The sequence below is a fragment of the Herbaspirillum sp. WGmk3 genome, from assembly GCF_023952535.1.
GTDB classification, from domain to species: Bacteria; Pseudomonadota; Gammaproteobacteria; order Burkholderiales; family Burkholderiaceae_D; genus Herbaspirillum; species Herbaspirillum huttiense.
This window is the reverse complement of sequence record NZ_JAKYWT010000001.1, coordinates 115,344-173,014: the sequence shown is the minus strand read 5'-3', so window position 1 is coordinate 173,014 and position 57,671 is coordinate 115,344. Positions and strand designations below refer to the sequence as shown.

Annotated in this window: 51 protein-coding genes (2 of these 51 cut by a window edge); 43 read left to right on the top strand and 8 right to left on the bottom strand. The window is 61.9% G+C overall.

Translation table 11 applies throughout. The features are described 5' to 3' along the window. From flhC to MKD49_RS00650, 8 genes are all read left to right on the top strand, one after another. Positions 1 to 419: the 3' portion of a flagellar transcriptional regulator FlhC gene (gene flhC, locus MKD49_RS00685; RefSeq protein ID WP_034334002.1), read on the top strand. The gene continues 196 nt to the left of window position 1, outside the view; the window shows 419 of its 615 coding nt (coding positions 197-615); its start codon lies off the left edge, out of view; the stop codon is at positions 417 to 419. A gap of 98 nt (positions 420 to 517) precedes the next feature. After that, complete coding sequence (locus MKD49_RS00680) at positions 518 to 1,312, top strand: class I SAM-dependent methyltransferase (RefSeq protein ID WP_209566890.1); 795 nt, start codon at positions 518 to 520, stop codon at positions 1,310 to 1,312. Positions 1,313 to 1,501: 189 nt separating this feature from the next. Further along, a complete protein-coding gene (gene motA / locus MKD49_RS00675; RefSeq protein WP_088753345.1) occupies positions 1,502 to 2,362 on the top strand; it encodes a flagellar motor stator protein MotA in 861 nt (286 codons plus the stop codon). Positions 2,363 to 2,441: 79 nt separating this feature from the next. Beyond that, entirely contained in the window at positions 2,442 to 3,380 is a 939-nt protein-coding gene (gene motB / locus MKD49_RS00670) for a flagellar motor protein MotB (RefSeq protein ID WP_039785307.1), read from the top strand. Between the two features lie 84 nt (positions 3,381 to 3,464). After that, positions 3,465 to 4,019 carry a hypothetical protein gene (locus MKD49_RS00665; RefSeq protein WP_039785309.1) on the top strand — a complete coding sequence of 185 codons (555 nt, stop codon included), beginning with the start codon at positions 3,465 to 3,467 and terminating at the stop codon, positions 4,017 to 4,019. Positions 4,020 to 4,148: 129 nt separating this feature from the next. Continuing rightward, entirely contained in the window at positions 4,149 to 4,514 is a 366-nt protein-coding gene (locus MKD49_RS00660; RefSeq protein ID WP_006463269.1) for a response regulator, read from the top strand. 54 nt (positions 4,515 to 4,568) lie between these two features. Then, on the top strand, positions 4,569 to 6,773 hold the full coding sequence (cheA, locus tag MKD49_RS00655; RefSeq protein WP_252695159.1) for a chemotaxis protein CheA: 2,205 nt from the start codon (positions 4,569 to 4,571) through the stop codon (positions 6,771 to 6,773). 18 nt (positions 6,774 to 6,791) lie between these two features. Then, the gene (locus tag MKD49_RS00650; protein ID WP_006463271.1) at positions 6,792 to 7,298 is read left to right on the top strand and encodes a chemotaxis protein CheW; all 507 of its coding nucleotides are present in this window, start codon (positions 6,792 to 6,794) and stop codon (positions 7,296 to 7,298) included. A gap of 245 nt (positions 7,299 to 7,543) precedes the next feature. Here MKD49_RS00650 and MKD49_RS00645 read toward each other — a convergent pair whose 3' ends face one another. The 5 genes from MKD49_RS00645 to MKD49_RS00625 form a co-directional block, all read right to left on the bottom strand. Next, the gene (locus tag MKD49_RS00645; protein WP_121041923.1) at positions 7,544 to 8,791 is read right to left on the bottom strand and encodes a DUF2863 family protein; all 1,248 of its coding nucleotides are present in this window, start codon (positions 8,789 to 8,791) and stop codon (positions 7,544 to 7,546) included. Positions 8,792 to 8,944: 153 nt separating this feature from the next. Next, positions 8,945 to 11,656, bottom strand: coding sequence for an aconitate hydratase AcnA (gene acnA, locus MKD49_RS00640; RefSeq protein ID WP_039785314.1), 2,712 nt, complete (start codon positions 11,654 to 11,656; stop codon positions 8,945 to 8,947). Between the two features lie 142 nt (positions 11,657 to 11,798). Then, positions 11,799 to 12,338: a hypothetical protein gene (locus MKD49_RS00635; protein WP_034333994.1), complete on the bottom strand. Its 540-nt coding sequence runs from the start codon at positions 12,336 to 12,338 to the stop codon at positions 11,799 to 11,801. A gap of 20 nt (positions 12,339 to 12,358) precedes the next feature. Next, on the bottom strand, positions 12,359 to 13,360 hold the full coding sequence (locus MKD49_RS00630; protein ID WP_209535435.1) for a CoA ester lyase: 1,002 nt from the start codon (positions 13,358 to 13,360) through the stop codon (positions 12,359 to 12,361). Between the two features lie 117 nt (positions 13,361 to 13,477). Then, positions 13,478 to 14,467 (bottom strand): malate dehydrogenase, encoded by a 990-nt coding sequence (locus tag MKD49_RS00625; protein ID WP_121041917.1) that lies wholly within the window; start codon positions 14,465 to 14,467, stop codon positions 13,478 to 13,480. Between the two features lie 466 nt (positions 14,468 to 14,933). Here MKD49_RS00625 and MKD49_RS00620 point away from each other — a divergent pair, with 466 nt between their 5' ends. The 20 genes from MKD49_RS00620 (at position 14,934) to rlmD (ending at position 38,477) form a co-directional block, all read left to right on the top strand. After that, entirely contained in the window at positions 14,934 to 15,719 is a 786-nt protein-coding gene (locus tag MKD49_RS00620) for a GntR family transcriptional regulator (RefSeq protein ID WP_034333992.1), read from the top strand. A 166-nt stretch (positions 15,720 to 15,885) separates the two neighbouring features. Then, positions 15,886 to 16,296 carry a succinate dehydrogenase, cytochrome b556 subunit gene (gene sdhC / locus MKD49_RS00615; protein WP_039785325.1) on the top strand — a complete coding sequence of 137 codons (411 nt, stop codon included), beginning with the start codon at positions 15,886 to 15,888 and terminating at the stop codon, positions 16,294 to 16,296. A 2-nt stretch (positions 16,297 to 16,298) separates the two neighbouring features. After that, complete coding sequence (gene sdhD, locus MKD49_RS00610) at positions 16,299 to 16,664, top strand: succinate dehydrogenase, hydrophobic membrane anchor protein (RefSeq protein ID WP_088753354.1); 366 nt, start codon at positions 16,299 to 16,301, stop codon at positions 16,662 to 16,664. 2 nt (positions 16,665 to 16,666) lie between these two features. Further along, complete coding sequence (sdhA, locus tag MKD49_RS00605; RefSeq protein ID WP_034333989.1) at positions 16,667 to 18,445, top strand: succinate dehydrogenase flavoprotein subunit; 1,779 nt, start codon at positions 16,667 to 16,669, stop codon at positions 18,443 to 18,445. Between the two features lie 11 nt (positions 18,446 to 18,456). Further along, complete coding sequence (locus MKD49_RS00600) at positions 18,457 to 19,167, top strand: succinate dehydrogenase iron-sulfur subunit (protein WP_006463281.1); 711 nt, start codon at positions 18,457 to 18,459, stop codon at positions 19,165 to 19,167. A gap of 132 nt (positions 19,168 to 19,299) precedes the next feature. Next, positions 19,300 to 19,584 carry a succinate dehydrogenase assembly factor 2 gene (locus tag MKD49_RS00595; RefSeq protein WP_008329929.1) on the top strand — a complete coding sequence of 95 codons (285 nt, stop codon included), beginning with the start codon at positions 19,300 to 19,302 and terminating at the stop codon, positions 19,582 to 19,584. Positions 19,585 to 19,743: 159 nt separating this feature from the next. Continuing rightward, positions 19,744 to 21,045 (top strand): citrate synthase, encoded by a 1,302-nt coding sequence (gene gltA / locus MKD49_RS00590; protein ID WP_034333988.1) that lies wholly within the window; start codon positions 19,744 to 19,746, stop codon positions 21,043 to 21,045. A gap of 367 nt (positions 21,046 to 21,412) precedes the next feature. Beyond that, on the top strand, positions 21,413 to 24,277 hold the full coding sequence (locus MKD49_RS00585; protein WP_252695158.1) for a 2-oxoglutarate dehydrogenase E1 component: 2,865 nt from the start codon (positions 21,413 to 21,415) through the stop codon (positions 24,275 to 24,277). Positions 24,278 to 24,365: 88 nt separating this feature from the next. After that, on the top strand, positions 24,366 to 25,607 hold the full coding sequence (odhB, locus tag MKD49_RS00580; protein ID WP_252695157.1) for a 2-oxoglutarate dehydrogenase complex dihydrolipoyllysine-residue succinyltransferase: 1,242 nt from the start codon (positions 24,366 to 24,368) through the stop codon (positions 25,605 to 25,607). Positions 25,608 to 25,728: 121 nt separating this feature from the next. After that, positions 25,729 to 27,156 (top strand): dihydrolipoyl dehydrogenase, encoded by a 1,428-nt coding sequence (lpdA, locus tag MKD49_RS00575; protein WP_121041913.1) that lies wholly within the window; start codon positions 25,729 to 25,731, stop codon positions 27,154 to 27,156. A gap of 146 nt (positions 27,157 to 27,302) precedes the next feature. After that, positions 27,303 to 28,400 (top strand): cell division protein ZapE, encoded by a 1,098-nt coding sequence (gene zapE / locus MKD49_RS00570; protein WP_121041911.1) that lies wholly within the window; start codon positions 27,303 to 27,305, stop codon positions 28,398 to 28,400. Between the two features lie 11 nt (positions 28,401 to 28,411). Then, positions 28,412 to 29,359: a hypothetical protein gene (locus tag MKD49_RS00565; protein ID WP_252695156.1), complete on the top strand. Its 948-nt coding sequence runs from the start codon at positions 28,412 to 28,414 to the stop codon at positions 29,357 to 29,359. 101 nt (positions 29,360 to 29,460) lie between these two features. Then, entirely contained in the window at positions 29,461 to 29,667 is a 207-nt protein-coding gene (locus MKD49_RS00560) for a YdcH family protein (protein WP_006463294.1), read from the top strand. 150 nt (positions 29,668 to 29,817) lie between these two features. After that, a complete protein-coding gene (locus tag MKD49_RS00555; RefSeq protein WP_227022672.1) occupies positions 29,818 to 32,031 on the top strand; it encodes an ATP-dependent DNA helicase in 2,214 nt (737 codons plus the stop codon). Between the two features lies 1 nt (position 32,032). Continuing rightward, on the top strand, positions 32,033 to 32,980 hold the full coding sequence (locus MKD49_RS00550; RefSeq protein WP_252695155.1) for a flagellar brake protein: 948 nt from the start codon (positions 32,033 to 32,035) through the stop codon (positions 32,978 to 32,980). A 72-nt stretch (positions 32,981 to 33,052) separates the two neighbouring features. Continuing rightward, positions 33,053 to 33,790, top strand: coding sequence for a 5'/3'-nucleotidase SurE (gene surE, locus MKD49_RS00545; protein WP_134222776.1), 738 nt, complete (start codon positions 33,053 to 33,055; stop codon positions 33,788 to 33,790). Then, positions 33,787 to 34,752, top strand: a complete 966-nt coding sequence (locus MKD49_RS00540) for a protein-L-isoaspartate(D-aspartate) O-methyltransferase (RefSeq protein ID WP_134222775.1) — start codon at positions 33,787 to 33,789, stop codon at positions 34,750 to 34,752. Before surE ends, MKD49_RS00540 begins: the two co-directional genes overlap by 4 nt. 221 nt (positions 34,753 to 34,973) lie before the next feature. Further along, positions 34,974 to 35,957, top strand: a complete 984-nt coding sequence (locus MKD49_RS00535) for a peptidoglycan DD-metalloendopeptidase family protein (protein WP_121041901.1) — start codon at positions 34,974 to 34,976, stop codon at positions 35,955 to 35,957. Between the two features lie 3 nt (positions 35,958 to 35,960). Beyond that, a complete protein-coding gene (gene rpoS, locus MKD49_RS00530) occupies positions 35,961 to 36,974 on the top strand; it encodes an RNA polymerase sigma factor RpoS (protein WP_039785345.1) in 1,014 nt (337 codons plus the stop codon). 141 nt (positions 36,975 to 37,115) lie between these two features. Next, positions 37,116 to 38,477, top strand: a complete 1,362-nt coding sequence (rlmD, locus tag MKD49_RS00525) for a 23S rRNA (uracil(1939)-C(5))-methyltransferase RlmD (protein ID WP_204726645.1) — start codon at positions 37,116 to 37,118, stop codon at positions 38,475 to 38,477. 75 nt (positions 38,478 to 38,552) lie between these two features. On the opposite strand, the gene MKD49_RS00520 is transcribed toward rlmD, so the two are convergent. After that, on the bottom strand, positions 38,553 to 39,242 hold the full coding sequence (locus MKD49_RS00520) for a Bax inhibitor-1/YccA family protein (RefSeq protein WP_039785351.1): 690 nt from the start codon (positions 39,240 to 39,242) through the stop codon (positions 38,553 to 38,555). 268 nt (positions 39,243 to 39,510) lie between these two features. Between MKD49_RS00520 and ndk the strand changes: the two genes are divergently transcribed. The 15 genes from ndk to MKD49_RS00445 all read left to right on the top strand — a co-directional run bounded on the left by ndk (position 39,511) and on the right by MKD49_RS00445 (position 55,985). Continuing rightward, the gene (gene ndk / locus MKD49_RS00515) at positions 39,511 to 39,936 is read left to right on the top strand and encodes a nucleoside-diphosphate kinase (RefSeq protein WP_034333977.1); all 426 of its coding nucleotides are present in this window, start codon (positions 39,511 to 39,513) and stop codon (positions 39,934 to 39,936) included. Positions 39,937 to 40,032: 96 nt separating this feature from the next. Next, positions 40,033 to 41,205, top strand: a complete 1,173-nt coding sequence (gene rlmN, locus MKD49_RS00510) for a 23S rRNA (adenine(2503)-C(2))-methyltransferase RlmN (protein WP_121041897.1) — start codon at positions 40,033 to 40,035, stop codon at positions 41,203 to 41,205. 300 nt (positions 41,206 to 41,505) lie between these two features. Further along, positions 41,506 to 42,600, top strand: a complete 1,095-nt coding sequence (locus MKD49_RS00505; RefSeq protein WP_252695154.1) for a helix-turn-helix domain-containing protein — start codon at positions 41,506 to 41,508, stop codon at positions 42,598 to 42,600. Between the two features lie 13 nt (positions 42,601 to 42,613). Continuing rightward, on the top strand, positions 42,614 to 43,876 hold the full coding sequence (ispG, locus tag MKD49_RS00500; protein ID WP_121041893.1) for a flavodoxin-dependent (E)-4-hydroxy-3-methylbut-2-enyl-diphosphate synthase: 1,263 nt from the start codon (positions 42,614 to 42,616) through the stop codon (positions 43,874 to 43,876). A 130-nt stretch (positions 43,877 to 44,006) separates the two neighbouring features. Next, positions 44,007 to 45,362 (top strand): histidine--tRNA ligase, encoded by a 1,356-nt coding sequence (gene hisS / locus MKD49_RS00495; protein WP_204726643.1) that lies wholly within the window; start codon positions 44,007 to 44,009, stop codon positions 45,360 to 45,362. Positions 45,363 to 45,407: 45 nt separating this feature from the next. Further along, positions 45,408 to 46,052, top strand: a complete 645-nt coding sequence (locus MKD49_RS00490; RefSeq protein ID WP_252695153.1) for a tetratricopeptide repeat protein — start codon at positions 45,408 to 45,410, stop codon at positions 46,050 to 46,052. A 140-nt stretch (positions 46,053 to 46,192) separates the two neighbouring features. After that, the gene (gene bamB, locus MKD49_RS00485) at positions 46,193 to 47,392 is read left to right on the top strand and encodes an outer membrane protein assembly factor BamB (RefSeq protein ID WP_039785361.1); all 1,200 of its coding nucleotides are present in this window, start codon (positions 46,193 to 46,195) and stop codon (positions 47,390 to 47,392) included. 32 nt (positions 47,393 to 47,424) lie between these two features. Next, positions 47,425 to 48,768: a ribosome biogenesis GTPase Der gene (der, locus tag MKD49_RS00480; protein ID WP_039785362.1), complete on the top strand. Its 1,344-nt coding sequence runs from the start codon at positions 47,425 to 47,427 to the stop codon at positions 48,766 to 48,768. A 139-nt stretch (positions 48,769 to 48,907) separates the two neighbouring features. After that, a complete protein-coding gene (hfq, locus tag MKD49_RS00475; RefSeq protein ID WP_006463311.1) occupies positions 48,908 to 49,147 on the top strand; it encodes an RNA chaperone Hfq in 240 nt (79 codons plus the stop codon). Positions 49,148 to 49,186: 39 nt separating this feature from the next. Then, positions 49,187 to 50,311 carry a GTPase HflX gene (hflX, locus tag MKD49_RS00470; protein ID WP_121041887.1) on the top strand — a complete coding sequence of 375 codons (1,125 nt, stop codon included), beginning with the start codon at positions 49,187 to 49,189 and terminating at the stop codon, positions 50,309 to 50,311. A gap of 89 nt (positions 50,312 to 50,400) precedes the next feature. After that, complete coding sequence (gene hflK, locus MKD49_RS00465; RefSeq protein ID WP_121041885.1) at positions 50,401 to 51,759, top strand: FtsH protease activity modulator HflK; 1,359 nt, start codon at positions 50,401 to 50,403, stop codon at positions 51,757 to 51,759. Then, positions 51,759 to 52,652 carry a protease modulator HflC gene (gene hflC, locus MKD49_RS00460; RefSeq protein WP_121041883.1) on the top strand — a complete coding sequence of 298 codons (894 nt, stop codon included), beginning with the start codon at positions 51,759 to 51,761 and terminating at the stop codon, positions 52,650 to 52,652. The genes hflK and hflC overlap by 1 nt, the downstream gene beginning before the upstream one ends. A gap of 271 nt (positions 52,653 to 52,923) precedes the next feature. After that, entirely contained in the window at positions 52,924 to 54,084 is a 1,161-nt protein-coding gene (locus MKD49_RS00455) for an ATP phosphoribosyltransferase regulatory subunit (protein ID WP_134135982.1), read from the top strand. Between the two features lie 3 nt (positions 54,085 to 54,087). After that, positions 54,088 to 55,401, top strand: a complete 1,314-nt coding sequence (locus tag MKD49_RS00450; RefSeq protein ID WP_088753376.1) for an adenylosuccinate synthase — start codon at positions 54,088 to 54,090, stop codon at positions 55,399 to 55,401. A gap of 53 nt (positions 55,402 to 55,454) precedes the next feature. Beyond that, the gene (locus MKD49_RS00445) at positions 55,455 to 55,985 is read left to right on the top strand and encodes a phosphoribosyltransferase (protein ID WP_034332511.1); all 531 of its coding nucleotides are present in this window, start codon (positions 55,455 to 55,457) and stop codon (positions 55,983 to 55,985) included. 96 nt (positions 55,986 to 56,081) lie between these two features. Here MKD49_RS00445 and MKD49_RS00440 read toward each other — a convergent pair whose 3' ends face one another. Beyond that, positions 56,082 to 57,179 carry an SDR family oxidoreductase gene (locus MKD49_RS00440; protein WP_252695152.1) on the bottom strand — a complete coding sequence of 366 codons (1,098 nt, stop codon included), beginning with the start codon at positions 57,177 to 57,179 and terminating at the stop codon, positions 56,082 to 56,084. Between the two features lie 15 nt (positions 57,180 to 57,194). Beyond that, positions 57,195 to 57,671, bottom strand: the final stretch of a protein-coding gene (locus tag MKD49_RS00435) for an MFS transporter (protein ID WP_252695151.1). 705 nt of this gene lie beyond the right edge of the window; 477 of the gene's 1,182 nt are visible here — the last part of the coding sequence; its start codon lies beyond the right edge, outside the window; its stop codon occupies positions 57,195 to 57,197.

Genomic DNA, 57,671 nt, shown 5'->3' with positions numbered 1-57,671 from the left:
CCTGGCAGCCCAATATCCATTCTTCGCTGTTCATCAACATTCACCGCTACCTGATCGAGCATGCCCGCATCAGTGGCATTGAGGCCGTCATGAAGGCCTACAAGCTCTACCTGGAGCAGGTCGGCTACAACGATGCCGGCGAGCCGGTGCTGTCGCTGACCCGTGCCTGGACGCTGGTGCGCTTCTTCGAAAGCAAGATGCTCATGACCACGCCTTGCTGCAAGTGCCACGGCCACTTCGTGGTGCATCGCCTGGACCTGCATCAGGACTACCTGTGCGGCCTGTGCCACATGCCCTCGCGCGCCGGCAAGACCAAGAAGGCCAAGGATGCGGTCATCATGGGTCTGGTCGAAGGCGCCATGCCGGTTGCTGCTTCCGCGCCGCTGGGCACCGAGCCGGTGCTGGCCGCCGTGGCCTGAGCCGGAACAGGGATGTACCGATGCCTTGCTGCTGGCGAGCAGCAGGGCGGTAATGGGCCAGGGTGTTCAACCAAAAAAGAATAAGGCCGATTGCCTCGATGTCCGAACCTGAGAATCACCCCGGTGCCGGGCGCAGGCCCCTGTGGCAGGCGCCGGCCATCCAGGCCTTGCTGCTGTTCGTGCTGGGCCTGATCGGTGCCAACGTGCTGGACGTGCTGTTCCAGCGCGCCGGTCTCGCTCCTCTTTCCCCCCTCCAGACTTCCCTGCTGCATGGCGTGATCGCTGCGCTGCTGGCACGACTGCGCCGCATGGCCGCGTGGTGGTGGCTGATCCTGCTGGTGTTCCCGCTGGCGGCGTTGGGCGTGGGTCAGTTGCACCTGCCGTCGTGGGTGTTCCTGGCGGTGTTCCTCTTCATGCTGGTGCTGTTCTGGTCGACCTTTCGCAGCCAGGTGCCGTTCTACCCTTCCGGGCAGACTGCTTGGGATGCGGTGGCGGGTCTCTTGCCCGAGGGGCGGCCGATCCGTTTCATGGATATCGGCAGTGGCCTGGGCGGTGCCGTGCTGGACCTGTCGCGCCGCCGGCCCGAGAGTGAATTCACCGGCATCGAGATTGCGCCCTTGCCGTGGCTGGTGAGCCGGCTGCGGGCGGCACTGGCGGGCAATCGCTGCCGCTTCGTGCGCGGCGACTACCTGCTGCTGGATTTTGGTGACTATGACGTGGTGTTTGCCTATCTGTCACCGGCGGCGATGGAGGCGCTGTGGCACAAGGCGCGCGCCGAGATGAAGCCGGGGACACTGCTTCTGAGCTACGAATTTCATATCCCCGGTACCACCCCGGATGTGGTGGTCGAACCGGAGCACGGGGGCAGGGTGCTGCACGGATGGCGCATGTGAGGCGACACAGGTAAAGAGACCCTTTACAGGGGCTGCGAGACGCGACGTATCAAGTTTGCGCCAATTCAGCCGTAAATCGAAAAGGAAGGGCGTTTTTCGGATATGTATTCCCCCATTTGCTTGACTGGAATACCTGTAATCTGACGAACGTGAAAATACACTCAACGCCACAGGGACGGGAGTAGGCACTTGCTAGTCATCATTGGATATATCGTGGTCATGGGGTCCGTCTTCGGCGGCTTTGCCCTGTCGGGCGGCCACCTGGGGGCACTGTTCCAGCCACTCGAACTGCTCATGATCGGCGGCGCCGCGCTGGGCGCTTTCCTGGTCGGTAACAACAACAAGGCCATCAAGGCCACCATGAAGGCTTTGCCGACGGTCTTCAAGGGCAGCACCTACACCAAGGCGCTGTACATGGAACTGATGGCGCTGCTGTTCGAGATCCTCACCAAATCCCGTAAAGAGGGTTTGATGTCGATCGAAGGCGACATCGAAGAGCCGGAAAGCAGCCCCATCTTCAGCAAGTACCCTGGCGTGCTGGCGGACCATCACCTGATCGAATTCATGACCGATTACCTGCGCCTGATGGTGTCGGGCAACATGGATGCGTTCCAGATCGAAAACCTGATGGACAACGAAATCGAGACCCACCATCACGAGGGCGAGATTCCGGTGCACTGCATCGCCAAGCTGGGCGACGGCATGCCGGCCTTCGGTATCGTGGCGGCGGTGATGGGCGTGGTGCACACCATGGAGTCGGTGGGTATCCCTCCCTCCGAGCTGGGCATGCTGATCGCACACGCGCTGGTTGGTACCTTCCTCGGTATTCTGCTGGCCTACGGTTTCGTGGGCCCGCTCTCCAGCTTGCTGGAACAGAAGCTGCACGAATCGACCAAGATCTACCAGTGCGTGAAGGTGACGTTGCTGGCGAGCCTGAATGGCTACGCGCCGGCACTGTCGATCGAATTCGGCCGCAAGGTCCTGTTCTCGACCGAACGTCCGACCTTCCTCGAACTGGAAGAACACGTCAAGCAGGCCAAGGGCAAGTAAGCGGTCAGCAGGCCGGCCAGGGGAGGCCGGCAGGCAGGTCGATTCACACAGACATCAGTATTGAAGCAGGAGCACAGGCATGGCCGACGAAGGTCTACGTCCCATTATCGTCAAGCGGATCAAGAAAGGCGGCGGGGGTCACCATGGTGGCGCCTGGAAGATTGCGTACGCCGACTTCGTGACCGCGATGATGGCCTTCTTCCTGCTGATGTGGCTGCTGGGATCGACCGCCAAGGGCGACCTGAACGGTATTGCCGAATACTTCAAGACGCCGCTGAAGGTGGCCATGGCCGGTGGTTCCGGCAGTGGTGATGCCAACACGGTGCTGCCCGGCGGCGGCAAGGATCTGACCCGCCAGGACGGCCAGCTGCGCAAGGGCGAGAACGATGTGGTCTCGCGCAAGCAGAACTTGAAGCAGGCACAGCAGGAGCTGGAGCGCGCGGAGCGCACCCGGCTGGAAGAACTGAAGTCGCGCCTGGAAAAGGCCATCGATTCCAATCCGACCTTGAAGCAGTTCAAGAACCAGCTGTTGATCGACATTACCTCGGAAGGCCTGCGCATCCAGATCGTGGACGAAAAGAACCGTCCCATGTTTGCCCTGGCCAGTGCACAGCTGCAGCCCTATACCAAGGAAATCCTGCACGAGATCGGCCGCACATTGAACGACGTGCCCAACAAGATCAGCCTGTCCGGCCACACCGATGCCACGCCTTATTCGCGCGGCGAGAAGGGCTACAGCAACTGGGAACTGTCGGCTGACCGCGCCAATGCTTCGCGCCGCGAACTCATTACCGGCGGCATGGATGAATCGAAGGTGCTGCGGGTGGTGGGCCTGTCCTCGGCGGTGCTGCTGGACAAGGAAGATCCGTTCAACCCGATCAACCGCCGCATCAGCATCATCGTCATGAACAAGAAGGCGGAAGAACTGGTGGAAAAGGATAGCGGCTCGTTGAACGTGCCCACCGATGCCAGCGATGAAGACGTGCAGCAAGGGCTGAGTGCACCGGCCAAGAACTGATAACAGGTGCCACGCCTGCGCGGGTGCGCGCGGTGTGCCAATGAAGCAGAAGTGTTCCAATTGAACAGGGGAAGAGAGCCGGATATGCCGACCAAGACCATGCTGCAGGAGCTCAAGCGCTTGTTGCTCGATACTGCCAGCGGCGGCAGCCGCCAATTGACGGAAGTGGAGTCGGACCTGGTCCAGACCAACATCCTGCTGGGCGAAGCCATCGGCAAGCTGGGCAACAGTTTCATGGAGCTGCATCGCGCGGTACAGATACAGCAATCCATCCTGGAAGGCCTGATGAACGGCAGCGGCCAGTTCGACAGTGCGAGCATTGATCAGCTCAAGGCCACCCAGGGCGAAGTCAGCCACTACGTCAACGCGGCCGTGACCGGCTTGCAGTTCCAGGACATGACCAGCCAGCTGCTGGAACGCATCGTGCGCCGCGTGATCGGCCTGCGTGAAGCGCTGGGGGTCCTGAGTGCGAACAGCTTCGAGATCGTCCCCGAGCAGGGCCAGACCGACGAAGAGGTCAAGGAATTGCTGGCCAGCACGGTGCAGGCGATTGAAGAGCGCCTCAACATGCTCGATACCGGGCTCTGGAAAGCAGTGCGCCAGACCCGCATGGAAAGTGGCGACATCGAGCTGTTCTGATCGGTGGCTGGCTGAGTGGTACAAGATTGAACTAGGTCATTCCGGCCTTGGCTGGGCGGTAGGTCGGTGGCCAAGGGTGCGGCATAATGCATACGCGCATGAGCCTTATTGAAGAAACAGGGAGTAACGATGTCCAAAACGATTCTCGCAGTAGATGATTCCGGGTCACTGCGTCAGATGGTGGTATTCAGTCTGAAAGCTGCGGGTTACAACGTGACCGAGGCGGTCGACGGGGTGGACGCGCTGGAAAAGGCCAAGACGCATACCTTCGACCTGGTCCTGACCGACCAGAACATGCCGCGCATGGACGGCCTGACGCTGATCCGCTCCCTGCGCGAGCTGACCAGTTACGCACGTGTGCCCATCCTGATGCTGACCACCGAGTTCAGCGACGAGATGAAGGCCAAGGGCAAGGCCGCCGGTGCCAATGGCTGGCTGGTCAAGCCCTTCGATCCGCAGCGCCTGACCGAGGTGGTGCGCAAGGTGATCGGCTGATCGTTTGCCGGGACAAGAAGAAGATACGTACTGCATCCAGCATGGAGCCCAGGCATGAGCATTGATATGAGCCAGTTTTTCCAGGTCTTTTTCGACGAGGCCGAGGAAGGCCTCGCGGAAATGGAAAAGCTGTTGTTGGCCGTCAATGTGGCGTCTCCCGATCCGGAGGACCTCAACGCGGTGTTTCGTGCCGCCCATTCGATCAAGGGTGGTTCGTCCACCTTCGGCCTGACCGATATTGCCGAAGTCACACACGTTCTGGAGTCGCTGCTGGATCGCATCCGCCAGGGCCAGATGAAGCTGACCTCGGAACACGTGGATGCCTTCCTGGCCGCCAAGGATGTGCTCAAGTCCATGCTGGACGGGCACAAGCATGGTGCCGAGGTGGATCAGGACGCGGTCGGCAATGTCCGCATGCTGCTGGAGGAATTGTCCCAGGGCCGGCGTGCCTCGGCTGCGCCGAAGACGGACGCGGCGGCGCCCGCCGGCGCCGTGGTCGGACCCGGCGGCGTTCGCCGCTACCGGCTGGACATGCCGGAAATCAGCGACAAGGATGCCGAGGCCCTGGCCGACGAGCTGGCCATGTTGGGCAAGCTGGAGAAGTCCAAGTCGCCCGAGGGGAAGTGGATCTTCATCCTTGATACGGCCGAACCGATCGATGACGTGGTCGCCATCTGCGCCTTCATCGTCAACGTGGCCGATCTGAAGGTGTCACAGGCCGTCGATCCTGCCCAGGGCAGTGACGAAGAGCGCGGTTATGGTTTCTTCGACAATTTCGTGACCCAGGAAGAGCGCGAACGCGCCCAGGGTTATGGTTTCTTCGACAACCACACCGCCATCGAAGACAAGGAACGCGAGCAGGGTTACGGCTTCTTCGCTCCCTTCGTGCCGCTGGACATCAGCGCCAAGAAAAGCGAGGGCGACGCCCATGCGAATGGCACCGCCGGCACTGGCGGTCACGGCAATGGCAACGGTAACGGCAACGGCAACGGCAACGGCCATCACGACGACGGCCATCTGCAGGGTGACCACGGCGGTGAAAAGAAAGCGGCCAAGGGCGGCGGCGGACAGGAATCGTCGTCGATCCGGGTCAGCATCGAAAAGGTCGATCAGCTCATCAACCTGGTCGGCGAACTGGTGATCACCCAAGCCATGATCGAGCAGCGCGTTGGCAAGCTCGATCCCATGCATCACGAACATCTGCTCAACAGCGTCAGCCAGTTGAGCCGCAATACCCGCGATCTGCAGGAATCGGTGATGTCGATCCGCATGATGCCGATGGATTACGTCTTCTCGCGCTTCCCGCGCATGGTGCGCGATCTGGCGCACAAGCTGGGCAAGCAGGTCGAGTTCGTCACCCACGGCGCAGCCACCGAGCTGGACAAGGGCCTGATCGAGCGTATCGTCGATCCGCTCACCCACCTGGTGCGCAACAGCATCGACCACGGCATCGAACTGCCCGACGCGCGCCGTGCAGCGGGCAAGGGTGAGGCAGGTGTGCTGGCCTTGTCGGCCGAGCATCAGGGCGGCAACATCATCATCGAAGTCACGGACGACGGTGGCGGCCTGAACCGCGACAAGATCCTGGCCAAGGCCAAGCAGCAGGGCATGCCGGTCACCGACAGCCTGACCGATGCCGAAGTGTGGCAACTGATCTTCGAACCCGGCTTCTCTACCGCCGAGCAGGTGACCGATGTCTCCGGGCGTGGCGTGGGCATGGACGTGGTCAAGCGCAACATCCTGGCCATGGGCGGTGCGGTGGATATCCGCTCCAGCAAGGGCTTCGGCACCACCATTTCGATCTCGCTGCCGCTGACGCTGGCGATCCTGGACGGCATGTCGATTCGCATCGGTGAAGAAGTTTACATATTGCCGCTAGGATATGTGGTTGAATCTTTGCAGCCTTTGCCGCAAGATATCAAAGAGATTTCCGGTCAGGGCCAGGTGCTGCGTGTGCGCGGTGAATATCTGCCACTGATCCCGCTTTATCAGATTTTCAACATCGAGCCTTCATTTACCGATCCCTCGCAGGGATTGGTGGTCATTTTGGAGTCAGATGGTAAAAAGGCGGCACTTTTCGTGGATGACCTGATCGGACAACAGCAAATCGTTGTGAAGAACCTGGAATCCAACTACCGAAAGGTCGCCGGCATTTCCGGAGCTACCATTCTGGGCGACGGCGGCGTTGCCCTGATTGTCGATGTGGCAGCCTTGCTGCGATCCAGCCGCCAATTGAATGACGAATCTGTATTTTCCTGATTTTTAAAGGGCCTCAACATGTCTGACACTGCAACCAAGAATCTTTCCGGCTTCGGCGAAAAGACCGACAGCAACGGAAACGAATTTCTCGCCTTCACCCTGGGCAAGGAAGAATACGGCATCGATATTCTGAAGGTTCAGGAAATCCGCGGCTACGAAGCCGTGACCCGCATCGCCAATTCGCCCGACTTCATCAAGGGCGTCGTGAACCTGCGCGGCATCATCGTCCCCATCGTGGACATGCGCATCAAGTTCCAGCTGGGCGAGCCGACCTATGACCAGTTCACCGTCGTCATCATCCTGAACATCGGCGGCCGCGTCGTGGGCATGGTGGTCGACAGCGTGTCCGACGTCATCACCCTGACCCAGGAACAGATCAAGCCGGCACCGGAGATGGGCACCACCTTCGACTCCGACTACCTGATCGGCCTGGGTACCCTGGAACAGCGCATGCTGATCCTGGTGGACATCGACAAGCTGATGTCCAGCGCCGAAATGGGCCTGATCGAAAAGCTGGCTGCCTGAGTCTTTAAGGCTCTGCAGCTTGGCAGTACGGGATCCGGAGGAGACGCAGTCCGGATCTGGCGCCCGTCGTCATTCGGTACCGCAGGAAAAGCGGGCATCATAGCCCGATACAGAAGAGAAAAAGGCATCCACCGTGTGGTGGATGCCTTTTTTATGGGCGCTTTTCAGTGCCTGTGAAGCTTTGTGCGCGCCGGCCATTCCCGGGACCGCGCGTCCTGCCTCCCGGCAGGACGTTTCTTCATCTCTCAGTGGAAATGCTCGACCGGAGGAGGCGTATCTTCCGGCATTTCCGCGTGCACCAGTTCACCTTCGCGGTCAGGGAAGAGCGGTGCGCCACAGTCGTCGCAAAACTCCATGGTGAAGCGTTCTGCATGATGCTTGATGTGCACGATGCCGCATTCGCGCAGCACCGTCAGGATCTGCTGCAGCGGGCTGGCGGGAATGCCTTCCAGCAGGCCGGCACCGGCCGGGATCATCATGGGCAGGTCTTCGCCACTTTCCTGTTCATACAGCGGCCAGACCGTGCCATAGACCACGGTCGGATCGCCGCCGATGGAAAAGCCGATGCGGTATTCATCGATCTGGCCGTTGATGTCCTCGGAGAAGCCGCCGATGCTGGCATGCAGTTCGGAGGAGGAGATGTCCAGGGTCTGCGTCAGGAAGTAATCGGCGGCGCGGATGGAGGCCGGGCGAATGCGCTTGTCGGCCTCGCGGCAGCCGAAGAAATAGGCTTGCGGCAGCAGCAGTTCGACGCTGCAGCCGGGCAGCAGGCGCGTGAAGAGCGGGGTGGCCTGCTGGGTCCAGGCTTCGAAGGCGGCCTCTTTCCGGGCCGAGAAGTGGCTCTGCTGTTCGCTTTCCTGCCAGTGGAACAGGGCTTCGCCGGCCGGCACCACCACGGCGGCGATGACGTAGCGGGTATCGGCCAGGAAGGCGGCAGTGGGCGGCTGTTCACCGCGCAGCTGCACCGGGCCGGTCTTGAGGGCGGTCTGGCCCATCTGGCGGGTCAGGGCGAAGACGTCGGCGTGTACGCGCGGCAGCTGCTCGATCGAGAACAGGCTCGGTGCCAGTGCCAGGCGGGCCTCCTTGGCCAGTACGTGGGCATGCAGGTGCGCGCCGATGGCGGTCAGCAGCTCGCTGCCGATGGGGCCGGAGGCGATGGCAAAGCGGGTCCAGGCCAGCACCGGCAGTACCAGCAGCTGCACGTCATAGTCCTGGCCTTCGTGTTCCAGCGAGGTGGCTTCGCTGCCGGCCTCGACGGCTTCGATCAGGATGTCGTAGGCATCCAGGTCGGCCTTGAAGAGATGATCCAGGGCGGCATCGATGAGGCCCTGCTGGCCGGCCCGCAGAAGCTTGTTGAGCAGGGCGTCCAGGGGTTTCAGCCAGGCGCGCTCTTCGAGCCGGCTGGAGGCCTGCGCGATGGCTTGCGCAAAAGTCACCAGATGCTGGCTGTCGGCAGAAAGCTTGGAGGAGGAACGTTTGGCGGGACGACGCATGTAGGCTATCTGTATCTGTGGAAACGAAACCGCCTATTGTAGATGATTTGTCAGTCCTGTCAGCCGCCGCGGCCATCGCACAGCGCCAAGGGGCAATAAAAAACGCCGGACGGATCCGGCGTTTCTGTACTGCAGGGGGACTACGGACGCTGCTTAGGCTGCCAGCAGCTGACGCAGCACGAACGGCAGGATGCCGCCATGCTTGTAGTAGTCCACTTCGATCGGGGTGTCGATGCGCAGCAGCAGCTTGACTTCCTGAGTCTCGCCGTTCTTGCGATGGATCACCAGAGTGGCTTCCTGTTGCGGCTTGATCTCGCCTTCCAGGCCCTTCAGGTCGAAGCTTTCTTCACCGGTGATGCCCAGCGACTGCACGCTGTCGTTGCCCAGGAACTGCAGCGGCAGCACGCCCATGCCGACCAGGTTGGAACGGTGGATACGCTCGAAGGAACGTGCGATCACGGCCTTCACGCCCAGCAGCTGGGTGCCCTTGGCAGCCCAGTCACGGGAGGAGCCGGTACCGTACTCTTCGCCACCGAAGACCATGGTCGGGGTACCTTCAGCCACGTACTTCATGGCGGCGTCGTAGATCGACATTTCTTCACCGGAAGGCTGGTGAATGGTGATGCCGCCTTCAACGCGCGAGCCGTCTTCCTTGGCCGGAATCATGAGGTTCTTGATACGCACGTTGGCGAAGGTGCCGCGCATCATGATCTCGTGGTTGCCGCGGCGCGAGCCGTAGGAGTTGAAGTCCGCCTTCAGCACGCCATTGGCTTGCAGCCACTTGCCGGCCGGGCTGGATTCCTTGATGGAACCGGCCGGGGAGATGTGGTCGGTGGTGATCGAGTCGCCGAACACGCCCAGGGCGCGGGCACCGCTGATGCCGGTGGCAGCAGCCGTCGGCTCTTCGCTGAAGTTCTCGAAGAACGGCGGCTCGGCGATGTAGGTCGAGGTCGGCCAGTTGTAGACTTCGCCCTTGGCGACGCCCTTGATGGCTTCCCACAGCTTGCCCGGTGCGCCCTTCACATCGGCGTAGTTTTCCTTGAAGGTCTTGGCGTTCATGGCGAACTTCAGCAGCTTTTCGATCTCTTGCGAGGTCGGCCAGATGTCGCCCAGGTAGACGTTCTTGCCGCCCTTGCCCTTGCCGACCGGTTCGGTCATCAGGTCACGGGTGACATTGCCGGCGATGGCGTAAGCCACGACCAGCGGAGGCGAGGCCAGGAAGTTGGCGCGGATGTTCGGGTGGATACGGGCTTCGAAGTTGCGGTTGCCCGACAGCACGGCGGCCGCCACCACGTCGTTCTTGACGATGGCTTCGTTCATGGCCGGGGTCAGGTCGCCGGCGTTGCCGATGCAAGTCGTGCAACCGTAGGCGGTCACGCCAAAGCCCAGCTTTTCCAGGTAAGGCAGCAGGCCAGCCGCTTCCAGGTACTTGGTGACCACGCGCGAGCCAGGAGCCAGCGAGGTCTTGATGTGCGGAGCCACCTTCAGGCCGGCTTCCACGGCCTTCTTGGCCAGCAGGCCGGCTGCCAGCAGCACGCTCGGGTTGGAGGTGTTGGTGCAGGAGGTGATGGCGGCGATCAGCACGTCACCGTTGTGCACATCCACGCCGTCGGCGTTCTTGTAGGACGCGGTCAGGTCTTCGGCCTTCTTGTTGAAGCCGTTTTCAGCGGTCGGCTTGGTGAAGAGGTCGGAGAAGGTGGACTTGACGTTGCCGATCTCGATGCGGTCTTGCGGACGCTTCGGACCTGCCAGCGATGGGGCAACGGTGCCCAGGTCCAGCGAGACTTCCTGGGTGTAGTCGATCTGGCCGGCCTTGGGCACGCCGTACAGGCCTTGCGCCTTGAAGTAGGCTTCGAAGGCGTCGATCTCGGCCTTGGTGCGGCCGGTGCCCTTGAAGTAGTCAATGGTGGCGTCGTCAACCGGGAAGAAGCCCATGGTGGCGCCGTATTCCGGGGCCATGTTGGCGATGGTGGCGCGGTCGGTCAGCGACAGCGATTCGGTACCTTCACCGAAGAATTCGACGAACTTGCCCACGACCTTGGTCTGGCGCAGCAGTTCGGTGATGGTCAGCACCAGGTCAGTGGCGGTGACGCCTTCGCGCAGCGCGCCGGTCAGGTTCACGCCGACCACGTCCGGGGTCAGGAAGTAGACCGGCTGGCCCAGCATGCCGGCTTCGGCTTCGATGCCGCCCACGCCCCAGCCGACCACGCCGATGCCGTTGATCATGGTGGTGTGGGAGTCGGTGCCGACCAGGGTGTCAGGGTAGTAGACGCCGGTCTTGTTGTGCACGCCGCGCGCCAGGTATTCCAGGTTGACCTGGTGCACGATGCCGAAGCCCGGGGGCACCACGCCGAAGGTGTCGAAGGCTTGCATGCCCCACTTCATGAACTGGTAGCGCTCGTTGTTGCGCGAGAATTCCAGCTTCATGTTCAGGTCCAGTGCCTTCTTCTCGCGGAAGTGGTCGATCTGTACCGAGTGGTCCACCACCAGGTCCACCGGGACCAGCGGTTCGATGTTCTTGGGGTTCTTGCCCAGCTTGCTGGCGACGTTGCGCATGGCGGCCAGGTCGGCCAGCAGGGGCACGCCGGTGAAGTCCTGCAGCACCACGCGGGCTACCACGAAGGGGATCTCATCCACGCGGGCGGCCTTGGCACCCCAGTTGGCCAGTTGCTTGACGTGCTCTTCGGTGACCTTCTGGCCATCGCAGTTGCGCAGCACCGATTCCAGCACGATGCGGATCGACACCGGCAGACGCGAGATATTCACGCCCAGCGACTTTTGCAGGGCGGGCAGGGAGTAGAACTTGCCCTTCTTGGAACCGGAAATCGGGAATTCCTTCAGGGTGTTCAATGTGTTGCGAGACATGGCCTCTTCTCCTTAATTTGGCAATTTAGTGATGCTAGCTAGTCGAATCCGGTTTGCGCTGCAATGGTGAACTGCGGGGTGCTGCCTGATTCTGTGATTCTGTGTTGCTTGATACGCTATGAGCTGGCGGTTGCCTGCCGGCTCAGTTCTTCTGGGGTGCCGCGGCGACGGTGGCGGCCGGTGCTGCTTCGGCGGCCTTGATCTGCTCGGCGTTCTTGCATTCATTGGCCAGTTGCTGGCCCTTCTTGGAGTCCAGCAGCAGGCCCTTGGCCGGGATACCGATCCAGACCAGGCCCATCTTGCGGTTTTCGAAGCGGTTGGCACCGGTGGTGGTTTCGACGCGGGTCAGGCGGTGGATGCGCTTGTCCCAGCGGATGGCGATGTGCTTGTCGTCGGCTTCGTTCTTCCAGATGGTCAGCTTGTGACCCATTTCGCACTGGAAGTCGGCCGACAGGGTGCCGCCCAGTTCGGGTTCGCTGTCGTCATCTTCGGCGTCGGAAGAGAACGGCATCTTGGCGGCGGGGGCTGCTGCAGCTGCAGCAGCGGCCTTCTTGGCCGGCGCCTTCTTGACGACCTTTTTCTTGGCGGCCGGTTTGGTATCGGTTTCAGCGTGCGCCGCAGTGATGCCGGCGGTGGCGAAGAGGGCGCCCAGCAGGGCGATGAGAGTCAGGTGCTTTTTCATGGACGTCGGTCGAAACAAGTTTACTGCGTGGTTGAGGGGGAGTCGCCGCGGGCGAACCAGGGTGCAGTCTCCGGCGGCAGCGCGATGCCGGTGGCGTGCGCGCGTTGCAGGATACTCCAGTAATAGCGATAACTGGCGCGGTCGTGCAGGTTGCCCTGATGCTGGATCGGGCCCCACTGCACCGCCTGCGCCTTGAGCAAGATCTGTGCCGCCAGGTCGGCTTCTTCCGTGGCCGGGGACATGGCCTGCACGATCGGGCGAATCTGGTCCGGATGGATGCTCCACATCCGGGTATAGCCAAACTCCTGTGCCGCGCGGCGCGCATCGTCAGCCACGGCGGCGGGATTCTTGATGTCGGTGGTCACGTTGTGCGACGGCACCTTGCCATGCGCATGGCAGGCGGCAGCAATCTCCAGCTTGGCGCGGCGCACCAGCGGATGGTCGAACTGTCCGGGCGAGCGCATCGCGCTGCCAGGAATGGCCCCGTAATGGGCCGAGACGAAATCCATCACCCCGAACGACAGCGACTGCACCTGGGGCAGGGCGGCGATCTTGCCGGCATCAGCCAGGGCACCATGGGTCTCGATCAAGACCTGCACCGGCAACTGCGCACGGCCGGCCGCATTGGCTGCACGGTTGATGCTCTCCAGGGCACGCAGCACGTCCTCGATGCCTTCAGGCTTGGGCAACATCACGTAAGCCAGCTCGCGCGCAGCGGCGCCGCAGATGATGGCCACGTCCTGCTCGAAATGCGCATGGCCCACGTCATGCAGGCGCGCGCCGATGCGGCGGTGGACATTGCCGGGGCCGGTGATGAGCGAGGCGACCAGTTCGGCATGCGCGGCTTCATTGCCGGCGGCAGCGCCATCTTCACAGTCGAAGGTGATGTCGAACAAGGGACCGAGCTCCTGCTGCAGGGCCATCGACTTGCGCATCAGCTTTTCAGAGCCGGCGTAGTGATCGCACACCGGAAGCGAAACCGGTTGCTGGGCACCTGGGAACAAGACCTGGGAAGGATGCATTGCTGCGATTGAGAGCGGGGTAAGGTTGTCGGAACGGGTGATGTCACGTACTGCAATACGGCGATGCTGCAAAACGATCGGCGCGGCAGCCGGCAAGGGCCGCCGCGCCGTGGTCAATTAGCCGACCAGATGCTTGACGCCTTCGCGTTCTTCCAGCAGTTCCTTGAGCGTGATGTTGATGCGCTCTTGCGAGAACTCATCGATCTCCAGGCCCTGGACGATCTTGTACTCGCCGTTTTCGGTGGTCACCGGGAAGCCGAACATGGTGCCTTCGGGGATGCCGTAGGAACCGTCGGAGGGGATACCCATGGTGGTCCACTTGCCGTTGGTGCCCAGCACCCAGTCACGCACGTGGTCGATGGCGGCATTGGCGGCCGAAGCGGCCGAGGACAGGCCACGGGCTTCGATGATGGCGGCACCGCGCTTGCCGACGGTGGGCAGGAACACGTTCTTGTTCCATTCCTGGTCGTTGATGGTGTCCTTGACGGAAGCGCCATCGGCGGTCGCGAAGCGGTAGTCGGCGTACATGGTCGGCGAGTGGTTGCCCCACACGCACAGCTTTTCGATGGCCGAGACCGGCTTGCCGATCTTGGCAGCCACTTGCGACAGAGCGCGGTTGTGGTCCAGGCGCAGCATGGCGGTGAAGTTCTTGGCCGGCAGGTTCGGGGCCGACTTCATGGCGATGTAGGCGTTGGTGTTGGCCGGGTTGCCGACCACCAGCACCTTGACGTTACGGGATGCGACGGCGTCCAGTGCCTTGCCTTGCACGGTGAAGATCTGGGCGTTGGCTTCCAGCAGGTCCTTGCGCTCCATGCCGGGGCCACGGGGACGGGCACCCACCAGCAGGGCAATGTCGGCATCCTTGAAGGCGGTCAGCGGATCGCTGTGGGCGGTCACGCCAGCCAGCAGGGGGAAGGCGCAGTCGTCGATTTCCATGATGACGCCCTTGAGCGCCTTCTGAGCCTTCTCATCAGGGATTTCCAGCAGTTGCAGGATGACCGGCTGGTCTTTGCCCAGCAGGTCGCCGTTGGCGATGCGGAACAGCAGGGAGTAACCGATCTGACCGGCGGCGCCGGTGACGGCAACACGCATGGGGGCTTTAGCCATGTTGAATCTCCAAAAGAGGTGATGAAAAAAAGCATTCAGACTGCAGCGAAGCGCAGCTTGCGGTCGCGTCGCGCAAGGCGCGGCAGGGCCGTGTAGCGGTGGCTTCTGGTTTGCGCATGAAAATGCGCGACTTCCTCGAATTCTTGTTAGGCCGCCATGATACCGTCGAAAACGCAGCGAGTCAGTTGGTTTCGGACCGGGCTCTGCCGACAAATCAAAAACCTGTCAAACTTGTGTTCTGCCTGCAGAAAACCACCGCATCGGAATGATCTTGATGAGAGCGATTCTCGTTATCGTCTACTGGCCGGTACATCGCTTCCTGCCTGCCTTGCGGCTCTTCAGGTTGCTCGCGAGTGTAGGCTTGCGAAAGACTGCTGTCAATCAATATCTTATGTCTTATATAAGACATATTATTGCCTAGTTTTTGCTGGACGCCGGAAGGAGTTTTGTGGTGAAATTCGAGGTTATGAGCTCGATCCTGCCCAATTCAAACAACGTCGACGCGCACGCCGCGGGGGCGGGTGTTGCCAGTCCGGCGCCCACCTTCAGTCCGTTGTACCAGCAGATCAAGGCGCTCATCATGCAGCGCCTCGAAGCCGGTGAGTGGAAGCCCGGTGAGCTCATTCCCAGTGAAGTCGAACTGGGCAGCCGTTTCAAGGTCAGCCAGGGCACGGTGCGCAAGGCCATCGACGAACTGGCGGCCGAAAACCTGGTGGTGCGCCGCCAGGGCAAGGGGACCTTCGTCGCCACCCATCACGAGACCCAGGCGCAGTTCCGCTTCCTGCGGCTGATGGCCGACAGCGACGAGCCACAGCGTCCCGAAAACAAGATCATCGAAGTCAAGCGCGTTCGCGCCTCGGCCGAAGTGGCCCGTCAGCTCGACATGAAGTCGGGTGACTCCGTCATTTTCATTCGCCGTGTCAAGTCCTTCAACGGCACTCCCATCATCCTCGAAGACATCTGGCTGCCTGGTGCCATCTTCAAGGGGTTGACGGCCGAGCGCCTCATGGAATACCGCGGGCCCTTGTATGGCCTGTTCGAGTCCGAGTTCGGCACGCGCATGATCCGTGCCGAAGAACGCATCCGTGCCGTCGGGGCGGATCCGGATGCCGCAGAGTTTCTGGGCGTAACGCCCCAAACGCCGTTGCTGAGTGTGGAGCGGGCTTCATTTACCTATGGCGACAAGCCGGTGGAAATGCGGCGCGGTCTGTACCTGACGACGAATCATCATTACCAAAGCGAGTTGAGCTGAGCAAACCGAAACCGGTCATGATCGGGTGCTGGCGGGTCCTGCCTGCCCAGCGCAGAAGGGCTGGTGTCAAGCCTTTTCGGCATGCTGCGAAGCGCAATAAAAGTTGATGGTGATTTCGAAAATCGGCGAAAATTGCATGATTGTTTTAAACTGAGGAGAACCTTGTATGTCTGAAGCCGCTAAACCACAACGGCCGCAATTTCGTAACATACACCTAACCCAAATTGCCGGCTATCGCATGCCTCTGGCAGCCATCGTCTCGATCATGCACCGCATCAGCGGTCTGTTCCTGTTCCTGATGCTGCCTTTCATCCTGTTCCTGCTGGACAGCAGCCTGCTCTCGGAAGGTACTTTCGCCTATCTCAAGGGCTTCGTCTCGGGCTGGTTCGTCAAGCTCGTCATCCTGGCACTTTCCTGGGCCTACCTGCATCACTTCTGCGCCGGCATCCGCCACCTGATCATGGACAACCACGTTGGCCTGGACAAGGACAGCGCACGCAAGTCCTCGGCAACTGTCCTGGTGGTCAGCATCGCGCTGATGATCCTGGTCGCATTGAAACTGTTCGGAGTATTCTGAAAATGGCTGATAACAACATCGGACCCAAGCGCCTGGTCGTTGGCGCCCACTATGGCCTGCGTGACTGGCTGGCGCAACGCGCGACCGCCGTCGTGATGGCCGTCTACACCGTCATCCTGCTGGTGTGCTTCTTCACCTCGACCAACTTCAGCTACCAGGGCTGGGCGGCGCTGTTCTCGCATCAATGGTTCAAGGTGGCCACCTTTGCCGTGTTCATGGCGCTGTTCTTCCACGCCTGGATTGGCGTGCGTGACGCGCTGATGGACTACGTCAAGCCCGTTGGCACCCGTCTGGTCCTGCAAGTTGCCACTATCGTGTGGCTGATCGGTTGCGCTGGCTACGCTGCGCAGATTCTCTGGAGAAACTAATCGTGGCTGCTATCAAATCCGCCATCACTACCCGCCGCTTTGACGCGGTCATCGTCGGCGCCGGTGGCTCCGGCATGCGCGCCTCGCTGCAACTGGCCGAAGCCGGCCTGAACGTCGCTGTCCTGTCCAAGGTCTTCCCGACCCGCTCGCACACCGTGGCTGCCCAAGGCGGCATCGGCGCTTCGCTGGGCAACATGTCCGAAGACAACTGGTACTGGCACATGTTCGATACCGTCAAGGGTTCGGACTACCTGGGCGACCAGGATGCCATCGAGTTCATGTGCCGCGAAGCACCGAAGGCCGTCTACGAGCTGGAACACTTCGGCATGCCCTTCGACCGCAACCCGGACGGCACCATCTACCAGCGTCCCTTCGGCGGCCACACCGCCAACCTGGGCGAAAAGCCGGTGCAGCGTGCCTGTGCGGCCGCTGACCGTACCGGTCACGCGCTGCTGCACACCCTGTACCAGCGCAACGTGCGCGCCAAGACCCACTTCTTCGTGGAGTGGATGGCGCTGGACGTGATCCGCAACGAAGAGGGCGATGTCCTCGGCGTGGTGGCGCTGGAAATGGAAACCGGCGAAATCATGATGCTGCACGCCAAGACCACCCTGTTCGCCACCGGCGGCGCAGGCCGTATCTGGGCGGCATCGACCAATGCCTTCATCAACACCGGTGACGGCATGGGTATGGCCGCACGTGCCGGCCTGCCGCTGCAGGACATGGAGTTCTGGCAGTTCCACCCGACCGGCGTGGCCGGTGCGGGCGTGCTGATTACCGAAGGCGTGCGCGGTGAAGGCGGCATCCTGATCAACAGCAACGGTGAACGCTTCATGGAGCGCTATGCGCCGACCCTGAAGGACCTGGCACCGCGTGACTTCGTCTCGCGTTCGATGGACCAGGAAATCAAGGAAGGCCGCGGCGTTGGTCCCCACAAGGATCACGTGCTGCTGGATCTGCGCCACATCGGTGCCGACACCATCAAGAAGCGCCTGCCCTCGATTCTGGAAATCGCCCACAAGTTCGCGAACGTCGATGCGACCAAGGAGCCTATCCCCGTCGTGCCGACCATCCACTACCAGATGGGTGGCATCCCCACCAACATCCACGGCCAGGTGGTCGCGCCCAAGGGCGGTTCCATGAAGGAAGTGGTGCAGGGCATGTACGCCATCGGCGAATGCGCCTGCGTCTCGGTGCACGGCGCCAACCGCCTGGGTACCAACTCGCTGCTGGACCTGGTGGTCTTCGGCCGCGCAGCCGGCAACCACATCGTCGGCAGCCGCCTGCAGGACCAGAGCCACAAGCCGATCCCGGCCGGCGCCCTGGACCGCTCGCTGGAACGCATTGCGCACCTGGAAAGCAGCACCGGTTCCGAACGTGTGCAGGACGTGGCCAACGACATCCGCGCCACCATGCAGAAGTACTGCGGCGTGTTCCGTACCGATGCCCTGTTGAAGGAAGGCGTTCAAAAGATCATGGAACTGGACGAGCGTCGCAAGCACGTCTCCTTCAAGGACAAGTCCAAGGTCTTCAACACCGCCCGCGTGGAAGCGCTGGAACTGGACAACCTGATCGAAACCGCCAAGGCCACCATCACCTCGGCCGAAGCCCGCAAGGAATCGCGCGGCGCCCACGCGCAAAGCGACCACGAGCAGCGCGACGACGTGAACTGGCTCAAGCATACGCTGTGGTTCTCCGAGGGGAATCGTCTCGACTACAAGCCGGTCAACATGCAGCCGCTGACCGTCGAGACTTTCAAACCTAAAGCACGTACTTTCTAAGAGGTCGCAACATGACTCGCACCCTGAAATTCAAGATCTACCGTTACGATCCGGACAAGGACGACAAGCCGTACATGCAAGACCTGACGGTGGAACTGAAGCCCACCGACAAGATGCTGCTGGACGCCCTGCAACGCATCAAGTCCGACGTCGACGATTCCCTGGCGCTGCGCCGCTCCTGCCGCGAAGGCGTGTGCGGTTCCGACGCCATGAACATCAACGGCAAGAACGGCCTGGCCTGCATCACCAACCTGAACGAACTGACCGAACCCATCGTTCTGAAGCCGCTGCCTGGCCTGCCGGTGATCCGCGACCTGATCGTGGACATGACGAACTTCTTCAAGCAATACGACTCGATCAAGCCCTACCTGATCAACGACAGCATCCCGCCCGAGAAGGAGCGCCTGCAGTCGCCCGAACAGCGTGAAGAGCTCGATGGCGTCTACGAGTGCATCCTGTGCGCCTGCTGCTCGACTTCCTGCCCGTCGTTCTGGTGGAACCCGGACAAGTTCGTCGGCCCGGCTGGCCTGCTGCAAGCCTACCGCTTCATCGCCGACAGCCGCGACGAAGCCACCGGCGCGCGCCTGGACAACCTGGAAGATCCGTATCGCCTGTTCCGTTGCCGTTCCATCATGAACTGCGTCGATGTCTGCCCCAAGGGTCTGAACCCCAACAAGGCCATCGGCAAGATCAAGGAACTGATGGTGCGCCGTTCGGTGTAAGCCGGATCGGTGTGATGCCTGCCAGACCCGCCGTCCATGGCGGGCGGCAGCAAGGGGGAGCAGGGCTGCAAGCGGCTTCCCCGACCGGTTCCTTCAGTTTTGGTCCGGTTGAAGTGAATGGAAAGACTAGAAATGAGCGAGTTCATGACTGAACAGCGTCACCAGGATGATCCGGCCAAGCGGGCGCGACTGCGCTGGCGTGCGCGCCGCGGGCTGCTTGAGAACGATCTGATCCTCACCCGCTATCTTGACGCCAACGAGGCGCAGATGAGCGACGACGAGGTCGATGCCTTCTCGCGCCTGATGGACCTGACCGACAACGACCTGATGGACTTGCTGCTGGCCCGCAAGGAGCCCGAAGCGGCGGTTGACCTGCCCCAAGTGCATGCGTTGCTGAAGAAACTGCGTACTGCCTGACTGTTGCACGAATATTGCGCCTGGCCACAAGCCAGACCGATTTTGCCCGATCGCGGCCTGTTCCCACTCGCCACCCGGCGCATCTGAACCACGATGACGCCCGGCTTGCGGTCGCGGCGTTTGATTAACGGTTTCACCATCCCAGCAAAAGGAAAAGCTATGTCCAATACCGATATCAAAGCTACCCTGTCGTTCTCCGACGGCTCTCCGTCCGTAGATTTTCCTATCTACAAGGGCAGCATCGGCCCTGATGTGATCGATATCCGCAAGCTCTACGGCGCTACCGGCAAGTTCACCTATGACCCGGGCTTCATGTCCACCGCTTCCTGCAACTCGTCCATCACCTACATCGATGGCGACAAGGGCGAACTGCTGTACCGCGGCTACCCGATCGAACAGCTGGCGGTGAACTGCGACTTCCTGGAATCCTGCTACCTGCTGCTGCACGGTGAACTGCCCAACGCCACCCAGAAGGAAGAATTCGTCAAGACCGTGACCCAGCACACCATGGTGCACGAGCAGATGAACTTCTTCTTCCGAGGCTTCCGCCGCGATGCGCACCCGATGGCGGTGCTGACCGGCTCGGTGGGCGCACTGTCGGCCTTCTACCACGATTCGCTGGACATCTCCAACGCCAACCACCGCGAAGTCTCGGCCATCCGCATGATCGCCAAGCTGCCGACCCTGGTGGCGATGGCCTACAAGTACAGCATCGGCCAGCCCTTCGTGTACCCGCGCAATGACCTGTCCTACACGGCCAACTTCATGCGCATGATGTTCGCCAACCCGTGCGAAGAGTATCAGGTCAACGAAGTCCTGGTGCGCGCACTGGACCGCATCCTGATCCTGCACGCCGACCACGAACAGAACGCTTCGACCTCGACCGTGCGCCTGGCCGGCTCCTCCGGTGCCAACCCGTTCGCATGTATCGCTGCCGGCATCGCCTGCCTGTGGGGTCCTGCCCACGGTGGTGCCAACGAGGCCGCCCTGAACATGCTGGAACAGATCGGCTCCGTCGAAAACATCCCCGAGTTCATCAAGCAAGTGAAGGACAAGAACTCCGGCGTGAAGCTGATGGGCTTCGGTCACCGCGTCTACAAGAACTACGACCCGCGTGCCAAGCTGATGCGCGAAACCTGCTACGAAGTCCTGAACGAACTGGGCCTGCACGACGACCCGCTGTTCAAGCTGGCCATGGAGCTGGAAAAGATCGCCCTGGAAGACGACTACTTCGTCTCCCGCAAGCTGTACCCGAACGTCGACTTCTACTCCGGCATCGTGCAGCGCGCCCTGGGTATCCCGACTTCGATGTTCACCTGCATCTTCGCCATGGCCCGTACCATCGGCTGGATCGCCCAGTGGAACGAAATGATCTCGGATCCGGAACAGAAGATCGGCCGTCCGCGTCAGCTGTTCGTGGGCTCGCCGCGTCGCGACGTGACCCCGATCGACAAGCGCTGATTGGCGGATGTTGTCCGTCTGCCTTGTCGGACGGACAACTAAGGCATCGCAACGCCGCGTTTCCCGTCTCCCGGGAGTGTGTGGAGGAGGGCAGCGAGACCCGCGCAGCAAGGCTTTGCGGGCGGGCGTTGGCAGGCGGAAACGCCCGTTGCTTCATGTTTCAAATAAAAAAGCGAATCCCTTAGGATTCGCTTTTTTATTTGATATTAGGAGATATAATTCCGATGCGCTGACTGGATGACGTACAGAAGTTCAGGTAGACAAGGTCCTTCCCCCACAACTTGATGCAATCCGCTAACCGGTCAGGCCGTGTCGCGGAAGGTGTAGAAACCCGCTAATCTCGCGAAGCGCGAAGAAAGGTGAGCAAATGACAAAGCTCTACGAGCAATACAACATCAACTCCTACCTGTTCGGTGGGAATGCTCCGTACATCGAAGAACTGTACGAAGCCTACCTGAACAATCCCGGCTCCGTCCCTGACAACTGGCGTGCTTACTTCGACGCCGTGCAACACGTTCCCGCCACCGACGGCTCTACCCGTCCCGATGTGGCCCACGCTCCGGTGATCGCTTCCTTCGCCGAACGTGCCAAGCAAGGCCCGATCCGCACCGTCATCGCTTCTGCCGACTCCGACATGGGCCGCAAGCGCGTCGCTGTTACCCAGCTGATCGCCGGTTACCGTGACCTCGGTTCCCGTTTCGCCAACCTGGACCCGCTGCAACGCCAGGAACGCCCCAACATCCCCGAACTCGATCCCTCCTTCTACGGCTTCACCGATGCCGACATGGACATCGTGTTCAACATCAACAATACCTACTTCGGCCCGGAAACCGCCTCGCTGCGCGACCTGCTGCAGATGCTGCGCGACACCTACACGCGCTCCATCGGTGCCGAGTTCACCTACATCTCCGACATGTCGGAAGTGCGCTGGCTGGAAGAGCGCCTGGAGCCGACCCGTGCCGTGCCCAGCTTCTCCTCCGACAAGAAGAAGCACATCTTGGAGCGCCTGACTGCCGCTGAAGGCCTGGAACGCTACCTCCACACCAAGTACGTCGGCCAGAAGCGCTTCTCGCTGGAAGGTGGCGAGTCCTTCATCGCTTCCCTGGATGAAACCATCCAGCGCGCCGGTGAAAAGGGTGTGCAGGAAATCGTGATCGGCATGGCCCACCGTGGCCGCCTGAACGTGCTGGTCAACATCCTGGGCAAGACCCCGCAGGAACTGTTCTCCGAATTCGAAGGCCGTCACGCTGACGACCTGCCGGCCGGTGACGTCAAGTACCACCAGGGCTTCTCCTCGGACGTGTCGACCCCTGGCGGCCCGGTCCACCTGTCGCTGGCCTTCAACCCGTCCCACCTGGAAATCGTCAACCCGGTGGTCGAGGGTTCGGTCAAGGCGCGTATGGATCGCCGCGGCGACAAGGATGGTTCGCAAGTGCTGCCGATCCTGGTGCACGGCGATGCCGCCTTCGCCGGTCAAGGCGTGGTGATGGAAACCCTGAACCTGGCACAGACCCGTGGCTACGGCACCGGTGGCACCGTGCACATCGTCATCAACAACCAGATCGGCTTCACCACTTCCGACCCGCGCGACTCCCGTTCGACCCTGTACTGCTCGGACGTGGTCAAGATGATCGAAGCCCCGGTGCTGCACGTCAACGGCGATGATCCGGAAGCCGTCGTGTTCGCCACCCAGATCGCTGTCGACTACCGCATGAAGTTCAAGAAGGACATCGTGGTCGACATCATCTGCTTCCGCAAGCTGGGCCACAACGAGCAGGACACTCCCGCTCTGACCCAGCCGCTGATGTACAAGAAGATCGCCCAGCACCCCGGCACCCGCAAGCTGTACGCCGACAAGCTGGTGACCCAGCAGACCATCCCCGCCGATGGCGGCGAAGAACTGGTCAAGGCTTACCGCGCCGCGATGGATGCCGGCAAGCACGCCATCGATCCGGTGCTGACCAACTTCAAGAGCAAGTACGCCGTCGACTGGCTGCCGTTCCTGAACCGCAAGTGGACCGACGCAGCCGAAACCGCCGTGCCGCTGGCTGAGCTCAAGCGCCTGGCCACCAAGATCACCTCGGTGCCGGAAGGCTTCAAGGTGCACTCGCTGGTCGAGAAGGTCTTGAACGACCGCTCCGCCATGGGCCGTGGCGAAATGAACCTGGACTGGGGCATGGGTGAACACCTGGCCTACGCCAGCCTGGTTTCTTCCGGCTATGCCGTGCGCCTGACCGGCCAGGATGCCGGCCGTGGCACCTTCACCCACCGTCACGCCGTGCTGCACGACCAGAACCGCGAACGTTGGGATGCCGGTACCTTCATCCCGCTGCAGAACGTGGCTGAAAACCAGTCCACCTTCACCGTGATCGACTCGGTGCTGTCCGAAGAGGCCGTGCTGGCCTTCGAATACGGCTACTCGACCGCCGAACCGAACACCCTGACCATCTGGGAAGCCCAGTTCGGCGACTTCGCCAACGGTGCCCAGGTCGTCATGGACCAGTTCATCAGCTCCGGCGAAGTGAAGTGGGGCCGTGCTTCGGGCCTGGTGCAGATGCTGCCCCACGGCTATGAAGGCCAGGGTCCGGAACACTCGTCGGCACGTATCGAGCGTTACCTCCAGCTGTGCGCCGACAACAACATGCAGGTCGTGCAGCCCACTACCGCTGCGCAGATCTTCCACCTGCTGCGTCGCCAGATGATCCGCCTGTTCCGCAAGCCGCTGATCATCATGACCCCGAAGTCGCTGCTGCGCAACAAGGATGCCGGTTCGCCGCTGTCCGACCTGGCCAAGGGTTCGTTCCAGACCGTGATTCCGGAAGTCGATGAAACCATCGACGCCAAGAAGGTCAAGCGCATCGTCGCCTGCTCGGGCAAGGTGTACTACGACCTGGTCAACGCCCGCAAGGAACGTGGCCAGACCGATACCGCCATCATCCGCGTCGAGCAGCTGTATCCGTTCCCGCACAAGGCCTTCGCGGCCGCGTTGAAGCAGTTCCCCAACTTCAACGAACTGGTGTGGGCACAGGACGAGCCGCAGAACCAGGGCGCATGGCTGCAGATCCAGCACAACATCTTCGAGAATCTCTCCGAAGGTCAGAAGCTGGCCTATGCAGGCCGCCCGGCCAGCGCCTCGCCGGCCGTCGGTTACTACGACAAGCACTACGCACAGCAAAAGGCGCTGATCGAAACTGCCTTCGCCAAGCTCAAGGGCTTTGTGCTGACCAAGTAATCATCGATGCAAACGGGACGCGCTGCGAGGGCAGTGCGTCCCTGTTTCCATAAGAACGAAATCACCCGAAAATCGGAGAATCCTGAAAATGGCTCAAATCGAAGTAAAAGTCCCGCAGTTGTCGGAATCCGTTGCCGAAGCAACCCTGCTGCAATGGCACAAGAAGGTTGGCGAACCGGTGGCCCGTGACGAAAACCTGATCGACATCGAGACCGACAAGGTCGTGCTGGAACTGCCCTCGCCGGACGCCGGCGTGATCACCCAGATCATCAAGGCTGACGGTGCCACCGTCGTGGCTGGTGAAGTGATCGCCATCCTGGAGACCGACGCTTCCGCACAAGTGGCCCCGACCGAAGTCAAGGCTGCCCCGGCACCGCAATCGACCAACGAACCGACCCCGGTTGCTGCTCCCGAGCTGGCCTCCAAGGGCGACGTCGCCATGCCTGCCGCTGCCAAGCTGCTGGCCGACAACAACCTGTCGACCTCGCAAGTCACCGGCACCGGCAAGGATGGCCGCGTGACCAAGGGAGATGTGCTGGGTGCCCTGTCGGCTCCCGCCGCTGCACCTGCTGCCGCTGCCAAGCCGGCCCTGGCGCAAGTTGCTGCCCCGGTCAAGGCTGGCCTGGAAAGCCGTCCGGAACAGCGCGTGCCGATGAGCCGCCTGCGTGCCCGCGTGGCCGAGCGTCTGGTGCAATCGCAATCGACCAACGCCATCCTGACCACCTTCAACGAAATCAACATGCAGCCGGTCATCGACCTGCGCAACAAGTACAAGGACAAGTTCGAGAAGGAACACGGCGTCAAGCTGGGCTTCATGTCCTTCTTCGTCAAGGCGGTCGTGCACGCCCTGAAGAAGTACCCGATCGTCAACGCTTCGGTCGATGGCAATGACATCGTCTACCACGGCTACTTCGACATCGGTGTGGCCGTCGGTTCGCCGCGTGGCTTGGTGGTGCCCATCCTGCGTGATGCGGACCAGATGTCCATCGCTGACATCGAGAAGAAGATCGGTGAATTCGGCCAGAAGGCCAAGGACGGCAAGCTGTCCATCGAAGAACTGTCGGGCGGTACCTTCACCGTCTCCAACGGCGGCACTTTCGGTTCCATGCTGTCGACCCCGATCATCAACCCGCCGCAATCGGCGATCCTGGGCATCCACGCCACCAAGGAACGCGCTGTGGTTGAAAACGGCCAGGTCGTGGTCCGTCCGATCAACTACTTCGCGCTGTCCTATGACCACCGCATCATCGACGGCCGTGAAGCCGTCCTGTCGCTGGTCGCGATCAAGGAAGCTCTGGAAGATCCCGCACGCCTGCTGCTGGATCTGTAAGCAACCGGCCATCACGGCGTGAGCGAGGCGCTGAACGGCCCCCAGGCATTCAGCGCCTTTTTGCATCCGCTTTGGACCAAGAGATCAAAGCGGATGCGCACAACGAATCAGGAATACACACATGAGCAAGAATTTTGACGTGGTCGTCATCGGTGGCGGCCCCGGCGGTTACATCGCCGCCATCCGCGCAGCGCAACTGGGCTTCAACACCGCCTGCATCGACGAATGGAAGAACGAAAAGGGCGGCCCCGCACCGGGTGGCACCTGCACCAACGTCGGCTGCATCCCCTCCAAGGCACTGCTGCAATCCTCCGAACACTACGAACACGCCAGCCACGGCTTCGCCGAGCACGGCATCGAAGTCAAGGGCCTGGGCCTGAACCTGGAAAAGATGCTGGGCCGCAAGAATACCGTGGTCAAGCAGAACAACGACGGCATCCTGTACCTGTTCAAGAAGAACAAGGTCACCTTCTTCCACGGCCGTGGCTCCTTCGTCAAGGGCGATGCCAATGGTTACGAGATCAAGGTCGCCGGCGCTGCCGAAGAAACCATCACCGCCAAGCACGTCATCGTGGCGACCGGTTCGAACGCCCGCGCATTGCCGGGTGCCGAGTTCGATGAAAAGCTGATCCTCTCCAACACCGGCGCACTGGCCATCTCCGAAGTGCCGAAGAAGCTGGGCGTGATCGGTGCCGGCGTGATCGGCCTGGAAATGGGTTCGGTCTGGCGTCGCTTGGGCGCGGAAGTGACCGTGCTGGAAGCCCTGCCGACCTTCTTGGGTGCTGTCGATGAACAAATCGCCAAGGAAGCCCACAAGCTGCTGACCAAGCAAGGCCTGGCGGTGAACCTGGGTGTGAAGATCGGTACCATCAAGGCTGGCAAGAACAGCGTCTCCGTGGAATACACCGATGCCAAGGGCGAAGCCCACACCGGCGAATTCGACAAGCTGATCATCTCGATTGGCCGTACCCCCAACACCATCGGCCTGAACGCCGAAGGCGTGGGCCTGAAGCTGGACGAGCGCGGCTTCATCGCCGTGGATGGCGACTGCAAGACCAACCTGCCCAACGTGTGGGCGGTGGGTGACGTGGTGCGCGGCCCGATGCTGGCGCACAAGGCCGAAGAAGAAGGCGTTGCCGTGGCCGAGCGTATCGCTGGCCAACACGGTCACGTCAACTTCAACACCATTCCCTGGGTCATCTACACCTCGCCGGAAATCGCCTGGGTCGGCAAGACCGAGCAGCAGCTCAAGGCCGAAGGCGTGCAGTACAAGGCCGGTACCTTCCCGTTCCTGGCCAACGGCCGCGCCCGTGCGCTGGGCGATACCTCGGGCATGGTGAAGTTCCTGGCCGATGCCAAGACCGATGAGATCCTGGGCGTCCACATCGTCGGCCCGATGGCTTCCGAGCTGATCTCCGAAGCCGTGGTGGCGATGGAATTCCGTGCGTCGTCGGAAGACATCGCCCGTATCTGCCACGCTCACCCCTCGCTGTCCGAAGCGACCAAGGAAGCGGCCCTGGCCGTGGACAAGCGCGCATTGAACTTCTGATGCGCGATCAGTGCGACAATACGGGTCGCCGACGCCTGGCCAGCCCTTGGGGCTGGCAGCGTCCGAGTTGCCCGCATAGTGCGCATTGAGATGCCAACCCAATGGGCGAGCCTGGCTCGCCCATTGTCGTTTTACAAGACCACACCATGGATGTCCGTCAATTCTACGAACAGTCGCTGTCCCAGCGCGGTTATCAACCTGATGAAGCGCAGCTGCGTGCCATCGAGCGCCTGCAGCGCGCCTATGAGGAATGGGTCGCCTACAAGGCCCAGCGCGCCTCCACCTTCAAGCGCCTGATCAGCCGCCCGGCCGTGCCGCGCGGCGTCTACATGTGGGGCGGGGTAGGGCGCGGCAAGTCCTTCCTGATGGACAGCTTCTATTCCGTGGTGCCGGTGGTGCGCAAGACGCGCCTGCACTTCCACGAATTCATGCGCGATGTGCATCGCCAGCTTGATGAACTGAAGGGAATTTCCGACCCCCTCGATGAAGTCGCCAAGCGCATCGCCAAGAAGTACCGCTTGATCTGTTTCGACGAATTCCACGTCTCCGACATCGCCGATGCGATGATCCTCTACAACCTCCTGAAGGGGCTGTTCGATCACGGCGTGTCCTTCGTGATGACCTCCAACTATGAGCCGAGCACGCTCTATCCGGACGGCCTGCACCGCGACCGCATGTTGCCGACCATCGCACTGCTGAAGGAAAAACTGGACGTCATGAACATCGATGCCGGCATCGACTACCGCAAGCGGGTGCTGGAGCAGGTGAAGGTGTACCACACGCCCCTCAACGCCAAGACCGATGAAGAATTGCGCACCGCCTTCGCCTCCGTGGCCGAGGCGGCTGATGAAGATCCGCGCGTCCACATCGAGGCCCGCGAGATCCGCGCCCTGCGCCGTGCGGGCAGTGCGATCTGGTTCGACTTCGCTACGCTGTGCGGAGGCCCGCGATCGCAGAATGACTACCTGGAACTGGCCAGCCGGTTCCAGACCGTGATCCTGTCTGGCATTCCGCGGATGTCCGCGGCCATGTCTTCGGAAGCGCGCCGCTTCACCTGGCTGATCGATGTTTTCTATGACCACAAGGTCAAGCTCATCATGTCGGCCGCGGTGGAGCCGGACGAGCTTTACACCGTCGGTACCCTTTCCAACGAATTCCACCGTACTGTTTCACGTATCATTGAGATGCAGTCGAAGGAATACCTGGATGCGGATCGCCGCTCGATTGCCGACAGCCTCTCCTGAACAACCACCTGATGAACAAGAAATCCATGCAAGGTCTTTTTGCCGATGCCAAAGGCGTCACTTCTTCCCTGTGCGGCCTGATGCTGGCCTTGGCCGCCGGTGCCAGCATGGCGCAAGGGCAGGCATCGGCCAGCGCCACGTCCGGCGCACAGCCGGGACGGATCCAGGCGCAAGCCCAGGGACAAGTCAGCCCGGCCGATGCCGGTGCGACACCACAGGCTGCTCCTGTTGCCCCCGCGCCCGTCATGAGCCGTGAACGCTTCGACGAACTGGAAGCGCGTGCGCCGATTGCGCAGCGTTATCCTGCCGGCTCCATCAAGTCCGATGAAACGGCACAAAAGGCGCTGGACGAAGCCGCCGAAGACCGGCAGGTGGCCGAACTGCGCTACATCCTTGATCAGCGTGCCTGCTATCCCAAATTCCTGGTCTCGGACTGCCTGGAAGCCGCGCGCGACCGCAAGCGCCTGACCGACAAGGGCATCAAGGCAGTGGAATACGAAGCCAAGGTGTTCCAACGCCAGGCCACCGTGGACGACCGTGATCGTTCACTGGCCGAGCAGCGCGCCAAGGACGAGGAAGATTCCGCCCGCCGCCTGGCCGACCAGAAGCAGAAGGAAGCCGATTCCGCCCGCAAGGTGCAGGAAAGCCGCGCCAAGAACAGCGAAGTCCAGCAACGTATCGACCAGAACAAGAACGTGCCGGCCGATTACCGTGTGCGTCAGCACGAGGCGGAAGTCCAGCGCCAGCAGGCTGAGGAAGCCGCGCGCGCACCGTCGCGCGCCGCCAACGCCGCCGAACGTCAGCGCCGCATCCAGGAAGCCGAGGAGCACCGCCTGGAAGTGGAGCGCAAGAAGGCCGAAAACGAGCGTGAACGCACCGAGCGCAAGCAGAAGCAACAGCAGGACCAGCAACAGCAGGATCAGCCACAGCAGCAATCGCAGCAGCCCGCCGCCAAGTAAGGCGTTCTGACGCTGGCCCCTCCGTCCGCAGGCCCATGCCGATTTGGCGTGGGCCTGCGGGTGCATTACACTAGCAAGCACATCAGCAACCAGCCGCCATCATGACCAGTACGCATCGCGAAGACATCCAGCGCCGCATTATCGAACTCGAAGTCGAGCACCGTGATCTCGATAGCGTGATCGACATGCTCATCCGCGATGCCCGTTCGGAGGACCTGCAACTGCGCCGCCTCAAGAAGCGCAAGCTGCAACTGAAGGACCACATTGCGCTGCTGAAGATGCAGCTGGTCCCCGATATCCCCGCCTGAGCCCCGCTGCGCGCCTGCTCCTGCTGGCGAGCTTCTCGAAATCCGCGGTCCACGTTCCTGTGTCCTTCATGCGAGTCGGGGGTGTGCTGCCGACTCCGCGTAAAATAGCGCCTTGTTCCCAATGACGTGCAAGATGCGCCGGTATCGCCGATGCCTGCGCCACACGTGTTCTTCTACAGGTTTGCCGCAGTGACAGCTCCCGAAGCCCCCGCCCACAACGCCGACAGTCGCACCGCTCCCGCCGGGACGGAGGGCGCTGCCCCCGAAGAACCAGGTCTCCATGATGCCGAGGTCGAACGCCTGTTCGGTGAAGGCGGTCCCTTGGGCGGTGCCGTTGGCAGCTATCGCCCGCGTCATGCCCAGACCGAGATGGCCAAGGCCATCGCCGACGCCATCGCCAATCAGGGTACGCTGATCGCCGAGGCCGGTACCGGTACCGGCAAGACCTTTGCCTACCTCGTCCCGGCCTTGCTGTGGGGCGGCAAGACCATCGTCTCCACCGGCACCAAGACGCTGCAGGACCAGCTCTTCAATCGTGATATCCCCACCGTGCGCAAGGCCTTGCATGCGCCCGTCTCGGTGGCGCTGCTCAAGGGGCGCAGCAATTATGTCTGCCACTTCCACCTGGAGCGCACCCTGCAGAACGGCCGCCTGACCGCGCGCGAGGATGTGGGCTACCTGCGTGAGATCTCGCGCTTCGTCAAATCCACTTCCTCCGGCGACAAGGCCGAGCTGACCAAGGTGCCGGAGACGGCTTCGGTATGGAATCTGGTGACCTCCACCCGCGATACCTGTTTCGGGGCTGAATGCCAGTACTACCAGGATTGCTTCGTCATGAAGGCGCGCAAGGAAGCGCAGCAGGCTGATGTGGTGGTGGTCAATCACCACCTGTTCTTCGCTGATGTGGCCCTGAAGGACACCGGCATCGCCGAACTGCTGCCCTCGGCCAATACCGTCATCTTCGACGAAGCGCACCAGTTGCCGGATACGGCCACGCTGTTCTTTGGCGAGACCATCTCCACCTCGCAGATTCTCGAACTCTGCCGCGACGTGCTGGCCGAAGGCCTGTCGCACGCCCGCGATGGCGCTGACTGGGCGCGCCTGGTCGCTCCGGTGGAGCGCGCGGCACGCGATCTGCGGCTGGCTTTCCCGGAAGAATCGGTACGCCTGGCGCTGAACCAGATTGCGCCTTCCAGCGCCTTCTTCCCGTCGCTCGACACGCTGAAGGAGTGCATGGACGACATGATCGCCGTGCTCGAAAAACAGGCCGAACGTGCCGAGACCATCGAGCAGTGCCGCGACCGTGCCAATGAATTGCTGCGCCAGCTGGAAAACTGGGGCACGCCCGACGAACTGGCCAAGATCCAGGCCGAAGCCGCCGCCAAGGCAGCGGCCAAGCCCGCCGACAACAAGCGAGCAGGCGAGGGAGAGGAGCAGGAAGATTCGCCCGCGCAGAAACCCTTCTACGTGCTCTGGGTGGAAGCCTTCCAGTCCTCGCTGCAGCTGCACCGCACGCCGCTGTCGATCGCGCCCATCTTCAACAAGCAGCGCGAGGGTACGCCGCGTTCATGGATCTTCACGTCGGCGACGCTGGCAGTAAAGAAGGATTTCAATCACTACGCAGCCCAGATGGGCCTGTGGAATGCCCCGGCGCAATCGTGGCCGAGCCCTTTCAATTATGCCGAGCAGGGGCTGCTGTACGTACCGCAGAACCTGCCACAGCCGAATTCGTTTGAATACACCGATGCCGTCATCGATGCCGCACTGCCGACCATCGAGGCCGCCGGCGGCCGCTGCTTCTTCCTGTGCACTACGCTGCGTGCAGTCAATCGTGCAGCGGAGCGGCTGCGCGCCGAGTTCGAGGCGCGCGGCCATGATTTCCCGCTGTTCGTGCAGGGCGAGGCGGGACGTACTGAGTTGCTGGACCGTTTCCGCGCTGCGGGCAATGGCGTGCTGATCGGTAGCCAGAGCTTCTGGGAAGGCGTGGATGTGCGTGGCGACGCTCTGTCCCTGGTCATCATCGACAAGCTGCCGTTCTCGCCACCGGATGATCCGGTGCTGGCGGCCCGTATCAGCGAAATGGAAAAGCAGGGCCTGAACGGCTTCGTGCACCACCAGTTGCCGGCGGCCATCATCAACCTGAAGCAGGGCGCGGGTCGCCTGATCCGTGACGAGGGCGACCGCGGCGTGCTGATGATCTGCGATCCGCGCATCATCACCAAGAATTACGGTCGCCGTATCTGGCAGAGCCTGCCGCCCTTCAAGCGCACCCGCGAGCTGGAGGTGGTACAAGCCTTCTTCCGCGAGCAGGATGCACGCCGCGCCGCTGCCGCCGCCGGCGAGGACGCTGCGGCGGAGGGTTGAGATGGCAGATCACACCTCGCTGGTGCCGGTGCGCGCCTCCGAACTCGGCCTGGGCCGCCCCGCGCCCTGGCCGATCTACAACGATGCCGGCAAGCTCCTGCTGGCACGCGGTACCTTGATCGATACACCGGATCAACTGGCCGGGCTGATCGAAAACGGTCTCTACCGCAATGCCAACTGGATTGCCGAGCCGGATACCGAATCCGTACCGTTGCCGCAGGCACGCGACGTCTTGCGCAAGAAGCAGGGTGGCAAAAAACCTTTGAAGCCCTCTGCGGCAGTGCGCGGCCAGGAAACCGTGATCACGCTTGACGAGGTGCGCTGGCAGATCGGCGATACCTTGTGGCTGCAATTTGCGGACGATGCCGCGCAGCGCTATGCCGTGTCATTGGTGGGCTGCTTGCCCAACCGCAGTATCCTAGTGACAGCGCCACAAAAGGAGGGCAAGCAGCTCTTCGTGCGGGAAGGCCAGGGCTTCGTGGTGCGCGCCCTGACCGGTCGCCGCGCCTATGCTTTTGCGGCGCAACTGCTGAAGTACCAGCAAACTCCTTTCGTTTACCTTCATGTCTCCCTGCCCAAGGAGGTACGTTCCACCGTCATCCGCCAGGCCACCCGCGTGCCTGTCGGGGCGGAAGGCTATCTCGCGGTGGATGGTAGCCAGCCGCTGGCCGCCAGCGTGATCGACCTCAGTTTGGCTGGGGCTTCGCTGGTGGCGACCTCGCTTTCCGGCAAGGTGGCTGCAAAGAAGGGCGTGACGGGCCAGCTGCGTTTCGTGGCCTCGGTGGCGGACCAGCAGTTGCCGCTGGAACTGCCGGTGGTCCTGCGGACGGTGGAGTCTTTGGGGGAGGCCGATTTCCATCAGTACGGGGTGGAATTTGCGCAACTGACGGTGCGCGACAAACTGGTGCTGTCAGCCTATGTCTATCAGGAACTGACGCTGCAGGAATAGACGACGCAACAGGGCAGGAGAATGTCAGGAGGAGGGGCTGTCCAAAGCTCGGCTTCGGTTAAAATTCAGCCCATGAAAATCCTCATCAGCAACGACGACGGCTACCTGGCACCCGGCATCAATGCCCTGGCCGAAGCCCTCGCACCGATCGCCGACATCACCGTGGTGGCCCCCGACAGCAATCGCTCGGGCAGCTCCAATTCCCTGACGCTGGATCGCCCGCTGTGGGTGGAACAGGCCGCCAACGGCTTCTACTATCTCAATGGCACGCCGTCGGACTGTGTCCACGTGGCGCTGACCGGCTTGCTCAAGGAGCGTCCTGACCTGATCGTCTCCGGTATCAACCAGGGCCAGAACATGGGCGACGATACGCTCTATTCCGGAACGGTGGCGGCGGCGACCGAGGGTTTTCTGTTCGGCATTCCTTCCATTGCGTTTTCGCAACTGCACAAGGGCTGGGGCGAGCTGGAGTCGGCCGCACGCATCGCCCGCGAGATCGTTGAGCGCCGCTTCGACAGCCTGCCCAAGCCTTACCTGCTCAACGTCAACATTCCCAACCTGCCGTATGCGCAGATCAAGGGCTGCGTGGCAACCCGTCTGGGCAAACGCCACATGTCCGAGCCGGTGCACAAGCTGACTGACCCGCATGGCCGGGACCTGTACTGGATCGGCCCGGCCGGGGCCGCCAAGGACGGTGGCGAGGGCACCGATTTCCATGCGACGGCCAATGGCTACGTCTCCATCACGCCGCTGCAGATCGACCTGACGCACTCCGCGCAACTGGACAATCTCAAGAAAGCGCTTGCATGAGCGACAAGCCCAGCCGCTTTCCGCTGAGCCTGTCCTCGGTGGTCGACAAGAAAAAGACCGCCAACGCCGGGCGGGATGCGGCTGGCCGGCCCCAGGCCACGACCCAGACCGCGGCCAAGAATGCCGCCCAGTCATCGCAGCGCGCGGCCCTGAAGCCGGTGCAGCAGGGCCTGGCCCAGGCGCTGCGTCCGCCGCCGGCACCACCGCGCGCGCCGGTAGCGCCTGCCCAGCCGCTGCTGAGCGCCGCGCCGGTGCCGCGCACGGCCGTCAGGAACGTCATGACGGTGACCCAGACCAATGCTTCCCATCATGCCTCGCCGCTGGCCTCGGAAGCGGTGCGCAAGGCCATGGTGGCGCGCGTGGCCAAGCAGGGTGTGGCCGATGCCAAGGTGCTGGCCGCGCTGGAGGCAGTGCCGCGCCACATGTTCGTGGAACCCGGCCTGGCCAGCCAGGCCTATATCGATGCGTCGCTGCCGATCGGCCATCACCAGACCATTTCGCAGCCCTACATCGTGGCGCGCATGATCGAACTGATGCGCCAGAATCGCCATGGCGGCCGCCTGGACCGGGTATTGGAGATCGGTACCGGCTGCGGCTACCAGGCCGCCGTGCTGTCACGGGTAGCCGGCGAGGTGTATTCCATCGAGCGCATCAAGCCATTGCATGAACTGGCCAAGACCAATCTGCGTCCCTTGCGCGTGGCGAACATCCGCTTGCATTACGGAGATGGTATGCTTGGCCTGCCGCAAGTTGCGCCGTTTGATGGCATTATCCTCGCGGCGGCAGGTCTCGAAGTGCCGCAGGCCCTGTTGGAACAGCTCGCCATTGGCGGCAGGCTGGTAGCGCCCGTGGGCGAACGCCAGCAGGTGCTGGAACTGATTGAACGTGTCGGCCAGCGCGACTGGCGCCGTACCACCCTGGAACAGTGCCATTTCGTGCCGCTGCGGCCGGGAACGGTGTAGGTCGGCAAAGTCCGGCATGAGCAGGACGCAATGAGCAAAACCGGCGGATATCAGGTCCGCCACGCATCATCGAACAGGGAACGGGCGGCAACAAGCACAAGCATCCAAGCCGCGGGTCGATGAAAAGAGCGGATGGGCAGGCGAGGGGGCCGCATTTCCCTGATGAACTTCTGGCGCTGGCTGCGTGTCAACTAGCGTCGTACAAAATCTAACGTAAGAGCATGAAGAAAATTCGTTTGGCTGTATTGGGCAGTGTCGTCAGTTTGCTGGCCGCCTGCGGCTCGACACCGAATCAGCAGCCGGCGCCCGTCGTCGAGCGCACGTCGAGCACCGCCAAGCCGGCCGATGCTGCTGCCGCTCCGGTGGTGCCGGCCCCGTCGGGACGTGGCTATTACACGGTCAAGAAGGGCGATACCCTGTATCGCATCGCCCTGGACGTCGGGCAGAACTGGCGCGACATCGTCGCCTGGAACAATCTGACCAACCCGAACGACATCAAGGTCGACCAGGTGCTGCGCGTGGCGCCGCCCGATCGTGCCGGTCCGGCCCAGACGGCGACCGTGGCTGCCGCGCCAGGCGCAGGCCTGGATGTGAAGCCGCTGGGTGCACCAGGCGCCGCCGCACCGGCTGCAGCACCGATGGCCTCGGGCAGCAACAAGACTGGTCCGCGCGGTGACAAGCGCGCCTACTCGGAAAGCGCCCTGGCTGAACTGGAAAAGCCTGATGCTGCACCGGCAGCCGCACCTGCTGCAGCCCCTGCGGCTGTCGCCAAGCCGGAAGTGCCGCATGCGGCGGACAAGCCGGCGGCAGCCAGCCAGGCGCCGGTCGCCAGCGATGATGAAGGCGTGACCTGGATGTGGCCGGCCGACGGCAAGGTGGTCGGCACCTTCGAAGGCGGCAAGAAGGGTGTGGACATTGCAGGCAAGGATGGCCAGGCCGTGCTGGCAGCAGCCGGTGGCAAGGTTATGTATGCCGGCAGCGGCATTCGTGGCTATGGCAATCTGGTGATCATCAAGCACACCAACAACTTGTTGTCGGCCTATGCCCACAACAAGACCATCCTGGTCAAGGAAGGCCAGGCGGTGACCAAGGGACAGAAGATCGCTGAAATGGGCAAGTCCGACAGCGACAGCGTCAAACTGCATTTCGAGATCCGCCAGCAGGGTAAACCTGTTGATCCTTCAAAATACTTACCGCCACGCTAGCGTATGACAAGCAATCGCCGCGATCACTTGCCAGACCAAGACCCTCGTGAAGAGGATATGGACGATCCCATCGAGGAGATCGATGAACCGGAAGTGATTGACGGCGATGCTGCCGAGCAGCCCCAGGAGGCTGCCCCGGCCGAAGGCGTGGACGAGCTCAAGAAGGTGCTCGCCGCCGAACTCTCCACCGACACCACCCAGCATTACCTCAACAAGATCGGTGCCAAGCCGCTGTTGACGGCGGCCGAAGAGCTGCATTTCGCCACCCAGGCCAAGGCCGGCGAATTCGAGGCGCGCCAGAAGATGATCGAGCACAACCTGCGGCTAGTGGTGTCAATCGCCAAGCACTACATCAACCGGGGCGTGGCCCTGCTGGACCTGATCGAAGAGGGCAACCTCGGCCTGATGCGCGCCATCGACAAGTTCGAGCCTGAGCGCGGTTTCCGCTTCTCCACCTACGCTACCTGGTGGATCCGCCAGAGCATCGAGCGCGCCATCATGAATCAGGCCCGTACCGTGCGGCTTCCCGTGCATATGGTGCGCGAGCTGAACCAGATTCTCCGCGCAAAATATCACCTCGAAGCGCAGCAACGTGACGGAAGAGACGCCAGCGCCGAAGACATCGCGCACCTGGTAGACCGCCCGGTGGAAGAGGTGCAGGATGTGCTGGCCCTGTCCGAACATGCAGCCTCGCTGGACACCCCGCTGGATAACGACCCGCAGGCCAGCCTGATGGATCTCTTGCCCAGTGCGGTTGAAGAGCATCCTGACACCCGTGCCGAAAGCCAGGAAATGGCCTTGCTGATCCGGGAATGGCTCAAGAGCTTGTCCGAAAAGCAACGTGTCGTGGTGGCCCGCCGCTTCGGCTTGGACAACGACGATCCCTCGACGCTGGAGCAACTGGCGGGCGAAATGGGCATCACTCGTGAGCGTGTGCGCCAGGTGCAGCAGGAGGCTTTGGTCAAGCTCAAGCGGCTGCTGACCTCGCGCGGCGTGAGCCGCGACGCGTTGTTCTAGGGCGCTTCCTCTAAATTGCAGTGGTTTTCGCGGGCCGGCGCGGTCCGGATGCGCTTGCTGCTTCCCTCGCGGTCCCGGATCGCGGACAATACCGCTTTTGTTTTCGGCAGCGGGCTTCGGTCCTACCCTGTGGTTTCCCTCATGCAACAAGACATCATCATTGAAATCAAGTCGCTCGACATGGACGGGCGCGGCGTTGGTCACCTCCAAAACGAGGATGGCACGCAAGGCAAGGTCATCTTCGTCGAAGGCGCGCTGCCGGGCGAGCGGGTCAGTTTTCAGTCCTATCGCAAGAAGCCCAAGTGGGAAGCGGGCGTGATGACCACGCTGCATAGCGAGTCCTCGCTGCGGGTGAAGCCCAGGTGCGAATATTTCGGCACCTGCGGCGGCTGTGCCATGCAGCATCTGGAGCCGTCGGCCCAGGTCGCCATGAAGCAGCGCGTGCTGGAAGACAACCTCTGGCACCTGGGCAAGACCAAGGCCGAGGTCATGCTGCGTCCCATCTATGGTCCCACCTGGGGTTATCGCTATCGCGCCCGCATCTCGGTGCGCCACGTGGCCAAGAAGGGTGGGGTGCTGGTGGGCTTCCATGAAAAGCGCTCGTCCTTCATCGCCGATATGAAGACTTGTGAAATCCTGCCGCCCAATGTGTCGGCCATGCTGGTGCCGCTGCGTGAACTGGTGGCGGCGCTGTCGATTCGTGATCGCATGCCGCAGATCGAGCTGGCTGTAGGTGAGGGCGACGATGGCAACAAGGTTACCGTACTGGTGTTGCGCATCATGGAGGCGCTGAGCCCGGCCGATGAAACCCTGCTCAAGACCTTTGCCGACGAGCACAAGATCGAATGGTGGCTGCAGACCAAGGGACCGGATACGGCAGCGCCATACTATCCCGCCGAATCGCGCCTGCAGTACACCTTGCCTGAATTCGGTATCCGCATGCCGTTCAAGCCGACCGATTTTACCCAGGTGAATCACCAGATCAACCGCGTTCTGGTGGCCCGTGCGCTGCGCCTGCTGGATGTGCAGCCGCAGGATCGCGTGGCTGACCTGTTTTGCGGCTTGGGTAACTTCACGCTGCCCATCGCTACCTTGGCACGCGAAGTGGTCGGGATCGAAGGCAGCACGGCCCTGACCGAGCGCGCACTGGACAATGCCAAGGTCAATGGCGTCGATGCCAAGACCAGTTTCTATTGTCGCAACCTGTTCGAAGCCAAGCCGGAGGATTTCGTGGCGCTGGGCAAGTTCGATCGCATGCTGATCGACCCGCCACGCGAAGGTGCCATGGAAGTCTGCAAGGCCCTCGTGGAATTGCCGCCGGAACAGCAGCACCTGAAGCCCAAGCGTATCGTCTACGTCTCCTGCAACCCGGCCACGCTGGCGCGTGACGCCGGCATGCTGGTGCATCTCGGCGGTTATGCGCTCAAGTATGCTGGCGTAGTGAACATGTTCCCGCATACGGCCCACGTGGAATCCATCGCCGTGTTCGATCTGCCCGAGTGAGGTCGAGGGCAGCAGACGAAAAAAATGCCGGCTTGCGCCGGCATTTTTATTTCATTTGAAGCAATATTCGCGAGATCAGTCTCGGTTGCCGCCAACGATGCCCAGGATGGACAGCAGGTTGGCAAAGACGTTGTAGACGTCCAGGTAGATCGCCAGCGTGGCCGAAATGTAGTTGGTTTCGCCGCCGTTGACCACCTGTTGCACGTCATACAGGATGTAAGCCGAGAAGATGGCGATGGCCACCACCGAGATGGTCAGTTGCAGCGCCGGCAGGTGCAGGAAGATGTTGGCCAGCGAAGCCACCAGGATCACCAGCACGCCTGCGAAGAGCCACTTGCCCATGCCCGAGAAGTCACGCTTGGAGACGGTGGCGATGGTGGCCATGCCGCAGAAGATGATGGCGGTGCCGCCAAAGGCTGTCATGATCAGTCCAGCACCGTTGGAGAAGCCCAGCGTGTACTCGATCAGGCGCGACAGCATCAGGCCCATGAAGAAAGTGAAGCCCAGCAGGAAAGCCACGCCCCAGCCGGTATTCTTGGTTTTCTCGATGGCGTAGAAGAAGCCGAAGGCGATCGCCAGGAACAGCACGAAGCCGATCATCGGGCTGGCGGCAAACAGGCTGAAATGCATCTGCACGCCCAGCCAGGCGCCCAGCACGGTCGGGATCATCGACAGCGCCAGCAGCCAGTAGGTGTTGCGCAGAACGCGGTTGCGGGTGGCCAGGCTCGTGGTCGAGTGGCCGAAGGTCGTGTCCAGTTGATTCATATGTCCTCCGAAGCGTTGAATGCGAGCCAGAGAATAGCACGATGGCTCACTGCTAAGACAAGTCTTCCCTCGCTCTGGTTCGAGATGCGGGCACTTTATCTGAGGCCGTTATCTCGCGCATCCTGGCTGATTTCAATGCGCTACTGCCCGTATGCCGTGTCAAAGCAGGTGAATTGACATGATATCTGATGGTTTCATGCTAAAATACAAGGTTCATTGAATTAACAATTATTGGCTTTAAGCCTTTATTTTTATTGGAGTTTTTCTCATGGCAATTGAACGCACCCTGTCGATTATCAAGCCCGACGCCGTCGCCAAGAACGTGATCGGTCAAATCTACAGCCGTTTCGAAAACGCCGGCCTGAAGGTCGTCGCTGCTCGCATGGCCCAACTGTCGCGCGCTGAAGCCGAAGGTTTCTACGCTGTGCACCGTGAGCGTCCTTTCTTCAAGGACCTGGTGGACTTCATGATCTCCGGCCCGGTGATGATCCAGGTGCTGGAAGGCGAAGGCGCCATCCTGAAGAACCGCGACCTGATGGGCGCAACCGATCCGAAGAAGGCTGAAAAGGGCACCATCCGCGCCGACTTCGCTGACTCCATCGACGCCAACGCCGTGCACGGTTCGGACGCTGAAGAAACCGCCAAGGGCGAAATCGCCTACTTCTTCCCGGCACTGAACGTTTATTCGCGCTAATCTGTTCCTGTTTTTCATCGGTCTTCCGGGCCGGGGCGGAAACCGGCGCTGCAATCCCTGCCGCGTCTTTCTGCCTTGGTCCCGACCGCAAGCATCATGACTACAGCTCTCACCAATCTGCTGGATATGGATCCCGCGCAACTCGTCGCCTACTGCGGCGAGTTGGGTGAGAAGCCGTTTCGTGCAAAGCAGTTGCAGCGATGGATACACCAGTTCGGCGTGTCTGATTTCGATCAGATGACCGACCTGGCCAAATCGCTGCGCGACAAGCTGAAGACCCGCGCCGAAGTCCGTGCGCCGGCCATCATCAGCGACCATACCTCCACCGACGGCACACGCAAGTGGCTGGTCGACGTGGGCCAGGGCAACGCGGTGGAAACCGTGTTCATTCCTGAAGAAAACCGCGGCACGCTGTGCGTTTCGACGCAGGCGGGCTGTGCCGTGAATTGCCGCTTCTGCTCCACCGGCAAGCAGGGCTTCAACCGCAATCTGACCGTGGCCGAAATCATCGGCCAGCTGTGGATGGCGGAATTCGAATTGCGCAAGACCAAGGGTATCGAAGGCGGCCCCAAGGGCGAGCGCCAGATCACCAACGTGGTGATGATGGGCATGGGCGAGCCGCTGCTCAACTTTGAGCCGACCGTGACCGCCTTGCGCCTGATGCTGGACGACAATGCCTATGGCCTGTCGCGCCGCCGCGTCACGCTCTCCACCAGCGGCGTGGTGCCGATGATCGACAAGCTGTCGCAGGAGTGCCCGGTGGCGCTGGCTGTCTCGCTGCACGCGTCCAACGATGTGCTGCGCGATTCCCTCATTCCGCTGAACCGCAAGCACCCGCTGCGCGAGCTGATGCTGGCCTGCAAGCGCTATCTGGAATTCGCGCCGCGCGACTTCATCACCTTCGAGTACTGCATGCTCGATGGCGTCAACGACACCGACACCCATGCGCGCGAACTGGTCGCGCTGGTGAAGGAAGGCGAGACCGCCATCCCCTGCAAGTTCAACCTGATTCCCTTCAATCCCTTCCCCGAGTCGGGCTTGAAGCGCTCGCACAATCCGCGCATCAAGGCGTTTGCGCAGATCCTGATGGATGCTGGCATCGTGACCACCATCCGCAAGACCCGTGGCGACGACATCGATGCCGCCTGCGGCCAGCTGGCCGGTGAAGTGAAGGATCGTACGCGGGTGCAGGAACGCATGCAGAAAATGGCCGAATACCAGGCCAAGTTCGGCAAGGACTTTGGCCGCATCGTGGAGATCTCCGGGTGACGGCAGGGTGGTCCCATGTCCTTGCTGGTCCTGCGGTACCAGCCTTCGCCGCCACGGCGAGGGATCAGCTGCCGCTTTTTACAGAATGGGTAACGGGGGCGTCGATGTTGCGCTGGGGCGCAGGCATCGCACGTCCTTTTTGTGTTTTTGCTGAAATGATCGTCCATTCTGCCGTTATGGTTCAGGATGGGCTGAAGTTGTCGAATTTCCCCGGAGGGACGCGGCAGGTGCCGCGCAGGGACGCTCCAGAAGAATCCGGCCAGGGCCGGCTAAAAAAAGCTTTTCCATGTGGAGCATTTGATGAGTGATCAACAAATGAACGAAATGTCGTCGCAGCAACCGCAAGATCCTGGTCCATCGTCCCCGGCCCAGGTCTTGCCCGGCGCCGCGCTGGCGGCAGCGCGTCAGAAGAAGGGCTGGACCATCGAGCAGGCAGCCAGCCTGGTGAAGCTGGCCCCGCGCCAGATCCTGGCGATCGAAGCGGATAACTACGCAGCCTTGCCCGGCCTGGCCGTGGCGCGCGGTTTCGTGCGCAGCTATGCCAAGGTGCTGGGGCTGGATGTGAATGCCGTGACGGCTTCCTTGCCGCAGGAGTCGGCCGTGCAGCAGCGCGACCACATCGTGCCGCAGCACCAGCTCTCCACGCCGTTCTCGGAAGGTCCGCTGCCGGCCATGATGATGAGCACGCGCGGCAACAGCTCGGCCTTGCCCATCGTCGCCGGTGTGGTGGTGGTCGCCCTGTTGGCAGGCGCGGCAGCCGTGCGCTGGACTGAACTCGGTGCCAATGTGCCGCAGTTGGCCTTCCTCAAATCGCATCACGAGGAGGCAGCAGCAGCGTCGGGCACTTCTCCGGATGCGCAGAATGTGCAGTCGGCCGAGACCGCTTCTTCCACCGAGACACCGGTGAATGCCCGCGTTGAAACAATCACGTCCGCACCCGCCGAGGAGCCCGCCAAGCCTGCTGCTCCCGTTGCGGAGGCACCCGCACCGGTAGCTCAGGCCCCGGTGGCGGCCAAGCCGGAACCGGTTCAGGCTGCCACGCCGGCAGCCAGCCAGCCGGCATCCACGCCGGCCCCGGCGGCTGCGTCTGCCGCATCGGCTGCGCCCGCCCAGATGGCCTCGACTACTGTCCCCAGTGGCCTGAACATCGTCAACAGCAAGGATTTGCTGCGCCTGACCTTCCGCGAGGATTCCTGGGTGGAAATCCGGCGTGCCGACAAGAGCACCGTGATTTCGCGCCTGCTCAAGGCCGGCACCACCGAGACCTTTGATGTTTCGGACGCCACGACCCTGATCATCGGCAACGCCGCCGGTGTTGACGCCAGCCTGCGCGGCCAGCCGCTGGACCTGAAAACCCCGGGCGGCAGCAATGTTGCACGCCTGAACCTGAACTGAGTCGACTGCCATCATGTCTTCCTTCCCGATCGCCTCCGGGCCGCTGGCCCGCCGCAACAGCCGCCGCGTGGTCATCAGCCATGGGGCGCGCGAGATCATCGTGGGTGGTGGTGCCCCGGTCATGGTGCAATCCATGACCAACACCGACACTGCGGATGCCATCGGGACGGCCATCCAGATCAAGGAACTGGCCCGGGCCGGCTCCGAGATCGTGCGCCTGACCGTCAATACGCCGGAGGCCGCCGCTGCCGTGCCGGCCATTCGCGAGCAGCTCGACCGCATGGGCGTGGATGTGCCACTGGTGGGCGATTTCCACTACAACGGCCACACCCTGCTGACCGATTATCCGGAGTGTGCCCAGGCGCTCTCCAAGTACCGGATCAATCCCGGCAACGTGGGCAAGGGCGCCAAGCGCGATACCCAGTTCGCCCAGATGATCGAAGTGGCCTGCAAGTACGACAAGCCGGTGCGCATCGGCGTGAACTGGGGCAGCCTTGACCAGGCGCTGCTGGCGCGCATCATGGACGAAAACGCTGGTCGTGCCGAGCCGTGGTCGGCCCAGGCGGTGATGTATGAAGCCTTGGTCACCTCTGCCATCGAGAACGCCCAGCGCGCCGAGGAGCTGGGCATGTCGGGTGACAAGATCATCCTGTCCTGCAAAGTTTCCGGCGTGCAGGACCTCATTGCGGTCTATCGTGAACTGGCGCGCCGCTGCGAATACCCCCTGCACCTGGGCCTGACCGAGGCCGGTATGGGCAGCAAGGGCATCGTGGCCTCCACGGCGGCGCTGTCGGTGCTGCTGCAGGAAGGCATCGGCGACACCATCCGCATCTCGCTGACCCCCGAGCCGGGCGGCGACCGGACCAAGGAAGTGGTGGTCGGCCAGGAAATCCTGCAGACCATGGGCTTGCGCAAGTTCACCCCGATGGTGATCGCCTGCCCGGGTTGTGGCCGCACCACCTCGACCGTGTTCCAGGACCTGGCCGACAAGATCCAGACCTTCCTGCGCGAGCAGATGCCGGTCTGGAAGGGCAAGTATCCCGGCGTGGAAGCCATGAACGTGGCCGTCATGGGCTGCATCGTCAATGGCCCCGGTGAGTCCAAGCACGCCAACATTGGCATCAGCCTGCCGGGCACCGGCGAGTCGCCGGCGGCACCGGTGTTCATCGATGGCGAAAAGAAGATGACCCTGCGCGGCGAACGCATCGCCGAGGAATTCCAGACGGTGGTGCTGGAATATGTCGAATCGCATTACGGTCAGGGCAGCCATTCCTGACCACCGTGGAGCCCGCCACCATAGGGCGTTGCGGGCCATGCAGTACACTTGCGCTGGTGCGTCGCACGAAAGATGCGTCAGATACCAGTTTCCAGAAATGAAGTAAAAAGTAAAAACTCCGGGTTTCGGTATGTCAGAACAAAAGAAAGTCGAAAAAATCGTTGGCGTCAAAGGCATGAATGACATCCTGCCGGCGGACGCCCCGTTGTGGGAGCTGTTCGAGAACACCGTGCAATCGGTACTCAAGAGCTACGGTTTCCAGCAGATCCGCACCCCCATCGTCGAGCCGACCGCGCTGTTCGCGCGCGGCCTGGGCGAGGTGACCGACATCGTCGAGAAGGAAATGTATTCCTTCACCGATTCCATGAACGGCGACAACCTGACTTTGCGCCCGGAAAACACCGCCGGCGTAGTGCGTGCTGCCCTGGAACACAACCTGACCTATGACGGTCCCAAGCGCCTGTGGTATGTCGGCCCCATGTTCCGCCATGAGCGTCCGCAGCGCGGCCGTTATCGCCAGTTCCATCAGGTCGGCGCCGAAGCCGTGGGTTTCAGCGGCCCGGACATTGATGCCGAACTGATCATGATGTGCCAGCGCCTGTGGGATGACCTGGGCCTGTCCGACATTCGCCTGGAACTGAACTCCATCGGCAACGCCGAAGAGCGCAACAAGCACCGTGCCGACCTGATCGCCTACTTCGAACAGCACAAGGAACTGCTGGACACCGACGCCCAGCGCCGCCTGCACGCCAACCCGCTGCGCATCCTGGATACCAAGAATCCTGCCATGCAGGAGATGGTGAACGCCGCCCCCAAGCTGCTGGATTACCTGGGTGAAGAATCGCGCGCGCACTTCGAGGGCGTGCAGAAGATCCTGCGCCACAACAACATTCCCTTCACCATCAACCCGCGCCTGGTGCGTGGCATGGACTACTACAACCGTACCGTGTTCGAGTGGGTCACCGACCAGCTGGGCTCGCAGGGCACGGTCTGCGGCGGTGGACGCTACGATCCGCTGATCGAAATGTTCGGCGGCAAGCCGACCCCGGCCTGTGGCTTCGCCATGGGCGTGGAACGCCTGCTGGAGCTGATGAAGGCCAATGGCGAGCAGTATGCACCGAACCAGTGCGACGTCTATCTGGTCCATCAAGGCGAAGAAGCACAGTTGCAATCTTTCGTTCTGGCTGAACGTTTGCGGACTGCCGGGCTCGATGTTGTGCTACATTGCGCATCGTCCAATGGTGGTGGTTCGTTCAAGGCGCAGATGAAGCGCGCCGACGCCAGCGGTGCTGCCTTTGCCGTGATCATCGGTGAAGACGAGCTCAAGGCCGGGACTGCCACCGTCAAGCACATGCGCGAAGGCAATGCCGAGGAAGGGCGTGCCAACCAGAGCAACATGGCCTTCGACGGCGTGGTCGACTACATCGTGGAACAGATCGTGGGCGATCACGACCATGATCACGACCACGTGCACTATCACCCCTGAAGACCCGTCCACCTCGACCGTCAACTTATCTAAACGCAGAGTTACATGGCATACGATCTCGAAGAACAAGAACAGCTTGATTCCATCAAGGCCTGGTGGGCGAAATACGGCAACCTGGTGACCTGGGCGCTGATCATCGCGCTGGCCGCCTACGCCGGCTGGACTGGCTGGAATACCTACCAGGGCCGCCAGTCGGCGCAAGCCTCGGTGCTCTACGAAGAACAGCAGAAGTCGCTGGCGGCCAAGGACAATGCCAAGGTGCAACGCGCCGCCGCCGACATCCAGGACAAGTTCAGCGGCACCGCCTATGCCGAGATGAGTGCGCTGGTGGCAGCCAAGTCGGCCTTCGATGCTAATGACCTGGAAGCGGCCAAGAAGCAGCTGCAATGGGTGATCGACCACGGCCGTGGCAAGGAATACAAGGCCATCGCTGCCGTGCGCCTTGCGGGCGTGCTGCTCGATGCCAAGGCGTATGACGAGGCGCTGAAGGTCTTGTCGGGTGACTATCCCGCCCAGTTCGCGGGTGCCATTGCTGACCGCAAGGGCGATGTGCTGGCTGCCCAGGGCAAGCGCGACGAAGCCCGCAGCGCCTACAAGCTGGCGCTGGAAAAGAGCGACGCCAAGGATCCGGGTCGTCAGCTGATCCAGATCAAGCTCGACGCCATCGGCGGCGAAGCGCCCAAGGCCTGAGGCCGGCGCTCGCGCCACTGAAGAATGCTCCGGGTCCCGGTTCGCTGTGGCGCACCGGTGGTCTGGCGGGTTGCAGATGCAACCCCGAATTGAATCGCAATCCCACCGCGAATCCATCCATCGCTTAGAGGAAACAGAATATGCGTAGTGTGACAGCCACTGCTGCCAAGGCAACATCCTTTGCTCGATCCCGTAGCGCCTGCAAGCTGGCGCTGAATGTGGCCGCCATGGCCGCCGTGGTGGCCTTGTCCGGCTGCTCGCTGTTCTCCAGCAAGAAAGATCCGAATCCGCCGGCCCCGCTGGTCGAATTCACCCAGAAGATGCGTGCCCAGGCTGCCTGGACGGTGTCGGTCGGCAAGGCCGGCAGCTACCAGTTCAGCCCGGCTTTCGCTGCGGGCAGCGTGTTTGCCGCCGCCAATGATGGCACCGTGGTGCGCATCAACGCCCAGAACGGCCAGACCCTGTGGCGCAGCCGTGCTGAAGGCGACCTGACCGCCGGTGTCGGCAGCGATGGCAGCACCGTGGTGGTGGTGGCCGAGAAGGGCCGTATCCAGGCCTTCGATGCTGCCTCCGGCAAGCCGACCTGGAGCGCTCAGGCACCCAGCGAAGTACTGTCGGCTCCGGCCGTGGGCGAGGGCCTGGTGGTCATTCGCAGCATCGACAACCGCGTGACCGCGTATGATGCCGACAATGGCAGCCAGCGCTGGATGGTCCAGCGCAACGTGCCGTCGCTGACCCTGCGCAATGCGCCGGGCATCGTGATCGGTTCGCAGACCGCCTTCGTGGCCCTGCCGGGTGGCCGTCTGTCGGCCCTGGCACTGAACAACGGCGGTCCGCGCTGGGAAGTCCCGGTGGGCGATCCGCGCGGTACCACCGAACTGGAACGCATCTCCGACGTGTCGGGCGTGCCGGCACTGGGTTCGCGTGATATCTGTGCGGTGTCGTACCAGGGGCGTATCGGTTGCTTCGATTTGCTCAACGGCAATGTGCGCTGGATCAAGGAGTTTTCCAGCGATGTCGGCGTCAATCTGGATGACGCCTACGTCTATGCGGCCGATGTCAATGGTGCCGTCACCGAGTTCGCACGCGATACCGGTGCCGTCATCTGGCGCAACGACCGCCTGAAGAATCGCCAGCTGTCCAGCCCGATCGCAGTGGGCAAGGCGGTGGCGGTGGCTGACTTCCAGGGTTATATTCACTTCCTGTCGCGGGAAGATGGTGCCTTCGTGGCCCGTCTGGCTACCGACGGCAGTGCTGTCCAGGCGCCTCCGGTTTCGACCGGCTCGTCTGTCGTTTTCCAAACCAAATCAGGAACCGTGGTCTCCGTCGTCGCCGAATAACTGGCAGTGACGAACGACCCCCAAGAAAAGAAATGAAACCGGTAATTGCACTTGTAGGCCGTCCCAACGTCGGCAAATCGACGTTGTTCAACAGGCTCACCCGCAGCCGCGATGCGCTGGTGGCGGACCTGCCCGGCCTGACGCGCGATCGTCACTACGGCGAAGGCCGGGTCGGCGAACGTCCGTTCCTGGTGATCGATACCGGTGGCTTCGAACCCGTCGCCAAGGACGGGATCATGTATGAGATGGCCAAGCAGACCAAGCAGGCGGTGGTCGAGGCCGACATCGTGGTGTTCATCGTCGACGGCCGCCAGGGATTGACGCCGCACGACAAGACCATCACCGACTTCCTGCGCAAGTGCGGCCGTTCCGTGCTGCTGGTGGTCAACAAGTCCGAAGGCATGAAGTACACCTCGGTCACCGCCGACTTCTATGAGCTGGGTATGGGCGATCCTTACGTGATTTCCGCTGCCCACGGTGATGGCGTGGCCGACCTGGTGGAAGAAGCCCTGGATCAGGTCGACGCCCAGCGCGCCCAGGAGCCGGAAGCCGAAGAGCCGGCAGTGCGCGGTACCAAGATTGCAATCGTCGGCCGTCCCAACGTGGGCAAGTCGACTTTGGTCAATACCCTGCTGGGCGAAGAGCGCGTGATCGCCTTCGACATGCCGGGCACGACCCGTGATTCCATCGAGATTCCCTTCGAACGCGAAGGGCGTCATTACACCCTGATCGACACCGCCGGTATCCGCCGCCGTGGCAAGGTCTTCGAGGCCATCGAGAAGTTTTCCGTGGTCAAGACCCTGAAATCGATTTCGGACGCCAACGTCGTGCTGCTGCTGCTGGATGCGCAGCAGGATATTTCCGAGCAGGATGCCCACATCGCCGGTTTCGTGCTGGAGTCGGGCAGGGCGCTGGTGGTGGGTGTGAACAAATGGGATGGCATGGAAAGCGACCAGCGCAACCAGATCAAGATGGATCTGGAGCGCAAACTGAATTTCCTTTCCTTCGCCAAGTTCCACTTCATCTCTGCCCTGAAGTCGACCGGCATCGGTCCGCTGATGAAGTCCATCGACTCGGCCTATGCTGCCGCCATGGCCAAGCTGAGCACCCCGCGCCTCACGCGCGCACTGGAAGAGGCGCTGGAGCACCAGCAGCCGCGCCGCAAGGGTTCGATCCGCCCCAAGCTGCGCTATGCTCACCAAGGTGGCCAGAATCCGCCGGTGGTGGTGATCCACGGCAATGCACTGGAAGCCATCGACGACAACTACAAACGTTATCTGGAAAAGCACTTCAGGGAAACTTTCTCTCTGGTGGGCACTCCACTGCGTATCGAGTTCAGGTCGGGCAAGAATCCTTTCATCCGGCAGGAAAAATAATCGTAAATCCTGCTATTCGATCAATGTTTTTGGCGTTGGAGCGAAAATCGTTTAAATTGAATAGCATAAAGTTGGTCAAGCACTTGATTTTCCTTGAAGTGCCTCCAAGTCCTAATCACAACAACACCGTGGAGCTGCCATGAGCAACAAAGGGCAATTGTTACAAGACCCATTCCTGAACGCATTGAGAAAAGAGCACGTTCCCGTCTCTATCTATCTGGTCAACGGCATCAAGCTGCAAGGCCATGTGGAGTCTTTCGATCAATACGTGGTCCTGCTGCGCAACACCGTTACGCAAATGGTTTACAAACACGCCATCTCTACCGTCGTGCCTGCACGTGCGGTCAACCTCAGTCTCGAATCCTCGTCCGACGAATAATGGTCTACCTGGCCGGCTTGACGCCGTGGGCATTTTGACATGCGTGCCGCGTTAGTCGGCCTGGACTTCGGCAAGAACGATTTCGCCGCTAGTCTGGATGAGCTCTTCCTCCTGGCAAAATCGGCTGGTGCGGAACCGGTGATCACCATCACCGGCCGCCGTGCCAGTCCGGATGCCGCTCTCTTCGTTGGTACCGGCAAGGCGCAAGAAGTCGCTGACGCCGTCGCCGACCTCCAGCTCGAACTGGTCATTTTCAATCACGCTCTTTCACCGGCCCAGCAACGTAACCTGGAGCGGGTGCTGAAGGTGCGTGTGCTCGACCGTACCAGCCTGATCCTCGACATCTTCGCCCAACGGGCCAAGAGTCACGAGGGCAAGGTGCAGGTCGAACTGGCCCAGCTGCAGCACCTGGCTACCCGCCTCATTCGCGGTTGGACCCACCTGGAGCGGCAGAAGGGCGGTATCGGCCTGCGCGGTCCCGGTGAAACCCAGCTGGAAACCGACCGCCGCCTGCTGGGCGAGCGCGTCAAGGCGCTGCGTGCGGTGCTGGCCAAGCTGCGCCGGCAACACGCCACGCAGCGCCGAGCGCGCGGACGCAGTGAAACCTTCTCGGTCTCGCTGGTGGGTTATACCAACGCCGGCAAGTCGACCATCTTCAACTCGCTGGCCAAGGCCGGCGTGTATGCCGCCAACCAGCTTTTCGCCACACTGGACACGACTTCCCGTCGCGTCTACCTGGGCGAGGTCGGGCACGTGGTGATCTCCGACACCGTGGGTTTCATCCGCGAACTGCCTCACCAGCTGGTCGAGGCTTTCCGTGCCACCCTGGAAGAGACCATCCACGCCGACTTGCTGCTGCATGTGGTGGATGCCGCCAGCCCGGTGCGCATGGAGCAGATCGAGCAGGTCAACCTGGTCCTGAAGGAAATCGGTGCCGACCACGTGCCGCAGATCCTGGTCTGGAACAAGATCGACGCCGCCGGTCTGGAACCGACGGTCGAGTATGACGAGTATGGTAAAATCCAGCGGGTTTTCGTCAGTGCCAAGTCTGGTGCTGGCCTGGATCTGCTGCGCGAAGCGATCGCCGCTTCGCTCAAGGCCGCCTTGGAGGCCAGGGGTCGCAGCCGTTCCCAGCCAGTCGATTCCGAAGACATGCACGCTTGAGCCGTTCGAGGGGACGGTTCGTTGCACGTTCCTGGCGCGCATTCCTCCTAGATTCTCTTAATCCATCACTTCAGCCGGAACGCAAACGCATGCTTGTGTCTTTATTCAGGAAAATCGGTGTCAAGTTTTCGTTGAACGACCCCCAATGGGGACGTGGTTCGCAAAACGACAACCGCGAGAATCAGAATAACGGAAGTAACGGCGACAAACGGCCCGAAAAACCGTCCGGCAACAACGACGGCCCGCCTGACCTCGACCAGCTCTGGCGCGACTTCAACCAGCGCATCGCCGGCCTGTTGGGCCGCAAGGGCGGTGGTGGTTCCGACGGCGGCAACGGTGGCGGCGGCTTCAATCGTGGCGACGTCAAGGGTGCCGGCATCGGCGTGGGCGTGATCGCCGTGATCGTGGCCTTCCTCTGGCTGGCCAGCGGCTTCTTCATCGTTCAGGAAGGCCAGACTGCCGTGGTCACCACCTTCGGCCGCTACAGCCATACCACGCTGCCAGGCTTCAACTGGCGCTGGCCGTATCCCATCCAGGGCCACGAGATTGTCAACATGTCGCAGGTCCGCACTGCCGAGATCGGCTATCGCGGCAACGTGCGCAACAAGCAGTTGAAGGAATCCCTGATGCTGACCGATGATGAAAACATCATCGATATCCAGTTTGCCGTTCAGTACAAGCTCAAGAATGCCGCCGAATGGCTGTTCAACAACCGTGACCCGGATGATTCCGTGCGCCAGGTTGCCGAAACGGCCATCCGTGAAATCGTCGGCCGCAGCAAGATGGACTTCGTCCTCTACGAAGGGCGTGAAAAGGTGGCGCTCGACGTGAGCCAGCGCATGCAGCAGATCCTGGATCGCTACAAGTCCGGCGTGCAGATCACCAACGTCACCATGCAGGGCGTGCAACCGCCTGAACAGGTGCAAGCCGCCTTCGACGACGCCGTCAAGGCCGGCCAGGACCGTGAGCGCCTCAAGAACGAAGGCCAGGCCTATGCCAACGACGTGATTCCGCGCGCCTCCGGTGCCGCCTCGCGCCTGCTGGAAGAAGCCGAAGCCTACCGCTCCCGCGTGACCGCCAACGCCGAAGGTGATGCCTCGCGCTTCACCCAGGTGCAGGAAGCCTATGCCAAGGCCCCGGCCGTCACCCGCGACCGCATGTACCTGGAAACCATGCAGCAGATCTTCGCCAATACCACCAAGGTCATGGTCGATGCCAAGAATGGCAGCAACCTGCTGTACCTGCCGCTGGACAAGCTGATCCAGCAAAGTGCCGGCGATGCGGCCCCGGCCAGCGGCAAGGCCCCGGCATCGTCGACCGTGCAGCCTTCGGCGGGCGCGGCGTCCACCACTTCGACTGCAGGAAACGACACTGTGTATTCTTCCGAGCTGATGCGAGATTCGAGAAACCGCGATCCCCGTGATGCGCGTGATAGGGAGGTGCGCTGATGGGCCGCCTCGTCACTTCCGTCATCGTCGCCGTCGTGGCGATCTGGCTGGCTTCATCCACCATCTTCGTGGTCGACCAGCGTTCCTCGGCCATCGTCTTTGCCCTGGGTGAAGTCAAGCAGGTCATCAGCGAACCCGGCCTGCACTTCAAGCTGCCGCCGCCGTTCCAGAACGTGATGTACTTGGACAAGCGCATCCAGACCCTGGATACCCCTGACGCCGACCGTTTCATTACCGCCGAAAAGATGAACGTGCTGGTCGATGCCTACGTCAAGTGGCGCATCGTCGATCCTCGCCTGTACTTCGTCAGCTTCGGTGCCGACGAGCGCCGCACGCAAGATCGCCTGTCGCAGATCGTCAAAGCGGCGCTGAACGATGAAATCACCAAGCGCACCGTGCGCGAAGTGATTTCCAGCCAGCGCAACAACGTCATGGATGCCATCCAGGCCCGGGTGGCCAACGAAGCCAAGCAGATCGGCGTGGAAGTCATCGACGTGCGCCTGCGCCGTGTGGACTACGTGGACCAGATCAACAACTCGGTGTTCGAACGCATGAAGTCCGAACGTGTGCGAGTCGCCAATGAGCTGCGTTCCACGGGTGCTGCCGAATCCGAAAAGATTCGTGCCGACGCCGATCGCCAGCGCGTGGTGATCCTGGCCGAAGCCTATCGTGAATCCGAAAAGATCCGTGGTGCCGGCGACGCCAAGGCGTCCCAGATCTACGCCCAGGCCTTCGGCCAGAACCCGGACTTTTACAAGTTCTATCGCAGCCTTGAAGCCTACCGTGCCAGCTTCAAGAACCGTCACGATGTGATGGTGGTCGATCCGAGCTCGGAGTTCTTCAAGTACTTCAAGGGAGTCGGCGGCGGCAATTCCAGCGCTGCGAAGAAGTAAAAATCCGCTTATCAGGCGATAATGTGAACAGTTCTGCGCCGCCGCGTATTTCCGGCGGCCAGGGCAAACCGGATGGATGCCGCTGGTAAAGGGCATCTTTCCTTTTTTGGTCGGACACAATGTGCCGGGGTGCAATTTTCCCGACGTGCAAGAAGAGGGGCGGCAGGCATTCCCGGACCGCCCCGATTGTTCGTCTGGGCGGCTGCTTCTGATCTGGCTGTCTGAACCACGCAAGTACGCAAACCGTTTTTTTCTGCTTTGACTTTTGTTTATGCCTAACTGGCTTCTTCCCGAAAACATCGCCGATGTCTTGCCCTCCGAAGCGCGCAAGATCGAGGAACTGCGCCGGCGCCTGCTCGACAATTTCCGCCTCTATGGCTATGAAATGGTCATGCCGCCGCTGCTGGAGTACCTCGAATCGCTGCTCACCGGTGCCGGCCAGGATACCGACCTGCGCACCTTCAAGCTGGTCGACCAGCTCTCCGGCCGCACCCTGGGCGTACGCGCCGACATGACCACGCAAGTGGCGCGCATCGACGCCCACCTGCTCAATCGTGCCTCGGTCACCCGCCTGTGCTATGCCGGCAGCGTCCTGCATACGCGCCCGACGGGCTTGCACGCTACCCGCGAACCGATCCAGATCGGTGCCGAGATCTATGGCCATGCCGGCATCGAAGCCGATGCCGAGATCCAGGAACTGGCCCTCAATTCGCTGGCCCTGGCCGGCATGCGCACCATCCGCCTGGACCTGTGCCACGTCGGCGTGCTGCGCGCCATCATTGCCAACGATGCCGGTGCCAAGCGTGATGAAGCCCAGCTCTTCGGCCTGCTGCAGGCCAAGGATGTGCCGGGCTTGAAGGAAATCACCGCCTCCTATCAGGAAGGCACGCGCGCAGCCTTGCTGGCGCTGCCCAACCTGTACGGCGACATTTCGGTCATCGCGCGCGCACGCATCACCTTGCCGGCGCTGCCCGGCATTGGCCAGGCGCTCGACGAGCTGCAGGCCGTAGTGGAACTGGCAGCCGGCCATGAAGGCGCGGCTGTCACCATCGATCTGGCCGACCTGCGCGGCTATCATTACCACAGCGGCGTGATGTTCTCAGCCTATGTGCCGGGCCTGCCCAATGCGGTGGTGCGCGGCGGCCGCTACGACCATGTGGGTGAAGCCTTCGGCCGTGCACGGCCGGCCACCGGCTTCTCCTTGGACCTGCGTGAACTGGCACGACTGATGCCGGGCGCAGAACGAAAGCGCGCCATCCTCGCCCCTTGGGGCAGGGACGCCGGTCTGCGTGAGAAAATAGCGCAATTGCGGCAAGCGGGAGAGATCGTGATCCAAAGCCTTCCCGGCCACGAAAACGATCAGGACGAATTCGATTGCGATCGCGCACTCGATTTCAGCAATGGAAACTGGATTATCAAAAACTTGGGTTGAGTCATGTTACAGAACAGCAATGCAAAGAATGTCGTCGTCATCGGTACGCAATGGGGCGACGAAGGTAAGGGCAAGATCGTCGATTGGCTGACCGATCACGCCCAGGGCGTGGTGCGTTTCCAGGGCGGCCACAATGCCGGCCACACGCTGGTCATCGGCGGCAAGAAGACTGCGCTGCAACTGATTCCCTCGGGCATCATGCGCGAAGGCGTGGCTTGCTACATCGGTAACGGCGTGGTGCTGTCGGTGCCCGACCTGCTGCGCGAAATCGACAAGCTCGAAGCCGCCGGCGTGGAAGTCTGCTCGCGCCTGAAGGTGTCGGACGCCTGTCCGCTGATCCTGCCGTATCACGTGGCGCTGGACGTGGCGCGTGAAGCGGCCCGTGGCGTGGACAAGATCGGCACCACCGGCAAGGGCATCGGCCCGGCCTACGAAGACAAGGTGGCCCGTCGCGCCATCCGCGTGGCTGACCTGCTGAACGAAAAGCGCTTTGCCGAAAAGCTGCTGGCCAACCTGGACTACCACAACTTCGTCCTGACCCACTACCTGAAGACCCAGCCGGTGGACTACCAGAAGACCCTGGACGATGCCCTGGCCAACGTGCCGCGCATCAAGCCCATGGTCACCGACGTCTCCAGCGACCTGTACGCCATCCACAAGGCCGGCGGCAAGATCCTGTTCGAAGGCGCGCAAGGTAGCCTGCTGGACGTGGACCATGGCACCTATCCGTTCGTCACCTCCAGCAACTGCGTGGCCGGCAATGCCGCCGCCGGTGCGGGCGTGGGTCCGGGCATGCTGCACTACATCATGGGCATCACCAAGGCCTACACCACCCGCGTCGGTTCGGGTCCGTTCCCGGCTGAACTGCCGACGGACGCCGGCACCGGCAAGCACCTGGCGTCGGTCGGCCATGAATTCGGTACCGTCACCGGCCGTGCGCGCCGCTGCGGCTGGTTCGATGCCGCCTTGCTGAAGCGTTCGGTGCAGATCAACGGTGTCTCCGGCATGTGCCTGACCAAGCTGGACGTGCTCGATGGCCTGGAGTCGCTGAAGCTGTGCACCGGCTACAAGCTCAACGGCAAGACCGTGGACATCTTCCCGGTCGGCGCTGAAGAAGCCGCTGCCTGCGAGCCGATCTATGAAGAAATGCCCGGCTGGTCCGAGACCACCGTCGGCGCCAAGACGCTGGACGCTCTGCCGGCCAACGCCCGCGCTTACATCAAGCGCATCGAGGAACTGGTGGGCGTGCCCATCGACATGATCTCCACCGGCCCGGACCGCGAAGAGACCATTGTCCTGCGCCATCCGTTCAAGTAATTCACCACGCAATCGCCCGCAAGGGCACAAGGCACTACGAAGCAATCAACAATATGAAGATCTCTGACGACAAAGACCTCTGGGTCTCCTGGGACGATTACAACCGCCTGATCGAACGACTGGCATTGAAGGTCTACGAATCCGGCTACCAGTTCGACCAGGTGCTGTGCCTGGCGCGCGGCGGCCTGCGCCCGGGTGACGTGATGTCGCGCATTTTCGATGTCCCGCTGGCCATTCTCTCGACCAGCTCCTACCGGGAAGCTGCCGGCACCATCCGCAGCTCCCTGGACATCGCCAAGTACATCACCATCACCAAGGGAACCCTGGGTGGCCGCATCCTGCTGGTGGACGACCTGGTTGATTCCGGCGTCACCCTGCAGAAGGTGATGGTCCACCTGAAGGAACATTACCCGTCCGTCACCGAGATCAAGAGTGCCGTCCTTTGGTGGAAGGCCTGCTCGGTCGTGGAACCCGATTTCCACATCGACTACCTGCCGACCAACCCCTGGATTCACCAGCCGTTCGAAGAATATGACGGCCTGGGCCCGCATCAGCTGGCGGCTTGGATCAAGAAGGGTGCCTGATCGTTCGCTTTGGTTTGAATGAAGCTGATGTCAGACGTGAAAAGAGCTTGCCGCGGCAAGCTCTTTTTTTCGTCTGTTGATGACCGGTGCAACGCTTCAGGACCACGGAATGATCTTGCGTTCCTTGAAGGTGTCGAAGAGCTGATAGAACATCTGCTCCGTCTCCACATACTCGTGAAAGCCCAGGCGCCGGGCCTTGCTGCCATCGCCGAACATGTCGTAGTCCCACGAGAACACGAAGTCGGCAAATTCCCATGCCGACAGTGAAGCATAAGGATGCTGCTTCAAGCCATGTGCTGTGACGATCCTTTCCCACAACGGCGCCTTGTCCGCCATTACCTCGGCCAGTTTCAGCGGCAGCGGCGTGCCCACTTCCATGCCGAAATAACGGGCGATCTTCGGCCACATCTCGCTCCAGCGGAACAGGTCGCCATTGCCGATGTTGAAGGCCTGGTTGGCAGCCGCTTCGGTGGTGGCGGCCCATACGGTGCCCTTGGCCAGCAGGCGGGCATCAGTCATTTCGACCAGCTTGTCGTAGGCCCCTGGCTTGCCGGGAAAGCGCAGCGGCAGCCCCAGCGCCTTGCTCATGCAGGCATACAGCGCAATGGCCAGCGCCAGGTTCATCGGATTGCCCAGGGCAGCGCCGCCCACGACCGCCGGACGCGGTGCCGACCAGCTCCAGCAGCGGCCTGACTCGACGCGCCGCTGTTCCAGCCAGCGCTGCTGGTCGAACATGAACTCGGGCGGCATGAACTGCGCATCGCTTTCGCGCGCCGGCGTCTTGAACGGGCCAAGATGGCCGCCATAGACTTTGTAGCCCTGCATCAGGCTGATATGGCGCAAGCCGGGCGCGTGGGCTTCCACCGTCTGCACCGTGTTCTGCAGCATGGCCAGGTTGGGGGCCACCAGTTCGCTCCAGCTGGGGCGATGCTGATAGGCCGCATAGAACACGTGGGTGACGTGTTCCAGCGGGGCTAGCTGGCGTCTGGCATCGCTGGCATCGAGCAGATCCACGGAAACGTGGCGCAGTCGTTCCTGCTTGCGGTGCTCACCACCCCGGCGCGACAGGCCGATGACCTCCCACTGCGGCAGGGACAGCAGGTGCGCGATCAACTGGCTGCCGATCACGCCGTGGGCTCCCACTACCAGGGCGGTCTGGCGCTGCGGCGGGGAAGTGCTTGGGGTCTGGGTCATGGCGGGCTCCGTCAATCAGATGGGGGTAGTCCGTTCGGTGCGGGCCAGGGCGGCCGGTCGTGCATCCATCTTCCAGCTCACCAGGGCCACGGCAATCCCCGCCAGCGGCAGCAGCGCCGCCACGTAAGGCACTGCATGCAGGCCCGGGCCATGATCGATGGTCACGCCACCCAGCCAGGCACCCGCAGCATTGCCCAGGTTGAAGGCCGCGATATTGGCCGATGAGGCCAGGTTGGGCGCACCGGTCGCCTTTTCCAGCACGCGCATTTGCAGCGGCGGCACGGTGGCGAAGGCCGCCATGCCCATCAGGCCCACGCCGATGATGGCGGCGATCTTGTTTTCATTGGTGAGCCCGAACAGCACCAGTACCACCGCCAGCAGCACCAGGCTGCCCAGCAGGGTGGCCATGAGCTTGCGGTCGGCCAGCCTGCCGCCGGCCAGGTTGCCGATCACCAGTCCCAGGCCGAACAGCAGCAGGATGGGCGAGACCGC

Coding starts and splice junctions, on each gene's coding strand:
- MKD49_RS00680 (WP_209566890.1), top strand. CDS start 518: ATGTCCGAACCTGAGAATCACCCCGGTGCCGGGCGCAGGCCCCTGTGG.
- motB (WP_039785307.1), top strand. CDS start 2,442: ATGGCCGACGAAGGTCTACGTCCCATTATCGTCAAGCGGATCAAGAAA.
- MKD49_RS00665 (WP_039785309.1), top strand. CDS start 3,465: ATGCCGACCAAGACCATGCTGCAGGAGCTCAAGCGCTTGTTGCTCGAT.
- MKD49_RS00660 (WP_006463269.1), top strand. CDS start 4,149: ATGTCCAAAACGATTCTCGCAGTAGATGATTCCGGGTCACTGCGTCAG.
- cheA (WP_252695159.1), top strand. CDS start 4,569: ATGAGCATTGATATGAGCCAGTTTTTCCAGGTCTTTTTCGACGAGGCC.
- MKD49_RS00650 (WP_006463271.1), top strand. CDS start 6,792: ATGTCTGACACTGCAACCAAGAATCTTTCCGGCTTCGGCGAAAAGACC.
- MKD49_RS00645 (WP_121041923.1), bottom strand. CDS start 8,791: ATGCGTCGTCCCGCCAAACGTTCCTCCTCCAAGCTTTCTGCCGACAGC.
- acnA (WP_039785314.1), bottom strand. CDS start 11,656: ATGTCTCGCAACACATTGAACACCCTGAAGGAATTCCCGATTTCCGGT.
- MKD49_RS00635 (WP_034333994.1), bottom strand. CDS start 12,338: ATGAAAAAGCACCTGACTCTCATCGCCCTGCTGGGCGCCCTCTTCGCC.
- MKD49_RS00630 (WP_209535435.1), bottom strand. CDS start 13,360: ATGCATCCTTCCCAGGTCTTGTTCCCAGGTGCCCAGCAACCGGTTTCG.
- MKD49_RS00625 (WP_121041917.1), bottom strand. CDS start 14,467: ATGGCTAAAGCCCCCATGCGTGTTGCCGTCACCGGCGCCGCCGGTCAG.
- MKD49_RS00620 (WP_034333992.1), top strand. CDS start 14,934: ATGAGCTCGATCCTGCCCAATTCAAACAACGTCGACGCGCACGCCGCG.
- sdhC (WP_039785325.1), top strand. CDS start 15,886: ATGTCTGAAGCCGCTAAACCACAACGGCCGCAATTTCGTAACATACAC.
- sdhD (WP_088753354.1), top strand. CDS start 16,299: ATGGCTGATAACAACATCGGACCCAAGCGCCTGGTCGTTGGCGCCCAC.
- MKD49_RS00600 (WP_006463281.1), top strand. CDS start 18,457: ATGACTCGCACCCTGAAATTCAAGATCTACCGTTACGATCCGGACAAG.
- MKD49_RS00595 (WP_008329929.1), top strand. CDS start 19,300: ATGAGCGAGTTCATGACTGAACAGCGTCACCAGGATGATCCGGCCAAG.
- gltA (WP_034333988.1), top strand. CDS start 19,744: ATGTCCAATACCGATATCAAAGCTACCCTGTCGTTCTCCGACGGCTCT.
- MKD49_RS00585 (WP_252695158.1), top strand. CDS start 21,413: ATGACAAAGCTCTACGAGCAATACAACATCAACTCCTACCTGTTCGGT.
- odhB (WP_252695157.1), top strand. CDS start 24,366: ATGGCTCAAATCGAAGTAAAAGTCCCGCAGTTGTCGGAATCCGTTGCC.
- lpdA (WP_121041913.1), top strand. CDS start 25,729: ATGAGCAAGAATTTTGACGTGGTCGTCATCGGTGGCGGCCCCGGCGGT.
- zapE (WP_121041911.1), top strand. CDS start 27,303: ATGGATGTCCGTCAATTCTACGAACAGTCGCTGTCCCAGCGCGGTTAT.
- MKD49_RS00565 (WP_252695156.1), top strand. CDS start 28,412: ATGAACAAGAAATCCATGCAAGGTCTTTTTGCCGATGCCAAAGGCGTC.
- MKD49_RS00560 (WP_006463294.1), top strand. CDS start 29,461: ATGACCAGTACGCATCGCGAAGACATCCAGCGCCGCATTATCGAACTC.
- MKD49_RS00555 (WP_227022672.1), top strand. CDS start 29,818: ATGCCTGCGCCACACGTGTTCTTCTACAGGTTTGCCGCAGTGACAGCT.
- MKD49_RS00550 (WP_252695155.1), top strand. CDS start 32,033: ATGGCAGATCACACCTCGCTGGTGCCGGTGCGCGCCTCCGAACTCGGC.
- surE (WP_134222776.1), top strand. CDS start 33,053: ATGAAAATCCTCATCAGCAACGACGACGGCTACCTGGCACCCGGCATC.
- MKD49_RS00540 (WP_134222775.1), top strand. CDS start 33,787: ATGAGCGACAAGCCCAGCCGCTTTCCGCTGAGCCTGTCCTCGGTGGTC.
- MKD49_RS00535 (WP_121041901.1), top strand. CDS start 34,974: ATGAAGAAAATTCGTTTGGCTGTATTGGGCAGTGTCGTCAGTTTGCTG.
- rpoS (WP_039785345.1), top strand. CDS start 35,961: ATGACAAGCAATCGCCGCGATCACTTGCCAGACCAAGACCCTCGTGAA.
- rlmD (WP_204726645.1), top strand. CDS start 37,116: ATGCAACAAGACATCATCATTGAAATCAAGTCGCTCGACATGGACGGG.
- MKD49_RS00520 (WP_039785351.1), bottom strand. CDS start 39,242: ATGAATCAACTGGACACGACCTTCGGCCACTCGACCACGAGCCTGGCC.
- ndk (WP_034333977.1), top strand. CDS start 39,511: ATGGCAATTGAACGCACCCTGTCGATTATCAAGCCCGACGCCGTCGCC.
- rlmN (WP_121041897.1), top strand. CDS start 40,033: ATGACTACAGCTCTCACCAATCTGCTGGATATGGATCCCGCGCAACTC.
- MKD49_RS00505 (WP_252695154.1), top strand. CDS start 41,506: ATGAGTGATCAACAAATGAACGAAATGTCGTCGCAGCAACCGCAAGAT.
- ispG (WP_121041893.1), top strand. CDS start 42,614: ATGTCTTCCTTCCCGATCGCCTCCGGGCCGCTGGCCCGCCGCAACAGC.
- hisS (WP_204726643.1), top strand. CDS start 44,007: ATGTCAGAACAAAAGAAAGTCGAAAAAATCGTTGGCGTCAAAGGCATG.
- MKD49_RS00490 (WP_252695153.1), top strand. CDS start 45,408: ATGGCATACGATCTCGAAGAACAAGAACAGCTTGATTCCATCAAGGCC.
- bamB (WP_039785361.1), top strand. CDS start 46,193: ATGCGTAGTGTGACAGCCACTGCTGCCAAGGCAACATCCTTTGCTCGA.
- der (WP_039785362.1), top strand. CDS start 47,425: ATGAAACCGGTAATTGCACTTGTAGGCCGTCCCAACGTCGGCAAATCG.
- hfq (WP_006463311.1), top strand. CDS start 48,908: ATGAGCAACAAAGGGCAATTGTTACAAGACCCATTCCTGAACGCATTG.
- hflX (WP_121041887.1), top strand. CDS start 49,187: ATGCGTGCCGCGTTAGTCGGCCTGGACTTCGGCAAGAACGATTTCGCC.
- hflK (WP_121041885.1), top strand. CDS start 50,401: ATGCTTGTGTCTTTATTCAGGAAAATCGGTGTCAAGTTTTCGTTGAAC.
- hflC (WP_121041883.1), top strand. CDS start 51,759: ATGGGCCGCCTCGTCACTTCCGTCATCGTCGCCGTCGTGGCGATCTGG.
- MKD49_RS00455 (WP_134135982.1), top strand. CDS start 52,924: ATGCCTAACTGGCTTCTTCCCGAAAACATCGCCGATGTCTTGCCCTCC.
- MKD49_RS00450 (WP_088753376.1), top strand. CDS start 54,088: ATGTTACAGAACAGCAATGCAAAGAATGTCGTCGTCATCGGTACGCAA.
- MKD49_RS00445 (WP_034332511.1), top strand. CDS start 55,455: ATGAAGATCTCTGACGACAAAGACCTCTGGGTCTCCTGGGACGATTAC.
- MKD49_RS00440 (WP_252695152.1), bottom strand. CDS start 57,179: ATGACCCAGACCCCAAGCACTTCCCCGCCGCAGCGCCAGACCGCCCTG.